General features: G+C 62.1%; 47 protein-coding genes and 2 tRNA genes. 25 read left to right on the top strand and 24 right to left on the bottom strand.

Going from position 1 to position 46,269, the window contains the following annotated elements:
• From EOA49_RS08385 to EOA49_RS08415, 9 genes are all read left to right on the top strand, one after another.
• Positions 1-377, top strand: a 377-nt coding sequence (locus tag EOA49_RS08385; protein ID WP_245460581.1) for a low molecular weight phosphatase family protein, incomplete at its 5' end; no start/stop codon positions are given.
• 196 nt (positions 378-573) lie between these two features.
• Positions 574-792: a translation initiation factor IF-1 gene (infA, locus tag EOA49_RS08390; RefSeq protein WP_006200926.1), complete on the top strand. Its 219-nt coding sequence runs from the start codon at positions 574-576 to the stop codon at positions 790-792.
• A gap of 19 nt (positions 793-811) precedes the next feature.
• A complete protein-coding gene (locus tag EOA49_RS08395; protein WP_127243116.1) occupies positions 812-1,438 on the top strand; it encodes a Maf-like protein in 627 nt (208 codons plus the stop codon).
• On the top strand, positions 1,435-1,656 hold the full coding sequence (yacG, locus tag EOA49_RS08400; protein WP_095776494.1) for a DNA gyrase inhibitor YacG: 222 nt from the start codon (positions 1,435-1,437) through the stop codon (positions 1,654-1,656). Before EOA49_RS08395 ends, yacG begins: the two co-directional genes overlap by 4 nt.
• A 157-nt stretch (positions 1,657-1,813) precedes the next feature.
• A tRNA-Phe gene (locus EOA49_RS08405) sits at positions 1,814-1,889 on the top strand.
• 214 nt (positions 1,890-2,103) lie between these two features.
• Positions 2,104-3,294: an integrase arm-type DNA-binding domain-containing protein gene (locus EOA49_RS08410; protein ID WP_095519384.1), complete on the top strand. Its 1,191-nt coding sequence runs from the start codon at positions 2,104-2,106 to the stop codon at positions 3,292-3,294.
• A gap of 149 nt (positions 3,295-3,443) precedes the next feature.
• Entirely contained in the window at positions 3,444-3,572 is a 129-nt protein-coding gene (locus EOA49_RS33935; protein ID WP_281015776.1) for a hypothetical protein, read from the top strand.
• Positions 3,569-3,718: a hypothetical protein gene (locus EOA49_RS32565; RefSeq protein WP_164746755.1), complete on the top strand. Its 150-nt coding sequence runs from the start codon at positions 3,569-3,571 to the stop codon at positions 3,716-3,718. The genes EOA49_RS33935 and EOA49_RS32565 overlap by 4 nt, the downstream gene beginning before the upstream one ends.
• Positions 3,719-4,861: 1,143 nt before the next feature.
• Entirely contained in the window at positions 4,862-5,071 is a 210-nt protein-coding gene (locus tag EOA49_RS08415) for a DUF1508 domain-containing protein (RefSeq protein WP_095519106.1), read from the top strand.
• A 226-nt stretch (positions 5,072-5,297) separates the two neighbouring features.
• Here EOA49_RS08415 and EOA49_RS08420 read toward each other — a convergent pair whose 3' ends face one another.
• Positions 5,298-5,570 (bottom strand): DUF5334 family protein, encoded by a 273-nt coding sequence (locus tag EOA49_RS08420; protein ID WP_095519107.1) that lies wholly within the window; start codon positions 5,568-5,570, stop codon positions 5,298-5,300.
• 11 nt (positions 5,571-5,581) lie between these two features.
• The gene (locus tag EOA49_RS34085) at positions 5,582-5,797 is read right to left on the bottom strand and encodes a YHYH domain-containing protein (protein WP_348626863.1); all 216 of its coding nucleotides are present in this window, start codon (positions 5,795-5,797) and stop codon (positions 5,582-5,584) included.
• Positions 5,798-7,532: 1,735 nt separating this feature from the next.
• Here EOA49_RS34085 and EOA49_RS08430 point away from each other — a divergent pair.
• Both EOA49_RS08430 and EOA49_RS08435 read left to right on the top strand, forming a co-directional pair.
• Positions 7,533-10,331, top strand: coding sequence for a DEAD/DEAH box helicase (locus EOA49_RS08430; protein ID WP_206073360.1), 2,799 nt, complete (start codon positions 7,533-7,535; stop codon positions 10,329-10,331).
• Positions 10,332-10,531: 200 nt separating this feature from the next.
• On the top strand, positions 10,532-10,999 hold the full coding sequence (locus tag EOA49_RS08435; protein WP_236375301.1) for a recombinase family protein: 468 nt from the start codon (positions 10,532-10,534) through the stop codon (positions 10,997-10,999).
• 291 nt (positions 11,000-11,290) lie between these two features.
• Here the strand turns inward: EOA49_RS08435 and EOA49_RS08440 are convergent, their stop codons facing one another.
• Positions 11,291-11,665 (bottom strand): phage integrase N-terminal SAM-like domain-containing protein, encoded by a 375-nt coding sequence (locus tag EOA49_RS08440; protein WP_236375304.1) that lies wholly within the window; start codon positions 11,663-11,665, stop codon positions 11,291-11,293.
• 391 nt (positions 11,666-12,056) lie between these two features.
• Here EOA49_RS08440 and EOA49_RS08445 point away from each other — a divergent pair, with 391 nt between their 5' ends.
• The 3 genes from EOA49_RS08445 to EOA49_RS08455 are packed head-to-tail and all read left to right on the top strand — an operon-like array spanning position 12,057 to position 13,807.
• The gene (locus tag EOA49_RS08445; protein WP_095519386.1) at positions 12,057-12,311 is read left to right on the top strand and encodes a hypothetical protein; all 255 of its coding nucleotides are present in this window, start codon (positions 12,057-12,059) and stop codon (positions 12,309-12,311) included.
• A gap of 58 nt (positions 12,312-12,369) precedes the next feature.
• A complete protein-coding gene (locus EOA49_RS08450) occupies positions 12,370-12,627 on the top strand; it encodes a helix-turn-helix domain-containing protein (RefSeq protein WP_236375307.1) in 258 nt (85 codons plus the stop codon).
• Positions 12,620-13,807: a site-specific integrase gene (locus EOA49_RS08455; protein ID WP_095519110.1), complete on the top strand. Its 1,188-nt coding sequence runs from the start codon at positions 12,620-12,622 to the stop codon at positions 13,805-13,807. Before EOA49_RS08450 ends, EOA49_RS08455 begins: the two co-directional genes overlap by 8 nt.
• Positions 13,808-13,913: 106 nt before the next feature.
• Here the strand turns inward: EOA49_RS08455 and EOA49_RS08460 are convergent.
• Positions 13,914-13,989, bottom strand: a tRNA-Ile gene (locus EOA49_RS08460).
• Positions 13,990-14,203: 214 nt separating this feature from the next.
• On the opposite strand from EOA49_RS08460, the gene EOA49_RS08465 reads away from it, so the two are divergent.
• Positions 14,204-14,914: an SIMPL domain-containing protein gene (locus EOA49_RS08465; protein WP_095781353.1), complete on the top strand. Its 711-nt coding sequence runs from the start codon at positions 14,204-14,206 to the stop codon at positions 14,912-14,914.
• 212 nt (positions 14,915-15,126) lie between these two features.
• On the opposite strand, the gene EOA49_RS08470 is transcribed toward EOA49_RS08465, so the two are convergent.
• Positions 15,127-15,477 (bottom strand): hypothetical protein, encoded by a 351-nt coding sequence (locus EOA49_RS08470; protein WP_067326832.1) that lies wholly within the window; start codon positions 15,475-15,477, stop codon positions 15,127-15,129.
• A 250-nt stretch (positions 15,478-15,727) separates the two neighbouring features.
• The gene (locus tag EOA49_RS08475; RefSeq protein WP_127240547.1) at positions 15,728-16,174 is read right to left on the bottom strand and encodes a YcgN family cysteine cluster protein; all 447 of its coding nucleotides are present in this window, start codon (positions 16,172-16,174) and stop codon (positions 15,728-15,730) included.
• A 194-nt stretch (positions 16,175-16,368) separates the two neighbouring features.
• Here EOA49_RS08475 and EOA49_RS08480 point away from each other — a divergent pair, with 194 nt between their 5' ends.
• Entirely contained in the window at positions 16,369-18,588 is a 2,220-nt protein-coding gene (locus EOA49_RS08480) for an OmpA family protein (RefSeq protein WP_127243117.1), read from the top strand.
• 422 nt (positions 18,589-19,010) lie between these two features.
• Here the strand turns inward: EOA49_RS08480 and EOA49_RS08485 are convergent, their stop codons facing one another.
• From EOA49_RS08485 to EOA49_RS08495, 3 genes are all read right to left on the bottom strand, one after another.
• The gene (locus tag EOA49_RS08485) at positions 19,011-19,877 is read right to left on the bottom strand and encodes an NAD(P)-dependent oxidoreductase (protein ID WP_127240549.1); all 867 of its coding nucleotides are present in this window, start codon (positions 19,875-19,877) and stop codon (positions 19,011-19,013) included.
• Positions 19,878-19,981: 104 nt separating this feature from the next.
• A complete protein-coding gene (locus tag EOA49_RS08490; RefSeq protein WP_095823211.1) occupies positions 19,982-20,629 on the bottom strand; it encodes a helix-turn-helix transcriptional regulator in 648 nt (215 codons plus the stop codon).
• Between the two features lie 7 nt (positions 20,630-20,636).
• Positions 20,637-21,509: a S1C family serine protease gene (locus tag EOA49_RS08495; protein ID WP_127243118.1), complete on the bottom strand. Its 873-nt coding sequence runs from the start codon at positions 21,507-21,509 to the stop codon at positions 20,637-20,639.
• A 171-nt stretch (positions 21,510-21,680) separates the two neighbouring features.
• Between EOA49_RS08495 and EOA49_RS08500 the strand changes: the two genes are divergently transcribed.
• Entirely contained in the window at positions 21,681-22,628 is a 948-nt protein-coding gene (locus EOA49_RS08500; protein ID WP_067326813.1) for a trypsin-like peptidase domain-containing protein, read from the top strand.
• Between the two features lie 15 nt (positions 22,629-22,643).
• Here EOA49_RS08500 and EOA49_RS08505 read toward each other — a convergent pair whose 3' ends face one another.
• Entirely contained in the window at positions 22,644-23,069 is a 426-nt protein-coding gene (locus tag EOA49_RS08505; RefSeq protein WP_127241546.1) for a VOC family protein, read from the bottom strand.
• A 66-nt stretch (positions 23,070-23,135) separates the two neighbouring features.
• Here EOA49_RS08505 and EOA49_RS08510 point away from each other — a divergent pair, with 66 nt between their 5' ends.
• On the top strand, positions 23,136-23,762 hold the full coding sequence (locus EOA49_RS08510) for a TetR/AcrR family transcriptional regulator (protein ID WP_127241547.1): 627 nt from the start codon (positions 23,136-23,138) through the stop codon (positions 23,760-23,762).
• On the opposite strand, the gene EOA49_RS08515 is transcribed toward EOA49_RS08510, so the two are convergent.
• On the bottom strand, positions 23,704-24,651 hold the full coding sequence (locus EOA49_RS08515) for a LysR family transcriptional regulator (RefSeq protein ID WP_127241548.1): 948 nt from the start codon (positions 24,649-24,651) through the stop codon (positions 23,704-23,706). The two genes, EOA49_RS08510 and EOA49_RS08515, sit on opposite strands and share 59 nt — an antisense overlap.
• Positions 24,652-24,761: 110 nt before the next feature.
• Between EOA49_RS08515 and EOA49_RS08520 the strand changes: the two genes are divergently transcribed.
• Positions 24,762-25,406: an FMN-dependent NADH-azoreductase gene (locus EOA49_RS08520; RefSeq protein WP_127241549.1), complete on the top strand. Its 645-nt coding sequence runs from the start codon at positions 24,762-24,764 to the stop codon at positions 25,404-25,406.
• A gap of 367 nt (positions 25,407-25,773) precedes the next feature.
• Entirely contained in the window at positions 25,774-26,706 is a 933-nt protein-coding gene (locus tag EOA49_RS08530; protein WP_127241551.1) for a 3-keto-5-aminohexanoate cleavage protein, read from the top strand.
• A gap of 31 nt (positions 26,707-26,737) precedes the next feature.
• Here EOA49_RS08530 and EOA49_RS08535 read toward each other — a convergent pair whose 3' ends face one another.
• From EOA49_RS08535 to EOA49_RS08565, 7 genes are all read right to left on the bottom strand, one after another.
• Positions 26,738-27,031 (bottom strand): HlyU family transcriptional regulator, encoded by a 294-nt coding sequence (locus tag EOA49_RS08535; RefSeq protein ID WP_067326794.1) that lies wholly within the window; start codon positions 27,029-27,031, stop codon positions 26,738-26,740.
• A 201-nt stretch (positions 27,032-27,232) separates the two neighbouring features.
• Entirely contained in the window at positions 27,233-27,904 is a 672-nt protein-coding gene (locus EOA49_RS08540) for a PadR family transcriptional regulator (protein WP_095823214.1), read from the bottom strand.
• A gap of 140 nt (positions 27,905-28,044) precedes the next feature.
• Positions 28,045-28,425 carry a DCC1-like thiol-disulfide oxidoreductase family protein gene (locus EOA49_RS08545; protein WP_189413658.1) on the bottom strand — a complete coding sequence of 127 codons (381 nt, stop codon included), beginning with the start codon at positions 28,423-28,425 and terminating at the stop codon, positions 28,045-28,047.
• 67 nt (positions 28,426-28,492) lie between these two features.
• A complete protein-coding gene (locus EOA49_RS08550; RefSeq protein ID WP_066994615.1) occupies positions 28,493-28,786 on the bottom strand; it encodes a GYD domain-containing protein in 294 nt (97 codons plus the stop codon).
• Between the two features lie 203 nt (positions 28,787-28,989).
• On the bottom strand, positions 28,990-31,020 hold the full coding sequence (gene rpoD / locus EOA49_RS08555; protein ID WP_066994612.1) for an RNA polymerase sigma factor RpoD: 2,031 nt from the start codon (positions 31,018-31,020) through the stop codon (positions 28,990-28,992).
• A 422-nt stretch (positions 31,021-31,442) separates the two neighbouring features.
• Positions 31,443-33,395 (bottom strand): DNA primase, encoded by a 1,953-nt coding sequence (dnaG, locus tag EOA49_RS08560; RefSeq protein WP_095801608.1) that lies wholly within the window; start codon positions 33,393-33,395, stop codon positions 31,443-31,445.
• A 138-nt stretch (positions 33,396-33,533) separates the two neighbouring features.
• Positions 33,534-33,893, bottom strand: coding sequence for an RcnB family protein (locus EOA49_RS08565; RefSeq protein WP_127240537.1), 360 nt, complete (start codon positions 33,891-33,893; stop codon positions 33,534-33,536).
• A 362-nt stretch (positions 33,894-34,255) separates the two neighbouring features.
• On the opposite strand from EOA49_RS08565, the gene EOA49_RS08570 reads away from it, so the two are divergent.
• The gene (locus EOA49_RS08570; protein WP_095801609.1) at positions 34,256-35,920 is read left to right on the top strand and encodes a Na/Pi cotransporter family protein; all 1,665 of its coding nucleotides are present in this window, start codon (positions 34,256-34,258) and stop codon (positions 35,918-35,920) included.
• 256 nt (positions 35,921-36,176) lie between these two features.
• Positions 36,177-37,358 carry an MFS transporter gene (locus EOA49_RS08575; RefSeq protein ID WP_067326781.1) on the top strand — a complete coding sequence of 394 codons (1,182 nt, stop codon included), beginning with the start codon at positions 36,177-36,179 and terminating at the stop codon, positions 37,356-37,358.
• A 25-nt stretch (positions 37,359-37,383) separates the two neighbouring features.
• On the opposite strand, the gene EOA49_RS08580 is transcribed toward EOA49_RS08575, so the two are convergent.
• A complete protein-coding gene (locus EOA49_RS08580; RefSeq protein WP_164746752.1) occupies positions 37,384-38,760 on the bottom strand; it encodes a PLP-dependent aminotransferase family protein in 1,377 nt (458 codons plus the stop codon).
• Positions 38,761-38,871: 111 nt separating this feature from the next.
• On the opposite strand from EOA49_RS08580, the gene EOA49_RS08585 reads away from it, so the two are divergent.
• The gene (locus EOA49_RS08585) at positions 38,872-39,255 is read left to right on the top strand and encodes a DUF983 domain-containing protein (protein WP_164746753.1); all 384 of its coding nucleotides are present in this window, start codon (positions 38,872-38,874) and stop codon (positions 39,253-39,255) included.
• Between the two features lie 27 nt (positions 39,256-39,282).
• Here EOA49_RS08585 and EOA49_RS08590 read toward each other — a convergent pair whose 3' ends face one another.
• Both EOA49_RS08590 and EOA49_RS08595 read right to left on the bottom strand, forming a co-directional pair.
• Positions 39,283-39,840: a GNAT family N-acetyltransferase gene (locus EOA49_RS08590; protein WP_067326778.1), complete on the bottom strand. Its 558-nt coding sequence runs from the start codon at positions 39,838-39,840 to the stop codon at positions 39,283-39,285.
• Positions 39,841-39,891: 51 nt separating this feature from the next.
• Positions 39,892-40,602: a DNA helicase gene (locus tag EOA49_RS08595; protein ID WP_127240539.1), complete on the bottom strand. Its 711-nt coding sequence runs from the start codon at positions 40,600-40,602 to the stop codon at positions 39,892-39,894.
• A 292-nt stretch (positions 40,603-40,894) separates the two neighbouring features.
• Here EOA49_RS08595 and EOA49_RS08600 point away from each other — a divergent pair, with 292 nt between their 5' ends.
• Positions 40,895-41,884, top strand: coding sequence for a hypothetical protein (locus tag EOA49_RS08600; protein ID WP_127215855.1), 990 nt, complete (start codon positions 40,895-40,897; stop codon positions 41,882-41,884).
• Positions 41,885-41,893: 9 nt separating this feature from the next.
• On the opposite strand, the gene EOA49_RS08605 is transcribed toward EOA49_RS08600, so the two are convergent.
• Positions 41,894-42,343, bottom strand: coding sequence for a GatB/YqeY domain-containing protein (locus EOA49_RS08605; RefSeq protein ID WP_095779703.1), 450 nt, complete (start codon positions 42,341-42,343; stop codon positions 41,894-41,896).
• Positions 42,344-42,613: 270 nt separating this feature from the next.
• Here EOA49_RS08605 and carA point away from each other — a divergent pair, with 270 nt between their 5' ends.
• Positions 42,614-43,816, top strand: coding sequence for a glutamine-hydrolyzing carbamoyl-phosphate synthase small subunit (carA, locus tag EOA49_RS08610; RefSeq protein WP_127240540.1), 1,203 nt, complete (start codon positions 42,614-42,616; stop codon positions 43,814-43,816).
• A 187-nt stretch (positions 43,817-44,003) separates the two neighbouring features.
• On the opposite strand, the gene EOA49_RS08615 is transcribed toward carA, so the two are convergent.
• Together EOA49_RS08615 and EOA49_RS08620 are read right to left on the bottom strand one after the other, a co-directional pair.
• Complete coding sequence (locus tag EOA49_RS08615) at positions 44,004-45,272, bottom strand: TCR/Tet family MFS transporter (RefSeq protein ID WP_127215857.1); 1,269 nt, start codon at positions 45,270-45,272, stop codon at positions 44,004-44,006.
• 144 nt (positions 45,273-45,416) lie between these two features.
• The coding region (locus EOA49_RS08620) for a neutral zinc metallopeptidase (protein WP_164749202.1) at positions 45,417-46,269 on the bottom strand (853 nt) is incomplete at its 5' end.

Raw genomic sequence — 46,269 nt, forward strand, 5'->3', positions numbered from 1 at the left:
TGGCGCGGCGGATGCTGCCCGCCACCACTTTCGTCGCCTCGGCCGGCGTGCGCAGTGGCGAGCGCGACCCCTTCGTCGATGCCGTGCTTGCCGAAGAGGGTCTCACGCTCGGCGAGCGGCAGCCGAGGACGCTGGACGAGCTGGAAGACGATTATTTCGACCTGATCGTTACGCTGGCGCCGGAAGCGCATCACGCCGCGCTCGAGCTTACCCGCTCGCTCGCCGTCGAGGTCGAGTACTGGCCGATGCCGGACCCGACCGACACCGGCGGCACGCGCGAGCATATCATGGCCGCCTATCGCGATGTGCGAGAGCGGCTGAAGACGCGCATAAGCCGGCGTTTCTTGCTTCCGGAAGCAAAAAACGCGACGGATTAAGCATGTTCACAAGCGGGCGATTATCATATAGGTTCCGCCGCAAATTCCGGCTGGAGTCGGACGAGTTCAGGTCTGTTCGACCTGAAATCGTCCGGCTCCAGATCAAGAGTAGAGCATGATGTCGTTCGAAAACCGCTTCACACTTTTCGGCATCATGCTCTAGGCCCCGGAACCGCCATCCAAGCAAAGGTATCGAATGCCGAAGGAAGAAGTCCTCGAATTTCCGGGCGTGGTCACGGAACTGCTGCCCAATGCGATGTTCCGGGTGAAGCTCGAAAACGAGCACGAAATCATCGCCCACACGGCTGGCCGCATGCGCAAGAACCGCATCCGCGTGCTGACCGGCGACAAGGTCCTGGTCGAAATGACGCCTTACGACCTGACCAAGGGCCGCATCACCTACCGCTTCAAGTAACAATTCGGCGCGAACCGCGATGAGCATTCTGCAGAAGCTCGTGCTTGCCTCGGGTTCGCCGCGTCGCATCGAGCTGTTGCAGCAGGCCGGCATCGAACCGGACCGCGTGCTGCCCGCCGATGTCGACGAGACGCCGCTGCGCGCCGAGCATCCGCGCTCGCTGGCGAAGCGCCTTTCCAAGGACAAGGCCGAGAAGGCGTTCGCCTCGCTGAAAAGCGAGGAAGACTATGCGCCGGCCTTCATCCTGGCCGCCGACACGGTGGTGGCGGTGGGACGGCGCATCCTGCCCAAGGCCGAGACGATCGACGACGCGGTGAACTGCCTCGGCCTGCTTTCCGGCCGCTCGCACCGGGTCTATTCCGGCATCTGCCTGATCACACCGGGCGGCAAGCTCAGGCAGCGGCTGGTGGAGACCAGGGTGCGCTTCAAGCGACTGCCGCGCGATGAGATCGACGCCTATGTCGCGTCGGGCGAATGGCGCGGCAAGGCCGGCGGCTATGCCGTGCAGGGCCTCGCCGGCTCCTTCGTCGTCAAGCTGGTCGGCTCCTACACCAATGTGGTCGGCCTGCCGCTCTACGAGAGTATCGCACTGCTGTCCGGCGAGGGCTTCAAGCCGCACAAGAACTGGCACGTCGCGCGGCCATGAGCCCGGACGAAAAGGTCACGCCGCTGAGGCCGAAGCGCCCCTGCCCCGAATGCGGCAAGCCTTCGGTGCGGGAGCACTATCCGTTTTGCTCGACACGCTGCAAGGACATCGACCTCAATCGCTGGCTGAAAGGCGCCTACGTCATTCCCGGCCGCGACGACGCAGAGGAAGAAGACGGAGGCCCCAAGCAAGGCCCTTCGTCCACAGACGAGCAGTGAAGGCCCGTAGCAATACGCCGTTTCCCGACGATTTTTCTTTATCAACACCTAAGCGCTGGACAGGGCGAATTCCCGTGCTATAACCCACGCGCTTTCGAGGGGGGCGCCACCCGGCGCTTCCGTGAAACCCGGCGGACGATCCCGTTAGCCGGCGCAGGCCCAGATAGCTCAGTTGGTAGAGCAGCGGACTGAAAATCCGCGTGTCGGTGGTTCGAATCCGCCTCTGGGCACCATCCCCTCTTCTCCCGACACTTCCTTTCGCCGAAGCTTCTACGCTTCTGTTTCCACAAACGACTGAAATCGTTCATCTTTTTGGGAAGGATGGCGCGATTGAGCGCGTTTCATGGAATTCCGGCGTATTTGATCTAACGGGGCGGAGGGCTGGTATTTCCGTTGGTACTGGACATCCTGATGGTATCGAAACAGCCAAAGGGAGGTGTCCCACAAATGGCCCTTTCCGACGTGAAATGCCGAAATGCCCGTCCTGCTTCCAAGCTACTGAAATTGTCTGACGGTGGCGGGCTCCAGCTCTGGGTGCAGCCCACCGGATCCCGCCTTTGGCGCCTCGCCTATCGATTTGACGGCAAGCAGAAGCTTCTGGCGTTGGGCAGCTATCCCCTTATTTCGCTCGCCGAAGCACGCAAAGCGCGCGATGACGCCAAACGTCTCCTCCTAAGTGGCATCGATCCCGCACAGGAACGCAAATTGCGAAAGGTCGGTTCGACAAAGGACAGCTTTCGATCAATCGCCGAGGAATATGTTGACAAGCTGAAGAAAGAGGGACGTGCCGACCGCACTATCACCAAGGTCAAATGGCTACTCGACTTCGCCTATCCCACCTGTGGGCACAAGTGCATTCGGGACATTGACGCCGCCACTATCCTTGCTGCCCTTCGTAGCGTGGAGGTGCGCGGTCGATACGAATCGGCCAGGCGGCTGCGCTCGACCATTGGCAGCGTCTTTCGATACGCCATCGCCACTGCACGCGCCGACACTGACCCAACGTCGGCGCTGAGGGGCGCGCTCATCAGGCCAATAGTCACGCCGCGTGCCGCCATTACCGATCCGAAGGCATTGGGCGGCTTGCTGCGTGCGATCGAGACATTCGACGGACAGCCCCCAACCCGAGCGGCTCTGAGGTTGATGGCGCTGCTATTTCCCCGCCCCGGTGAGCTTCGCGCTGCCGAATGGGGGGAGTTCGACTTCGAAAGTTCGGTATGGACTATCCCGGAAGCGCGAATGAAAATGCGACGACCGCACCGCGTTCCTCTTTCAACGCAGGCTTTGAATATCCTGGCCGAGCTTAAAAAAATGTCCGGCGCCGGGACGCTGCTGTTTCCAAGCGTGCGATCGCCTTCTCGTCCGATTTCCGACAATACACTCAACGCCGCCCTGCGTCGCATGGGTTACAGCAAAAATGAAGCAACCGCCCATGGCTTCCGAGCAACGGCATCAACTCTGTTGAACGAATGCGGCAAGTGGCATCCAGACGCCGTAGAGCGACAGCTGGCTCATATTGAAAAAAACGACGTTCGGCGAGCCTATGCCCGGGCGGAGCACTGGGAAGAGCGCGTCAAGATGATGCAGTGGTGGGCAGATTATCTGGAAAAAATTGAGAACGCGGGAACGCGCGGGTAAACTCAATCAGGTATGCGGGCAGCCAGCTGTCCGGCACGCATCGCGAACGTCCGGTTTGCCCCGCATGTCTGCCCTTGAGGCGATCTTTGCGATTCCGGATAGCAGACGCTGCCGGCGACCCGGCCGAGACGGTACCGGCTTCGCTTGCGATGGAAGCATTGCAGGAAATCGTCGGCGTGCGCGGTGCCGCCAGTGCCGAACGCACCGCGCTCATCAACCGCTTGGCGACACTCCAAAGCCCCTTTCTGCGCGCCGAACTCAGCGCAGACTGCGGATGATCGAACGCCACTTCGTCCGTCTCGAAACCGAAACCGCTCGCCCGATCTCGGCCGACCCCGCCCTTGCCCGCCGCCACGCCGTCCGCCTTCCAGCGATCAGCCTGATTTGCGCCAGGGGAAACAATCTCACGCCTATGGTGATTTGAACCGGCGCACGATTCAAATCCGGCTAGACGCCCAGTGTCAGCGGCCAGAGGAACGGCGTTTCGAATTCGACGCGATTGACCTAGCCCTGCGTAGGCGGCCCGAGCTCGTTGCAGCGGCGCTGACGGTCGAGCGCGCCTATTTGTCGGCGGGCGCACCTAACAGAGCCTCTCCCATGGCTCGGGCCAGCCGATTGCCGGGGCGATGTCGCCGGTCAGAGAGCAGCGGACCCGGAGAAAGACGAACTTGCGGAGATCATCGACGCACTGCCGAACGGCCCCTTCACGACGCGGAACATCGCCCATCCGGGTTGCGGATAGCCCACTTCTCAGGGAAGCACTCGGCGGCTTCATCGAACGGAGCGGTACGTTTCATCGAAGCGCTTCGGGAGGTATCTGGCACGATCAACGCGTATCGGTGGGCGGTGGATCGAACAACTGCCTCGTGACAGCACCAGCAACAGCACTGTGTGGCGCGTGGCAGGCGAGGATCACGATCAATCGTCGTCATCGTCCGGCGATCCAGAGGCAGAGAATTCCCGGCTCGTAACTCCCCCGCCCGCCACGGCCCCCCTAACACGCAGGCAAAAGAAAACGGCGTCTACCGTATTGATCGAAAGCAGACCGGGAGGGAAACGCCGTTGAAAGTTTAGCCGCAGGGGAATGGGTAGGACTTGGGAGAGCCTGCCGTACGCAATCCAGTCATATAAACGGATGTGGATATCTATATTATGGATAGATGAGTGTTACTATCCTATTGCGTCGCGAAAGAATCAACCGCACTGCAATATTTGCGTTCTCTGCGAATCGGAGTAGTATTGCCGGCAAGGGAAACGTCCGATGCCGTTTTCCCCGCTCCGGGAGGAGTACCGTAACCAATTGATTTGTTTCGGAAATGTTGAAACCGTTGCCTTAGGCTCAACGGTTTTTTAACCACGCCTTGACTCCTGCCCAATACTTAAGCATTGAATCAGCCATCAGAACGAAGAAACCGCCGCTAGCTGGGGAGCCGCGACGGTTTCAAGTTCACACCCGCAAAGATTGGACGTCGAGCGCGGGGTATGGCTATTACGTACGCTGATGTTGAATCAGAAATATTAGCCATGGTCAAGCTCGACGTTCGTACGCCGAACCTAGGAGATCCCTATGGCGTCTCGCACATACCCCTCGTACTGGATGTACAGGGACAATCGTAATGAATGGCGTTGGACGTATGAAGCTGTGAACGGCAAGACAATTGCCGTTAGCAGCGAAGGGTATGTCAAACGCGTCGACTGCGAGCGTAGCATCGACATCATGAAGGCATCATACAACAGCGCAGTGTGGTTCCCTGAGAGTCTCAGGTACGCTGCGTAAGCGCCTAACAATGGGAGAGGCCCGCCACTACTTTGTGGCGGGCTTCTTTTCGTCCTTCGGCGACGGTACATTGGCGATCTTCTTCACCCCGTCGAACACCTTTTCGGACTCGTCCGTTTCAGTTCCTGGGCGGTTTCCTGCTTCTCGCGTTAACTCTTTTCAATTTGACCCGATTCATTTTTTCGAAGAGCGCAGCCGCTGCGCGAGTGCAGTTGAGTAGCGAGGGTCAGTCGTCGTCCATTTCAAGGGTCCGGTACTCGCCGCTTTCGTTGTCGTAGACTTCGACTTCAACTGTTGATCCGTACCGACGAATGCTTTCGACAGTTACGTCTCGATATTCGCCAGCACCACCGTCAAATATTTGGATGTCCCTGCCCGTTCTAACAAGATTACCCTTGCCAATCTCTACCGACTCGCCAGTAGTATCCGTCCCATCCCAAGCATATGCACCGGACCCGCCCAAAACGAGTCCGATTGCGAACGCGAAACATTTGATCATAGTAAGCCGCCCTAATGACAGTGATATCCGCCAGTTTTGTGGTTCGTGTGACAACCATTTGAGTCTGTTCCGCCACCATGGCTGAACGCCGGGACAACTCTATAAGCGCCCAAAAGAACACCAATAACCAAAATAAAATATTTCATTTTGCCTCCCAAGAACATGACTATTCGGCGCATCGCGCTGCGATAACTTTGCCAAAACACAGGCGGCAAGTCAAATGGCATCTTCGACTTGCCGCGTCTTTGTCACTTCTTGACCGGAGGTGCCGGTTTAGGGGACGGAGGTCGATTGACAGGAGGCCGGGGCGATGGTGTTGGAGTCTAACTTGACCGCCGTCGCCGCCACCTTTTCTTCCGCTGCCTGGTTTGTCTGGATGAGCCGAAAGGTCACCTTGCATGAATAGCCCCCCTGTTCGAACGCACTAAGAGCGCAAATATCGAAATGCTGCAAGAGGTGCTTAGGGAGGCAGAAAGCTATCTTGAGGCCCAACTCACCTCAGCTATCGCCGCAGATCACCGGGCGTATACGTTTGCCGGTGCTGTCTCGGCTGCTTCAGTGATCCTCGTCGGGACCGCATACAGCTTGGTGACAAGTCAGCCGCCTAACTCTCTCTTAGCGTTCACGGCTTGGGCCGTTGCTGTTTCACTATTTGTAGCGGCATGGATGGCGATAATATCTGCTCGGTCGGTTAGCTTTCGTAGGGAACCAGCCCAGTAAATGGGTAGCCGACATTGAAAACGGGAAGTCATTCGCCCATGCTATCGCGGAACAATGTGCTCACCATGACGGCATGATCGCACAGAATACTTTCGTGATGGATAGAAATAGCAAGATATCAATGGTGCTGTAAATCTGGCGCTCGTGGGGATTAGAGCGGGTGGCATCGCGTTCTTATTGTGGATTGGTTCGTTTATCAGAGCTTGAAAGCTCTCCGGATTTCCCGGATCGATTCCAGCCATGTCTAATAATTTTGCAGTATGGCCACGTACATATGCGTCTATATTGCTACATTGCCGCGTTTAGATGTAGAAAATCCTGGAAATCTGGAAATAATAGGTTGTATAAGATTCACCGTTCTCGCTACAACGTTTCACCTCTACTGAGACTTTAGACGAAACAGGCGTGCATAGCTCTCGCAGCCGCCAATGTTGCCATCGTACTTAGTGTGTGCTCAATCATGCTGGATGACCCAACGATTACGTCGACTTTGCAATGATAGTCATAGGTCTCGGTTGCTGTGCCTTGGGGTCTGGATATAGACTGGCTTCCCGTTCACATAGGCCGTGCTCGAATTAAAAGTCGGGACAGTGTATGAGCCGGGCGTTTAGGCTTCCCACGTGAACACGCGCTTATCGGCTATCGTGCTCTCCGCATCGGGAAAGCCGAGAACGTCAAATGCGGCTTGGTACGGTTGGCCTCGCAACGATGTCAGGCCCGCATCCATATGTTCGAATGTCTGGCACCCAGCCAAAATCGAAAGCGCGATTAACGCGCCGGCTTTGCCGCGTCTCCTGTCGGGTGCGCCAACTTTCACAACAAAACCATATGATTGTCGGATTGGTATCCGCGACCCCTGCTGGTGTTCAGCCGGTAAGCAGGAGGTAAGCGCACGGTCGAAATCACGCGTGGCGATCTATTCGCTCCTCTGCTCGAAAGGCATCATTTTTCGAAACTGCGCTGGGAATCTTTCGACACGGGCCGTGGGGTCGGGCTCAACAATGGATGAATAGCCGGCCCTATACGACAGCTGTAGGGGGGCACCATCGGCATTCGGCTCGCCGCTGACGCATCGCAGCCGGTGACATTGAGAGAAATAACGGACTCCTCTGGTTAACCGCGACGGCACTAGCTATAGTTCGCCGATATTTGGGGGATAGAATGCAGCCAACCATACCGATAGATCATGGGCTCTCTGACAAAGTTTTGGGCAAACCTGAACTTTTGCCAGAGGCAAGCGGCATGCCGCTTCTCACGGACATTCAGTTCGAAGCTTTAGAGGCAGGCGTAGCTCGCGGAGAAAGTCTTCTTGTCAGCGCGCCGACATCGACCGGGAAGACCCTAATCGGTTGGTGGACAGTGGCATCAGCCATTGAGGCAGGCTACACGGCTGTTTATCTCGTCTCTCATCGGGCGTTGGCCAAACAGAAGTTCGAGGAGGCTAAGAGATTATTTCTTGGTGACTTCCTAGCTTACGACCGTTCGGCGATTGTATGTGCGACAGGGGACAGCGTCGAAGACGCGGCAGGTCGGAAAACAAATGCTCCCCTTTCTTCTGTTATCTTGGTTGCAACGTACGAGAAGTTTCTGGGCTGCTTGTCAGTTGGTGGGCCGCCGCGTGACCTGACAAACATCTGCTTCGTCTGTGATGAAGTCCAGTTGGTGGGGGATAAACATCGCGGCCAAAACGCCGAACTTCTCCTGACGTTGATGCGGCGAGCGGGGTGGCGGCAGTTCGTCGGGCTGTCTGCGGTTCTGAGCCCCGGCGATGCACAGGCACTGGCTAGTTGGTTGGGGATTGGCTTGATCAGAAACCCCAATCGCGAAAAGGCATTGACCATTGAGTGTCGAACACCCTTGGCAACGCTCTCCGTCTCAGCTGGTCCGGGCTTTGAAGGGCTGCAGCAACAAGGGCCGCCTAGTCGAAGTCGCGATGTTATGGGTGTGATCGGAGAGTTACTTCAACAGCAGCGAAACCCCGTTATAGTTTTTTGCATGAAGGTCGACGACACTTTTGACCTAGCGAGAACGTGGGCTCAATCCCGACCGGCCATTCAGATTGATGCGCCTGCCGGGGTGGACGTTGAGCAGCCGCTCTTAGATGCTTTGCGCAGGCGCACAGCCTATCACAACGCCGAACTGACCGAAGATGAAAGACTGTTCGTCGAAGATCGCCTCGCTTCGGGCCAGGTCGATGTAGTCTTTGCCACATCAACTCTCGCAGCGGGGGTCAATTTCCCTTTGGGTAGTGCCGCATTCGCCTCTTGGAAAAGGTGGGATTTTGACCGTCAAATGCATGTGCCTATAGGCCGAGACGAGTTCCAAAACATGGCCGGCCGTGTCGGCAGGATGGGGCAGGCTATCGCTAAAGGCCACGTTGTGCTCACGGCTGACGGAGTACAGGAAAGTAGGCAGGCTCAAGCACTAATGGACCTGACCACCCAAGCTCCGCTGGGTTTGGGCATTACACCAGAGCATTTTGGGACCCTCACACTTCAGATTTTCGCAGGGAGGCTGTGCACAAGCAGAGAGGATGCATTCGACCTAATCGGATCAACGCTTACGGCATCTAGAGAGCGGGAGCGAAATCTAGCTGGTATAGATCACTGGCGAGACAAGTTGTTTAGTCAAATTGATCGGCTTGTCGACATCGGTTGCCTGATAGAACTGCATGGACAAATCACGGTCACAACCTTCGGCGTTGCCGTCGCCCACTCGGGCCTTAAGCCGGAGACAGCAATTTTTTTCATCGAGGGGCTGAAAAGGTCCTCTGCGCAACTCACTCAACTGATCGATCGGGCCGGGAACGGTACCAGCGAAGACGATTTTGTCTTTGTGCTGAGCCATGCAGCTATTCGGTCCCCGGAGTTCGGGATTGTTGGTGGCAAAGCTACCCGTATCCTCAACTGGAGAATAGGCCGGAATGGCCCAGTGCCGAACCCTTACGCGACTAGACTGAACCCAATCTTGTTCGACCAGCCGTGGGTAGCAGATGCGGGAGCCGCTAACGGGGCGTTGCAATTGACAGAGTGGGCGGCTGGAACTGCTAGGGGGCAAATTGAAAAGATTGTGGCGGGGGTCAGGTTGGGAACGGTTCAGGGAGTAGCTCGCGATGTGTCGTGGGTTCTTACGGGGGTATCTGAGATTATTTCGAGCGTGACGTCTCCGACCTTGGCCGATGAAAGCAAGCCAATCGCGCTACGTGGAAATGGTGAAGATGTTCAAGACGTGAGGCGGCTTGCCCGCGCGATCCGCCGTCAGTCGATCAGGCTAGGGGTTGGGGTGCCCAGCGATGTGCTTTGGATGTCCGAACTAAGACTGCCCGGCCTCCAGTCGCGCCTCCGCCGTGATGATATTATGAGTTTGCGAAGGGGCGGGCTTTCGAGGCCCATGGATTTGATGGATGGTAGCGATCAGGCCGATGAACGTCGCCGTATAGCGCTTGGCTTGCAAGAGCGTGGTGGCATAGCCAACCTAATTCGGAATGCAGCTCGGACTTGGCGGCAGGACGACCGAAATCACTCTAAGACGATGCATCTTCGGCGAGCAGACCGCTTGATGCTGCGCGACCAAATAGCCGCTCTGTACGAGAAGCGAGGGACTGATCTTGAGCAGGCTTTCAGTATATCGCTAGGAGGGCTTGGGATACCTTGTCAGCCACTCGATGTGACCGGTCGCCAAGGGTTTCCCGATTTCCTAGTATCGATTGAGGATTTTATTCCGATTGTTGTCGAGGTGAAATCTAAAGTTAGCGATCAGGAAACGGTGCCCTTAAACGCTGCTACCGAGGTCCTCGCGGCATCAGAACTGGCGGGGCTGCGAAACAACCCTTGCCTCACCTTGTGCAGCCCCGGTGTAGACCCGAGCGTTCCAACGTTTATCGAGGCCGCGAAGCGTTTGTGCGTCATCGATGTCTCCGATTTTTGCGAAGCCATCCTGCGATTGCACGAGGGAACTCTTACCAGGGGTGGGTTTTACAACTGGTTGACAACGCCCGGCATCGCGCTGGCCGAAGCGCTTCCTTCGCCGGCCACTCGTTAACGGTCCTTCTTAAATAGAAATTGTGCCAGTTCTCCCGGCGATGAGCTTTCGCAAGGAGGCCTTCACAAATCTGTTTGGGAATAGCCTCGGAGCTGACCCATGTCCAACACCGTCACCGCCCCTCTCTTCGTTTCCTATCTGCGCGTCTCAACGGCCCGACAAGGGCATCAGGGCTTGGCCTTGAAGCCCGGCGCGAAGCCGTGTCGGCTCACATACGCAACCGGGCAGGCAGCAATGCCGAGCCTATGAAAGAATACGTTGAGGTTGAGAGCGGCAAGGCCAACGACCGCCCTCAGCTTCAAGCCGCCCTCAGGCACGCCAAGCATGCGCAGGCCACGCTCATCATCGCTAAGCTCGACAGGCTGAGCCGAAACGCTGCCTTCCTGCTCACCCTGAGAGACAGCGGGGCGAGTTTCGTGGCTGCCGATATGCCGGATGCCTGCGATCTCACTTTCGGGGTCTTGGCGTTGGTGGCGGAGCACCAGCGCAAGATGATCCAGAGCCGCACCAAGGCTGCGGTGGCGGTGAAGCGGGATGCGCTGGCACGAGAGGCGGCGGCACTGGTAGTGCTTGGCCAAGAGCCTGTGAGGCGGCTTGAGGACGGCACCACGCGGCCCTTGCGCCTCGGCAACCTAACGGAGTCAGACTGCCTGCGGTGCCGACTGTGAAGCGGGGCGCTCAGGACCGGGCTGAGGAGTTCCGTGACGTGCTTCGCGACGTTGATCCGGCAGGCGCATTGTCGGCGCGGGGGGTTGCCGGCGCCCTCAACCAAAGGGGCTTTAGGTCACCTGGCGGCGGGCGCTGGACAGCACAAAGCGTCATCAGGCTGAGGGAGAGATTGGCCGCATGACGTAGCAGGCCAGGGGAGGCGCGCTACAGGGGTTGCGTAGGCGAGCACCGCTTCCGGCCCGGCGAAGGGCGCCTCGGCGTAGACGACCCAGCGCTAACATCGGCGACCTTCAGCGTCGACACCTCCGCGACGCGCAAGCCCGCGCAATAGGCGACGAGAGCGCGGCCTGGTGCTTGAGGCAGGTGGTGGCGTTGAGGAGACGGGCAACCTCGTCGCGGCTCAGGACCACGGGCAGCTTGCGCGGATGCGACAGGCGGACCAGCCTGCGCGCCAGGTCCGGGCGGTCGAGCGTGTGGGTGAAGAAGCGCAGCGCCGACACAATGCTGTTCATGGTCGGCACGGGAACGCCGTCACCCTGCTGCCCGACCTGGAACCGGCGCAAGTCATCCGCTGTCGCCGTGTCCGGCGATCGGCCAAGGAAGCTTGCGAACCGCCCGACATCGCGGACGTAGTTGCGCTGCGTCTCCTGGCTGAACCGGCGCATGTCATGTCAATCAACCGTTGGCGTAGCGGGCCGATCTGTGCATCGAGAACGACGGCCCTCGGGATAACGGCTCCGAGTTCGACGCTGAGGGAGGCTGCGCAAGGGGGCCAGCGGGCAGTCGCAGGTGGTTAGCCCCGGTCGTGCACAATGCGACGTAGCCGTCCACCGACTTGCCCCACGAGTCCGCTTAGAAACGCTCTCCTGCCGTGATCCATCCGGTTCACACGTTGCTGCCAGTTTGCGCCGAACGGACCTAGTCAGGCCGCTTCCGCTCAACGGGGCTCCTCTTATTTAAGTGAGCACGATCTCGTCGCTTCGAATTGGCAACCAGGATGCGGCTTTGTGCGTCGACACCAACACGCCCCGGAGTATCAGGGACGGGCCAGCGTCCATGAAGAGTGACGCATTCTCGTATCCGCCGCGAGGCCTCTCTCGTGAGGAAGCAGCTCGTTATATCGGTGTCGGATCGACGCTTTTCGACGAAATGGTTGCCGATGGGCGCATGCCGAAGCCTAAGCGCATCAACAGCCGCGCTGTCTGGGATCGTGTAGCCCTCGACATAGCTTTCACCTCGTTGCCGGATAAAGATAGCGGTCTTCAAGAACTGCTGGAAAGAAGCAAACGGGACAGAGAAAGAAGAAAATAAATACGCTCATTGCGTATACGCCGCAGGCGTAGTATGATCATTGTGCGAAAGGCTTGACATGAACGAGAATGAGAAACTTGCGCAAGACGTGAAAGCTTGGCGGGCCAAGGGGGGGTTCACTGCCGAAGCCGCGGCCAAGGCGCTGGGAATACCGAAGCGCACCTTTGAAGGCATAGAGCAAGGCAGAGGGTTCCCCTACCCGGTGCTCCTGCGCGTTGCCATCGAAAGCAAAACCCTTTCGCTACAAGCGATGCTGGAGAACTCCCCGCGAGTTGATCACCGGCGGCAGAAGTCTGGAAGGAACGTTGATGGCTAGGCCCTTCAAGGATGCGCGCTATCCTGGGGTCTCTTCGCGTCTCAAGAATGGCAAGCTAACTTATCGCTACCGTGCAAAAGGCATGCCTGAAATCAGCCTTCCCGGCAAACCTGGCGATGCCGAGTTCGAGGCGGCTTACGAGAAGGCCACGCAGGGCCAACACAATGTGGGTATCATCGATTTGCCCGGTCGGGCACTGCCAAAAACTTTTGGCCATGCCGCGCGCCGGCTTGAAACGACAATGGAGTGGCTCGATTTTGATGAAGCGACGCAGCAGAAGAATGCACGACTGATCGAGCGTTTTCTCAATCTGAGGGTCGATCCAAAGTACCCACTGATGTGGCGCGATACTCCGGTGGAACATCTCGACGCGGATCGGCTTCGCGCCATCATTGAAAGCATCTTCAGGACAAACCGCACAGTCGCCAAACACATGCTGGTCGCTATCAAGAAGCTTGTATGGGTCGCGACTGACGTCGAAAAATGGATCAAGCCGCAGGAGGATCCCTCGCTATCGATCCGTGTCCGTGTGCCCAAGTCGACCCGGAATCCCGCTTGGCCAATTGCAATCCGCGAGAAGTTCGAGGAGCGACACCCTATCGGTACAGCCGCACGCACCTGCTATGCACTCGGCTTCTGGCTTGGAAATCGGCGCGGCGATATCGCTGCTCTTGCGTGGGATGATCTTTTAACCGAAGAGATCGAACTGTTCGATGGCTCGCTGGTGCTGATCGAGGCCTTTGATTTCCGCCAGAAGAAGAACCGCAACCGCCATGGCGGGCGGGAGATGTTCATTCCAGTCGTCGACAAGCTAGCAGCGGCCTTGGACCCGCTCGAGCGCTCGATGGGCGGCACTGTCTTGAAGAACGCCTACGGCAGGTCATTTTCGGAAAAGAGCCTGACGGGTATGATGCAGCACTGGACGCGGCAGGCGGGAATTCCTGCCGGTTACACGCTCCATGGCCTGCGCCGCACCTTCGGCACCTACCTCGCTGAATGCAACATCCAAGCGAGGGCCATCATGGAGGCGATGGGCCATTCCTCAATGACGGTAACAGATGAATATGTGCGTGAGGCCAACAAGAAGCGCATCGCAGTTGATATTGCTCGTGCCATCAACGAGCGCGAGGCCAAGCGCGACGCCATGAAGCGGCGGGCAAACCTCCGCATTGTCAAATAATCAAACGAGTCGGAACAAACCGGGACCACGGTCTTTGCCTTGGGCCCATAATTGGCCCAAAACGTTTTGGGCCGAGGCCACTTTTTGCCAATGAAATCAATGGTTATGGTGGGCCCGGAGGGACTCGAACCCCCAACCAAGCGGTTATGAGCCGCCGGCTCTAACCATTGAGCTACAGGCCCCACGCGGGCTGGCTTAGTGTTTTTCGCCGCCCGGCACAAGGCTTTCGAAAGCGCTGGCGGCAAATGCCAAAATCAGCTCATATTCGCTCCGTACAGCGGTGTGCGCGCCCATCAGGCGCGTGAACTGGTCCGGACTGCCCGCAACGCCGGGAATCGATGCCTTTTTCGAGTCTGGGCAGAGGTGATACCGGATCGCAGATTTCGAGGAGTTTTCATGACCAAATATCTTTTGCCTGTCGCGCTCGCTGCCGCGATCGCGTTTCCGGCGCTGGCAAGCGCCGCCGACACCCAGCCGCCTCCGCGAATTGTCGTCTCGGGCGAAGGCGAAGCGACTGTCGCGCCGGACATGGCGATCCTGACGCTCAGCGTCATGCGTGAGGCAAAGACCGCGCGCGCCGCGCTTGATGCCAACAATGATGCCATGGCGGCCGTGATCGCGGCGATGAAATCGGCCGGAATTGCCGATCGCGACCTGCAGACAGCCGGCATCCAGATCAATCCGCGCTACAATTACACCAACAAGGCGGACGGCAGCCAGGAAGCCGAACTCGTTGCCTACCAGGTGACGAACACACTGTCGGTGCGCGTGCGCAACGTCGACAAGACCGGCGACATCCTAGACAAGGCGGTGTCGCTCGGGGTCAACCAGGGCGGCGGCATCGCCTTCACCAATGATGATCCGAAGGCCACCATCACCGAGGCGCGCAAGAAGGCGGTTGCCGACGCGCTCGCCAAGGCCAAGACGCTCGCCGCGGCCGCCGGCGTCAACCTTGGCAAGGTGATCGAGATCACCGACCAGAACGTCGCGCCGGCGCCGATGCCGTTGAACGCCAAGGCTTTCGATGCCGCCCGCGCCGCCGTGCCGGTGCAGGCCGGCGAGAATTCCTACACCGTCCAGGTGACCGTCACGTTCGAGCTGAAATAGCTTGCCCGCCGCTTTGGTAATCCGACAAAAACAAAACCCCGGAGGACCGATCCTCCGGGGTTTTATCTGAGCCACGCTTCAGCACTGGCCGAAGGGGCTCCACTACTCACAGGTGACGTCGGCGAGAGTCATCCTGCTCCCGACCTCGCAGAAGGTCAGCTGGTCCTGCAGAGGATCATGCCCAACCTGTCCTCGCAGGCTCCAGAAAAGCCTCAGCGATAGATGATCGGGCAGCCACGCTCGTTGGCGAAGACCACCACCACGCGGTCGCCATACTGACGGCCGGCCACCTTCACCGTTCGCCGGCTGATGTCGACGATGCGGACGCGGTGCAGGCCCATACGCTCGGCCTTGTCGAGCGCGCGGTCCGGCGAACAGCCGCGGCGGCGCCAGTCGCGATCGCGGCGGTAATAGCCATCATCGCCGGTGTAGACGCCGAAGCGCGGATCGTGATTGTTGCCGAAGCCGAGATAGAGGCTGTCCGCATGCGCCGCCGGGATGGCGCCGAGCGTGCAAAGCCCGACAAGGGCCGAAAGGGCTGCCGTCTTGATCTGGTTGAACATTGTCTCTCTCCTTGTTGTGGGCCTCTCGCCCTTGAACGGATGATTGGCGAACCAATGATTACAAAATGCCTTTTTGTGTCTGAACTTTGTGCGAACCGGCCGTTCATGTCCGGTTCATGTGGAAGAAAGGCAAAACCCCTCACCCGAATGCACTTCCAAATCTGACGCGGGGAACGCGTCACCGCGGCCCCAGTTCCCTCGAGTTTCAAGATGCGAACCCGCCAGGCTTCGTCATCAAGATGCGAACCCGTCAAGGTTCGTCATCAAGCACATAATCAAAATAGTCGTCCGGTTCGACGAGATCCGTTTCCTTGGCCTTCACCCGGCCGCGGATCGAGATCCCGGCCTCATGCACAGTCTCCGCGCTTCCCGAAACCAGTTTGTGCCACCAATAGAGGTCGTGTCCCTCGGCGATGAGCCGGTAGGCGCATGTCTTGGGCAGCCAGGTGATGGTGCGCACATTCTGCGGTGTCAGCCCGACGCAATCGGGCACGCGCGCCAGCCGGTTGGCATAATCCGAGCAAAGGCATTTTTCGGCGTCGAACAGCCGGCAGCCGACGCTCGTCCAATAGATTTCACCAGTATCCTCGTCCTCGAGCTTGGACAGGCAGCATTTGCCGCAGCCGTCACAAAGTGATTCCCATTCGGCCGGGGTCATGGCCTCGAGAGTCTTGGTTTTCCAAAATGGCGCATTCATGCCGCTGGATTTGGCCCTCCGGGACCTGTCGGTCAAGCACTGCTGTCACAGGACCCATTATCAACATTAGAAAAACACGAAATTGCCTTCAAAAGGCCGGCCGGGCATCCTTGGCTGACAACAATGCCCGGCGGAACCAATTGATGCTGTTGAAAGTTTGGGCAGGGATGGGACCCCAGTAGGAGAAAATCGATATGAAACGCCAACCACGGATTCTGGCAGGTACGGCAATCGGCCTGCTAATGGCATCCGCGCCGTTGGGCGCGTATCCGCTGCAGGCCGATCTCGGCCCTTCGCGGGGGACGCCGTTTATCCTAGCGCAGTCGAACTGCGCCGAAGGCCAATCGGCTGAGGAATGTGCGCAAGGCCAGCAGGGGCAAGCCGAGCAGCCGAGGAAAAAGAAGCGCGAGCAGCAGACGGAATCGGCGCCGACCGAACAGTCCGCCGAGCCCGAGCAGAAGCCGCGCCGGAAGCGGCAGGACCAGCAGCAGTCCGGCCAGGCGGAAGAGGCGGCCCCGGCGGAGCAGCAGCTCAAACCGCGCAAGAAACGCGATCAACAGCAGCAGATCGAGGCAGCCCCTGCCGATCAGGGCGGACAGGCTGCGACTGACGAGCAGCAGCCGCGCAAGAAGAAGCGCCAGCAGCAGACCGAAACCGCACCGGCCGAGCAGCCGGCCGAACAGGCCGCGCCGGCGAGCGACGAACAGCAGCCGCGCAGGAAGAAGCGCCAGCAGCAGCAAACCGAAACGGCGCCGGCAGAGCAGCCCGCCGAACAGGCGGCGCCGGCGAGCGACGAACAGCAGCCGCGCAGGAAGAAGCGCCAGCAGCAGCAAACCGAAACCGCACCGGCCGAGCAGCCTGCCGAACAGGCGGCGCCCGCCAACGACAACACGCCGCAGGACAAGCTGCGCAGGAAGAAGCGGGATCAGCAGCAAACCGAGACCGCACCGGCCGAGCAGGCGCCGAAGACCGAAGCTCCTGCCGGCGAGGCACAGCAGGCCGAGCCCCAGCAAAACAATCAGCAAGCAGCACCGGCCGAAGGCGAACAGCCTCTGGACAAGACCAAGCGCAGAAAGACGGTCGGCGAGCAGCCCGGCACCGGTCAGGCGGTGACGGGAGAGCAACCTTCGACCAAGCAGCCCTCCAGCGAAGGCCAAGCAACCACCCGGCCCGCTACGGGTGAGCAGCCGGCTGAAGGCGGCACGAACGCCGGCGCTGCCGCACAGGGCGAGGCCCCTGCCAACGCGAACGAGGCTCCCATCCTCGACAGCCAGAAGGATGTCGTTCGCAAGCGCAAGGGCCGCCAGCCGGCCGGCCAGAACGAGAATGGCCAGGCCGGTGTCGAGCAAGGCGGCAACCAGGCTGGACAGCAGGGCGGCGCTCAGGCCGAGCAGCGGCCTGCCGCGGTCGATCAGGGGCCGCCGCCCACCGACGACAAGGCGGCCCAGCAGGCGATCAAGCCTGAGAAGCTTGTTCCGGTCACCGAGGAAAAGGGCAAGCGGATCGAACTTACGCCCGAGCAGGTGGTCCGTGAGCGCCGCCGGCCCCAGGGCGCGGATGTGGTGAAGCAGTTCGGCGACCGCGTGATCCTCCAGTTCAACAACCAGACTTTCGTGGAAAGCAACGAGGCTCCTCGCATCACCCGTGGCGCCAGGGACGTCTATTACGAGGATCTGCCGCGCGGCCGCACCCGCGAGACCGTGGAGCGCGAGAATGGCGTCAAGATCGTCACCATCCGCAACCGCAATGGCGACATCGTCCAGCGTTCGCGCATCACGCCTGACGGGCGCGAATATGTGCTGAGCTATGTCGACGAGCGCTATTACCAGGATGTCGACGACTGGCGCGATCCAGGCGACGACCTGCCGCCGATGCGTCTCGACATATCGCGTCGGGACTACATCCTGGATTCGGAAGAAGTCGAGGATCCGGACGAGTATTACACCTTCCTCGAGCAGCCGCCGGTAGAGAGGGTCCAGCGTCTCTACTCGATCGACGAGGTCAAGCGCTCGGCCCGCGTGCGCGACATCGCCCGTCGTATCGACCTCGACACGCTCAACTTCGATTTCGGCTCGGCGACTCTTTCCGACACCGAAGTGCAGAAGCTCGAAGGCGTGGCCACCGCCATGGACAAACTTCTCAAGAAGAACCCGGCCGAGACCTTCCTGATCGAGGGCCACACCGACGCCGTCGGTACGCCTGACGCGAACCTCGCACTGTCGGATCGGCGTGCCGAGGCGGTCGCCGAAGCGTTGACCAACGCTTTCGGCGTCCCGGCCGAGAACCTCACGACACAGGGCTATGGCGAGGAATATCTCAAGGTGAATACGTCTAGCCCGAACCGCGAGAACCGTCGTGTCGCCATCCGCCGCATCACCTCGCTGGTGGCGCCTGTGGCGAGCAACGAGCAATGACTTCAAGGTCCTGAGCCGATTTTCGGAATCAGCGCGACAAGATTGGGCCCGTCCGGATCCGGACGGGCCCTTTCTCTTGAAATTCAAGAAGAATTGTCCCGCTCATCCCGCCGTGCTCATTGAATCGCCGCATTGCGGCACCCAGATTCCAGTCAGGGCGTTCCCTGCCCTGTCCCGACTCCAGCGGGACACATGAGCCCCGCCGGCGCCCCTCTCCGGCGGGGCTTTATCTTGAAAATAAGTCCACCTGCCCGAAATACGGCGGAACCCCACAGAGCAATTCCAGGAGAATGCGCAGCGGTTTTCGGACTTGCGTAGATCAGGACGAAACCGCCCCTGAACATCTCAGGAAGCGTCTCGAATTCGCGTCGAATCCGTCGAAAGGCAGGAAGGGCGCCGCGGAATGAGGCGGCCGCGGGCTGTCAGTAGATCCTTCTGACCTTCGTCGGCGAGTTGGCGAACACTTCGTCCGGCACGAAGAAATCGCCGGCAAGCTGATCCGCCGCGCCTGGCGCATAGACCGAAAAGTCCGTGACGCCCTCGGCCCGCAGCACCTCTTCGTCGATGTAGAAATTGCCGGTCGCCTCGCGCGCCGGCCGCAGGAAGATCGCGCACGCGGCATCGGCCATGATGTCGGGCGAGCGGCTCATCGCAGCCACCGTGGCGCCACCCAGGAGATTGCGCACGGCGGCCGTGTCGATGGTCGAGATCGGCCATAGCGAATTGACGGCGATGCCATCTTTGGCGAACTCGGCGCTCATGCCGAGCGTGCACATCGACATGCCGAACTTGGCCATCGTGTAGGCGACGTGGTTCTTGAACCACTTGGCCTTCATGTCGAGCGGCGGCGCCAGATTCAGGATGTGAGGATTCTTTGCCAACTTCAGGCGTGGAATGCACATTTTGGACACCAGGAACGTGCCGCGCGTGTTGATCTGGTGCATCAGATCGTAGCGCCTCATGTCGGTCTCCAGCGTGCCGGTAAGCTGGATGGCGCTGGCATTGTTGACGCAGATGTCGATGCCGCCGAACCGCTCGACGGTCTTTGCCACCGCCTCGCCGACGTGAGCCTCGTCGCGGATGTCGCAAAGCACCGGCAGCGCCTTGCCGCCGGCCTGCTCGATCTCTTCGGCCGCGCTGTAGATCGTGCCCGGCAGCTTCGGATGCGGCTCGGCGGTTTTGGCTGCAATCGTTATATTGGCGCCGTCGCGCGCCGCGCGCAGCGCGATCGCCAACCCAATCCCGCGCGATCCGCCCGAGATGAACAGCGTCTTTCCCTTGAGCGACATGTCTCGGCTCCCTCTGCAACAGGGAGGCAACTTGCGCGGCGGGCAGCCGTGGCGCAAGGCCCAACGCACCGGTCGGAGGTTACGCAGCGTCGTGCTGAAAGGGTCTAGACCAGCACCAGCCCTTGCCGCATCGCGATGGCGATCGCATCGGTGCGGTTGGCGGCGCCGAGCTTGATCAGGATCGCGGCGACGTGGAATTTCGCCGTGTGGACGGAGATGTTGAGCCGCCGGGCGATTACCTTGTTGGGCGCGCCTTCCGCCAGCAGTGCGAGCACTTCAGCCTCGCGCGGCGACAACGCCGCGCGGGGCTGGTTGTCGTCGGGCGTCTCGTCCTCGGACACCCCCGCGTGGAACTCGCCATGTGCACCAAGATCTGACGGTCCTGCGCGGCTGATGCGATAGCCGGACGCCGCCAAGCGCAAGGCGGCGGCAATCAGCAGGCCGTCGGCGGACCCCGGCAGCATCGCAAACACATTGCCGCCCGGCCTTTCATGGCCGGCGCGGCGCGAGAGCAGCACACATGGCGTTGCGGGGCTCACGGCCCGGCTTTCCGAAGCAGCCTCATCGACCAAGGCGACATCCGCCGTTTGACCCATGCCGCTCCCGGCGAGGATCGGCAGCAGGTCCTCGCTCGCCGCAAGCGCATCGACCAGTTGCTCGGCGCGGGCCGCGTCGCCGAGCGCGATCAGCACCGTCAGCCGGGTGCTTGCCGGTTCCGGTCGAGCAATCGTTTGTATCGCGCTGCTTGCCATCCGCCTCTCAGCTCAACGGCTTTTCGCCGATGGTGATCGAAACATCGCGCTCAGCGCCGCCGCTCAAGATACCGAGCGTCACGCTCGCGCCGGCGCTGTCCGGCCCGAGCTTGCGGATCAGCTCGCGCGGCCCATGCACGGCCTCGCCATTCCAGGTGACGATGATGTCGCCGACATGCAGGCCGGCGGCTTTCGCCGGGCCGCTGTCGTCGAGGCTCATCACCATGGCGCCGTGGGTGTCGCTGTTGCGGATCGGGTGCAGCCCGGCACCGAGATAGCCGCGCGCGACATGTCCCTTCTCGCGCAGCGTCGCAACCGCCCGCTCGATCGTCTCGTAAGGCATGACCAGCGCCCGCCGGCGCGGCCCGAACAAGAGCATGCCGATCAGGCCGCCCTTGGCATCGAGCACCGGACCGCCCTCGAAGCGGCCGCCGGCGTTGATGGCCAGATTGATGCGCCGTTCGATCGCGCCGCCGCGCATCGAGCGCCAGGCGGGCCCGACCTCGCCGACCGTGCCAAAGACCGCAAGTGCTGCCCCTTCGCTATTGCCGACGGCGATCGCCACGTTGCCGGGGCGCACGGCAGCGGCCTCAGCCAGTTGCGGCAGACCGGCGGCGGAAGCCGGCTTCAGCAGGGCAACGCCCGTCGAAGGATCTCGGCCGGCAAGCTCGGCCTTCACAGTTTCGCCCGAGGCCAGCGTCAGTTCGATCTCCTCTCCGGCTTCGACCGCTTCTTCCGCGGTAACAAAGAAGCCGTCGCGCCAGTGGAAGGCGCTCGCGGTGCGGTGGTGATGCGTAGCGAAGCTTGCCAGCGCCGGCGCGGCGGCCGCCGCGACATCGGCAACGGCATCGGAAAAGGCACTAAGGTTGAAGTTGCTCATATCGATGGTCTCCTGGGTTCTGTGACCCAGATATCGCTCCATGGCCCCGCCGCGAATACTCGCCTGACGGCTAGTCGAGTGCCTGACTGGCCATGTGGTCAGGTCGCGGCAATTGCTGCCGCTCCGCACATATAGGCATCGTTTGCGCCAGATCACACGGGAGCCCCACCCATGGCCTTCGCCGTCGAAAAACTCCAATCCGATGACGCCTTGCTCGACGCCTACTCGGCGACGGTCGCTGACGCCGTCGATCGAATCGGACCGGCCGTGTGCCGCATCGAGCGCATTGGTGCCGGCGGCCATGGCTCGGGCTTCGTGATCGCTCAGGACGGGCTGGTCGTCACCAATTTCCACGTCGTCGACGACGCCCGCGACGTTCGCGTCACGATGCCGGATGGCGCTTCGCGCGAGGGGCGCGTGCTTGGCCGCGATCCCGACACCGACATTGCGCTGGTTCGCGCCGACGGCAGCTTCGCCGACATCGCCCCGCTCGGCGATTCCAAGCGCCTCAGGCGCGGCCAGATCGCGATCGCCATCGGCAATCCGCTCGGCTTCGAATGGACCGTCACCGCCGGCGTCGTCTCGGCGCTCGGCCGCTCGATGCGCGCCTCGACCGGCAGGCTGATCGACGACGTCATTCAGACGGACGCCGCGCTCAACCCCGGCAATTCCGGCGGACCGCTGGTGTCGTCGGCTGGCGAAGTCGTCGGTGTCAACACCGCCATGATCCACGGCGCGCAAGGCATTGCCTTCGCGGTCGCCTCCAACACCGCCAATTTCGTCATTTCCGAGATCATCCGCTTCGGCCGCGTGCGCCGCGCCTTCATCGGCGTCTCTGCCGATACGACCAACCTGCCGCGCCGTGCCGCACTTCTCTCGCAGGTCACGACCAACACGGCCGTGCGCCTGCGCAGTGTCGAGAAGAACGGCCCCGCCGCGAGGGCTGGCCTGAAGGAAGGCGACATCATCGCCGCTCTCGACGGCCGACCGGTCACCGGCGTCGATGATCTCGTGCGCATGCTCGACGCCGACCGCATCGGTCGCGAGACGCTCTGCACCGTCGTGCGCCGCACCGGCGTCAGCCAGGTCGCCGTGACGCCGGTGGCGCGGACGAACTGAGACCCGCTGTCCGGCCTAGCTCCCGGCCGCACCTTTGGCGTATTGCGCCAGGAATTCTTCGCTCGGCGCAATAGGCTTGATCACGTCGATCAGCACGCCGTTGGGGTCCTTGGTGATGAAATGGCGCTGGCCGAAGGGCTCGTCGCGCAAGGTGCGCAGGATCGGCAGGCCTGCGGCCACGATGCGCTCATAGACGGCGTCGGGATCGCGGACCTCGAAATTGATCAGCAGGCCGGACGTGCGTCCCCGGCCCTCCTCAGGGATCGTCTCATGGTCCCCGTCGACGATGCCGAGATTGACGCGGCGATCCTCGGCCGACTGCAGATGGACGTACCAGTCGCTGTCGAACAGCGCCTTGAAGCGGAAATGCTCGACATAAAAGGCCGCCGTGGCGGCGACGTCGCCGGTCATCAGCACCGGATAATAGCTGGTCGTCTTCATCTTTCTTTCTCCTGCCATCAAACATACAGTCTGTATGTAAGTGCAATTAACATACAGGCTGTATGTATGCAACCAGAGTCTGGACGCCGCTCCAACCGCGACCGCACCGAGGCAACGCGCGCCGATCTGATCCGCGCGGCGCGAAAATTGTTCACGGAAAAATCCTATGCGGAGACGGGCACGCCGGAGATCGTGGCCGCCGCCGGCGTGACGCGTGGGGCGCTCTATCATCATTTTGCCGACAAGCAGGCGTTGCTCGCCGCGGTCGTCGAACAGGAGGCAGCGACCGTCGCAGCGGAGATCGACCGCGCCTCGCCCGCCTCGCTCTCGGCCCGCGATGCCTTGATCTCCGGCTCCGACGCCTATCTCGCCGCGATGCGCGCGCCCGGCCGCACGCGGCTTTTGCTGCTCGATGGGCCGGCCGTGCTTGGCCGCGCGGCGATGGACGAGATCGACAACCGCCACGGCAACCGCTCGCTGCGCGAAGGCCTGATCGCAGCCATGCGCGCGCGCTCGATGGTCAAGCTGCCGGCCGAGGCGCTGACCGCGGTGCTGGCCGCCGCCTTCGATCGCGCGGCTTTGGCCATCGAGGCCGGCGCATCGGCCGAGGAGTATCGCGCCGTGCTGATGGCGCTCATGGACGGCTTGTCTCCGGCTCCTCCTCCGTCCAAACGCCCGGCTCCAGCTCGTTGAAGCAGCCGAGCTGCCGCTTGAACTCGTCGATGAGCCACGACGCCGCCGGCTTGGGGCTCCGGTCATTGCGGTGCATCGCGTACATCGGCGCACGCACCTCGCGATAAGGCTCGAGATCGAGCTCGACCAGCCGCCCGCTGGCGATGTCGTCGGCAATCAGCCAGCGCGGCAAGCCTCCCCAGCCGAGACCCTCACGCATCAGGGCATGCTTGGTGCGCACGTCCGTCAGCCGCCAGGTGCGATAGGCAAACACGCCATAGTCGCGGCCCCGCGTCCGCTCCGACTGGTCGGAGACGACAAGCTGGATGTGGTCGCGCAGATCTTCGATCGCAATTGGCTTCGGCAGTTTCGCCAGCGGATGGTCGGGTGCGGCAGCCGGCACCAGCGAGATGAAGCCGATGCGCAGCAGATTGACGTCCGCATCGCCTTGCAGGCCGCCAAAGCCGAGGTCCGACTGGCCGTTGACGACCTGATCGACGATCAGGCCGAGCGAACCGATATAGAGGCGCAGCATCACCGCCGGGAACTGGGCCTCGAAGGCCTTGAGCACCCGCACGAGCGCCGGCGAAGACAGCGCCACGTCGACCGACAGGTTTACTTCCGCCTCCAGCCCTTGCCTGTAGCCGTCGGCGCGCGAGCGGATGCGCTGCAGCACGCCGATCATGCGCCGCGCGTCCTCCAGCATGGCCTTGCCGACATCGGTCAGTTGCGGCTCGCGCAGGCCTTCGCGCTCGAACAGCTTCAGGCCCAGTTGCGCTTCGAGATTGGCGATGCCGTAGCTCACCACCGATTGCGCCCTGTTTAGCTTGCGCCCCGCGGCTGAGAAGCTGCCGGTGTCGGCCACCGCCACCAGGATCTGCAATTGGTCGAGCGTCGGATTTGGCTGCATGAGCAATCCATATTCTCGATGGGTACCATGCAAATTATACCAGTTTTCCGGATAGAGCCGCAACCCCATATGGCTCGGGCAAGTTCAATCCAACCAAAGGGGACACCGCCATGTCCATACTGCTTGTTACCTCCAGCCCGCGCGGCGCCGCCTCGCACTCGACCCGCGTCGCCACCGATCTTGCTCAGAAGCTGGCCGCCGCCGATCCGTCCAACACACTTGTCGTGCGCGACTTGGTCGCCGATCCGCTGCCGCATATCGATGCCGACTACGCCACCGGCATCTATACCCCCGCCGAGGCGCGCAGCCCGCGTCAGGCCGAGGTGGTCGGCGTGTCCGACGCGGTGCTGGACGAGCTGTTCGCGGCCGACACGATTATCCTCGCCACCGGTTTCATCAACTTCAACATTTCCTCGACGTTGAAGTCGTGGATCGACCACGTCGCACGCTCGGGCAGGACTTTTGCTTATGGTGAGAATGGCCCGAAGGGCCTGGTCGCCGGCAAGAAGGTCTATATCGTGCTTGCTTCGGGCGGCATCTATTCCGAGGGTGCCGCGGTGCAGATGGATCACGCCATCCCCTACCTGCGCGGCGTGCTTGCCTTCCTGGGCATGACGGACGTCGAAGTGATCCGCGTCGAAGGCGTCGGCATGGGCGCCGACGCGGTCACCGCCGCGCTTGCCAAGGCCACCGCCAAGGTGGATGCGATCGCGGCCGCGGCTGCTAACGCGGACGGGATCGCCGTGGCCGCGTAATCATTGCCCTGAGAACGGAAAAACCCTGAGAATGAAAAGGCGGGCGCCGATCGGCGCCTGCTTTTTTTGCATGTTCGTCGAGCCGTGCCGATCTGGAACGACTGTTTCTTCCCGCTGGTGCTGATCACCTCCGGCAATTTGAGGAAACTGCCGCCGGGGCTGACGGTGTTCGTCGGCGAAATTCACCGCCGACTAGCTGTTCACCGGGCTGACACTGGCGGCGCTGCCGATTACCCTGTTCTATATCGTGCTGTCGAAGCGGTTCATTTCCGGCATCACCCAAAGCGGTCGACAGGGCGCGGTCGACAGGGCGCGCTCGAACAGGGCGCGCTCGAACAGCGAAGAGATCAGATCAGGACATCAAAAAGTGGCAAGTCAGAACAAGATCATCATCACCTGCGCGGTCACAGGCTCGATCCACACGCCGTCAATGTCGCCGCACTTGCCGGTCACGGCCGAGGAGATCGCGACCGCCGCTATCGAGGCGGCAGAGGCGGGTGCCGCGATCGTCCACCTTCATGCCCGCAATCCGGTCGACGGACGCCCCGACCAGTCGATCGAGGCGTTCGCCCCTTTCCTGCAGGTCATCAAGCAGCGCTCCAACTGCGTCGTCAACATCACCACCGGTGGTGCGGCGACGATGAGCGTGGAGGAACGCGTCAGGCCCGCGAAAGTCTTCGCGCCCGAGATCGCTTCACTCAACATGGGCTCGATGAACTTCGCGCTGTTTCCGATGCTGGAGCGCTTCAAGACGTTCGAGCATGAGTGGGAGCGGCCCTATCTCGAATCGTCGCGCGACCGGATCTTCCGCAACACTTTCGGCGATATCGAGCACATATTGCGCACCTGCGCCGACAACGGCACGCGCTTCGAGATCGAGTGCTACGACATCAGCCATCTCTATACCCTGGCGCATTTCGTCGAGCGCGGGCTGGTGAAGGCACCGTTCTTCGTCCAGAGCGTGTTCGGCATCCTCGGCGGCATCGGCACGCATCCGGAGGACGTCGCCCATATGAAGCGCACGGCCGATCGGCTGTTCGGCAACGAATATCACTGGTCGGTGCTGGGCGCCGGCCGCCACCAACTGCCGATCGCCACGCAGGCGATCGCGCTGGGCGGCAATGTGCGGGTTGGCCTGGAGGACTCGTTATGGATCGGCAAGGGCAAGCTTGCCCGCTCGAGCGCCGAACAAGTAACGAAGGTCCGCCAGATCATCGAGGGCCTCGGCGCCTCGATCGCCACGCCCGACGAGGCGCGGCAGATCCTGCAGCTGAAGGGCGGCGACAAAGTCGCGTTCTGATCCCGGCAAAAAAAGAACCCTGCGGCAACGGCTATCCAAACATCCGCTCGCCCTGCTCGTCGACGAGCTGGATGCCCTTCTTGATCGAGATGTCGACCGCATCGTCCAGCCCGGCGAAACGGTCGGCGCGGATGAAGCGGTGCTCCTTCATCACGCCGTCCACTTCCTTGGAGACGACGCCGCAGGTCTGGTACTGGCCGTCCGCCTTGTAGGGCGTGGCGCTGATCAGGAAGCCCTTGTGCTCGACCTGCTTTGCCGGCTTCGCGGCTCCGGTGTCCGTCGCCTCACCACCGCCGCCGCCGAAAAGACGTTTCAGAAAAGACATAGCGCATCCTCCAACGGCAAATCGTCCTGCATCACATAGCGTGCCGCAGGACGATTTTCACTACAGCATGAACCCGAAAACTGTGCAGCGGTTTTCGGGAAGATCATGCTCACACAAAGATAAACGGGATGACTTTTGGAAGTCATCCCGCTTTGACGGTCATCGGTCGAGCCAGCAATAGCCCGTTCAGTGCCGGGCGACTCAGCGACGTGAGAGGGCCTCGAGCGCTGCGGCGGCGTCTTCCAGAATGCTGATCGCCTCGGCCTGCTTGTCCTCCGGCGCATCGACGATATCGCTGAGCGCGGCGCGTAGGCGGTGGCGCAGTGCGCGGAACCGGTCGCGCTTTTCGTGACGGCCGCGCCGGCCGACGTCCTCGCCCTCGTCGTTCCAGCCAAACCAGTCGCGCGCCTTGGCCATCTTGCGGCCGAACCGCTCGAGATGGTCGAGCACGTGATCGATCATCTCGCGATTTTGCTCGAGATGCGCCCTGCCCGCCTCGGTGATCGAGAACACCTTCTTGTTGCCTTCGCTTGACGAGACGGCATAGCCGGCCTCTTCGAGAAAGGTCAGCGTCGGATAGACCACGCCCGGGCTCGGGCTGTAGATGCCGCTGGTGCGTTCCTCCAGCGCCTTGATGATGTCGTAGCCGTGCCGCGGCGCCTCGGCCAGAAGCGACAGCGTGATCAGCTTGAGATCGCCGTCGGCCAACATGCGGCCGGCGCGGAACATGTCGCCCGGACCGCCGCGGCCGCCGCCGCGCATGCCCTGGCCGAAGGGACCAAAGCCGCCGCCGCGACCACCGAAACGACCGGCCATGTGCATGAATATGCGCTGACCGAAATGGTTGTGCCCGAAGGGATTATGCTTGTGCATGGATCGCTCCTTGAGTTCTATCTTACGATATATCTTAGCTAGGTGGCGGGTGGAGTCAAGATATATCTTACGATGCATCTTGGTTGACGCAAGGCGAACTGCGAGGCGGTCGAATGCGCAGCGATCGCCGCGAAAACAGCCTACCAGCGGCCTTTGCGGCGGTTCCAGGCGTAGAGAAGATCGGCAAACCGATCATAGACAAAGCGCGTCAGCCGCAGCACGACCGAATTGCCGAACAGGGTGGCGAGCCATCCCTCGCCAGGCGTGAGCCGCCAGACGGCGATCGCCACATCGGCACCGACCAGCAGCTTGCCCTCGGCATCGGTCGCATGCAGCCGCCGGCGGACATCCTCGAGCGAGGCGCCGAAGGCTGAAAGCGCTTGCGGTTCGAAATTAATGTCGCGGAATTCGACGCGGCCGGACTTGACCGCTTCAATCAGCCGCCGTTTCTGGCGGTTGATGCCGGCATCGCAGACCGGGCAGCGTGTGTTGTACCAGACAGTCAGCAACGGCTCAGGCATCGCGCGACTATCGGCGACCGAGCGCGGCACCGCAATATCAGCATCGAGCCGGGCTGTTTCCGGCGCTCTACCCCAGCGAACTGATGATCTCGCGGTAGGCGAATTCCGGAAACGCCTTCATCGTCCGCGTCCTGACATTGCCGCCCGACGACAACATCAGCGCGAAACGGGCAAGCACGGCATCGTCCGGCGCTTCGACAATGGCGACCATGTCGCATTCGCCCATCGTCAGATAGAATGCCTTGAACGATCCGCCCATTTCACCGAGCAGCTTCTTGGCGGCATCGAGCCGCTTCGGCGACTCCCGCACGTTCTTGGCGCCCAATTCGGTCCAGTTGATAAGCACGATGTAGGTTGTCATGGCACACCTCCCACCGGGAGCCACGGAGCGCGACGCCTGGCAGTTGCGACCGGCGTCCGGGGCGGGCATCCGGCTTGTCGCCCACAAATGCATCCGACCCTGAAATTATCCTCCTGTTGAGCAAGCCCGGCAAGGCGGCATAACAAATAGGTGGAAATGAAAAAGGACGCCGAGGCGCCCGTTTTCGTATGTTGCGTTTCCGCTCAGCTGTCCAGGAAGCTTCTCAGCTTCCGCGAGCGGCTCGGGTGCTTGAGCTTGCGCAGCGCCTTGGCCTCGATCTGACGGATACGCTCGCGGGTGACCGAAAACTGCTGGCCGACCTCTTCCAGCGTGTGGTCGGTGTTCATGCCGATGCCGAAGCGCATGCGCAGAACACGCTCCTCGCGCGGGGTGAGCGAAGCCAGCACGCGCGTGGTTGTCTCGCGCAGATTGGCCTGGATCGCCGCGTCGATCGGCAGGATCGCCATCTTGTCCTCGATGAAGTCGCCGAGATGCGAATCCTCCTCGTCGCCGACCGGCGTTTCGAGCGAGATCGGCTCCTTGGCGATCTTCAGCACCTTGCGCACTTTTTCGAGCGGCATTGCGAGCTTCTCTGCCAGCTCTTCCGGCGTCGGCTCGCGGCCGATCTCATGCAGCATCTGGCGCGAGGTACGCACGATCTTGTTGATCGTCTCGATCATGTGCACCGGAATGCGGATGGTGCGCGCCTGATCGGCGATCGAGCGGGTGATCGCCTGCCGGATCCACCATGTCGCGTAGGTCGAGAACTTGTAGCCGCGGCGATACTCGAATTTGTCGACCGCCTTCATCAGGCCGATATTGCCTTCCTGGATCAGGTCCAGGAACTGTAGGCCGCGATTGGTGTATTTCTTGGCGATGGAGATGACGAGCCGAAGGTTCGCTTCCACCATTTCCTTCTTGGCGATCGCGGCCTCGCGCTCGCCCTTCTGCACCTGGTTGACGATCCTGCGGAATTCCAGAATCGAGATCGCCGTCTCGGTGGCGAGGTTCTGGATCTCGGCGCGCAGTTCCTTGATCGCGTCCTTCTCGTTCTTTGTGAATTCCTTCCAGCCGCGCGAGGTGAGATTCGCGATCGAGCGGGTCCAGTTCGGATCGAGCTCCGAGCCCTGATACTCCTTGAGGAACTCCTCGCGGCGCACGCCGTAGCTTTCGGCGAGCCGAAGCAGCTTGCCCTCGTTCTGCACCAGGCGCTTGTTGATGTCGTAGAGCTGCTCGACCAGCGCTTCGATGCGCGCGGTGTTGAGCGACAGCGACTTCACCGCCTTGATGAGTTGCTCCTTGAGCTCCTTCAGCCGGCGATCCTGGCTGGGCGAAAGCGTGCCGGCAGCCGCCAGCCGGTTCTCGACCTGCTGGTCCTGCAGCTTGCGAAGCTTCTTGTAAGTGTCGGCGATGACGTCGAGCGTCTCCATCACCTGCGGGCGTAGTTCCGCTTCCATCGCGGCCAGCGACAGGCTTGCCTCGTCCTCGTCGTCTTCCTCTTCTTCCAGCCCGCGCGTGTCGCCGCCAACATTGGTGATGTCGTCTTCTTCCTCGCGCGCCGCCGAGCGGCCGCGCGGCTTCTCTTCGGCCTTGGGCGCTTCCTCGACGCGTTCGACAACCGGCGCCTGCTTGGCCTCGGGGCCGGCATAAGTCGCCTCGAGGTCGATGATCTCGCGCAGCAGGATCTTCGATTCGTTGAGCTCGTCGCGCCAGATGATGATCGCCTGGAAGGTGAGCGGGCTCTCGCACAGGCCCGCAATCATCGTCTCGCGGCCGGCCTCGATGCGCTTGGCGATCGCGATTTCGCCCTCGCGCGACAGAAGCTCGACCGAGCCCATCTCGCGCAGATACATGCGCACCGGGTCGTCGGTGCGGTCGGTCGGCTCTTTCTTGGTGGTCGTGGTGGCAACGGCGGTGCCGGTCTGCTCGGCAAGCTCGTTGGCGTCTTCCTCGGAGTCGGCGCCCGCGTCGCCGCCTTCCGCCTCCTCGCCCTGCTCGTCGTCCTCGACGACGTTGATGCCCATGTCGGACAGCATGGCCATCGTGTCCTCGATCTGCTCGGATGTCACTTCCTCCGAGGGCAGCACCGAGTTCAGTTCGTCCATGGTCACATAGCCGCGCTTCTTGGCGGCCTTGATCATCTTCTTGACAGCATCATCGGAAAGGTCGAGCAGCGGGCCATCGGTGGCGCCTTCACGTTCGGTCTCGACCTCTTCCTTTTCCTTTGTCGCCATTCTTTGTCGTCTCCAAGCGGCCGAATATCGAAGCCGCGTAAGCTGCCGGACCGGTCAAACCGGATGCGCTCGCCCCAGAACGCTTCTTACCGGGCCAGTGACCGCATCATCTCTTTTGTTTGCTGCCTGTCGTTGCCCCAAAACCGGTTCCACTTTTGGGCGACATGCATTAAGTCCAGATTAACCCTGGTATCTGTGGCAGGCCTTTTGCCTGTCCAGTCGCCAGAACCTTACATCGCTCAAAATTTCCCACCGACGCCGGGCACGGTTAACGTTTCGAATCGTCCTGATTCCGCCAATCTGCCAGAAGGTCAAGCGCCTCTGGCATGATTCGCATGAAAAAAGCGAATCAATTGCCCGACTTAGAGGCGTCGAATCGACGCGCCTTGAGCATTTCCACTTCATTTCGGGCCGACCTGGGCCTAAGCACGCCCAGCCCTGCCCGACGAAACGCCGAACCCTTCGATCAGCGCTTCCGTTGCCTGTACATCGTTGAATTGCGCTTGAATCTCGACGAGATGCCGGAAGTTTTCGTCCGACGGGTCTGCATCGAGCGCCGCCTGCGCCTGTTTCAGCTCCCTATGTAAGGTGCGCGCGCTGCGCTGCAAGTGCAGCGCTTGGTTGAAGGCGTCCCGGGCATCGTCAAGTCCCGCGGTTTCGAGCGCCGGCCACTGCCGCGCCCGCTTGATCAGCGCCACCGCGCGTTCCCAGATGTCGCCGCATCCGGCGCGCTCGATGGTGGCGATGACTGCGTCGCGGTCGTCGGCCGCGTCATGCGCCATCGCGTCGAGGATGGCTGCATGCAGCCGCCTGAGATCCGAATTGGCAAGATCGAGGAATTCGACATGCGCGAAATTCTCGTCGATCAGCGGCGGATGGTTGACCAGCGCCACGATGATCGTCGCCTCGCGTACCGACATGGCCTCGCCCGTGCGCTTGACCAGCGCCGAGCGGCCGAGGCTTTCGGTGATGGCGGTGCGCGCGCCCGCAGCGCTCCGGCCAAACGCCCCGCCTGGCGCCGAACCTCTGCCGCGCTCGCCTGGCCGGCCGTCCTGGCGTCCCCCGTGTAGGCCTTGCCGCGCGCCGCGCTGCGAGCCGAAGAAGCTTAGGACGCGCTCGCGCATCTCCTGCTGATAGTGGTAGCGCAGGCTTTCGTCGCGGATGCGGCCGGTAAGCTCGCGCAGCGTCTTCTCGAGCTCCGCCCGCCGCTCCGGCGTATCGAACACGCCGCCGGCCGTCTCGCGCATCCACAGAAGATCGGCGAGCGGCCGCGCTTCCGAAAGCACCGCGCGGAACGCGTCCGGCCCATCCGCTTTGACCAGATCGTCGGGGTCCTTGCCTTCGGGCAGCAGCGCGAAGCGTGCCGAGCGCCCGGGCTGCACCGACGGCAGCGCGAGGTCGGCGGCGCGCCAGGCGGCCTTCAGCCCGGCCTGGTCGCCGTCGAAGCAAAGCACCGGCTCCGGCGCCATGCGCCACAAAAGCTCGAGCTGGTTTTCGGTGAGCGCCGTGCCGAGAGGCGCCACGGCATTCTCGAAGCCGGCCTGTGCCAGCGCGATCACATCCATATAGCCTTCGACGGCGATCACCGTGCCGCCCTTGGCCACCGCTTTGCGGGCGCGGGCGAAATTGTAGAGCACGTTGCCCTTGTGGAAGAGCTCGGTCTCCGGCGAGTTCATGTATTTCGCCAAAGCGTCCGGCGCCAGCGCCCGACCGCCGAAGGCGATGATCCTGCCGCGCGAATCCGGGATCGGGAACATGATGCGGTCGCGGAACCAGTCATAGGAGACCGGGATGTCGTCGCCATGCCGGACCAGTCCGCAGGCTTCGATATCGGCCTTCGGCACCCCCTTGGCGGCGAGGTATTCCTTGAGCGCGTTGCGGCTGTCCGGCGCATAGCCGAGCCGGAAGGACTGCTGCGTCGCCGGCGTCAGACCGCGGTCGCGCAGATAGGCGCGGGCCTTGGCGCCTTCCGGTCCCTGCAGGCGCTCCTGGAAGAAGACCGTCGCCATCTCCATGACGTCGGTCAGGCTGGCGCGTTCCTTCTCGCGCTTTTCTTCTTGGGCGTCGCGCACCGGCATCGGCACGCCGGCCATCTCTGCGATCCTTTCGACCGCTTCGGGAAAGCTCATGCCGTCGAGCTCGGTCAGGAACTTGAAATGATCACCCGAGACCGAACAGCCGAAACAGTGATAGCGCCCCTTCTTGTCCTCGCAGTGGAACGACGGGCTCTTTTCGCCGTGAAACGGGCAGCACGCCCAATAATCGCCGCGCGATGCGTTGGACTTCTTCCTATCCCAGGAAACGCGTTGACCGATCACCGAAGAAATCGGCACGCGGTCGCGTATCTCGTCGAGGAAGGCGGGTGGAAAGCGCATCGGGAAAGGCTCGTTTACCCTCCATATAATCAAGCCGCTTGGGCGCGACGACTCGATAAGCCCGATCGTACCCGCTTTTCACAGACAAAAAGAAGGCGGCCGCGCGGCCGCCTTCCCGTCTTTCGGACCATTCCCCGCTCAGTGCGCGGCGATCGCGCCGAAGATGATACCGGAGACGATGCTGACCAAAAGGTAGTCGTTGCCGACGCGAATCCACTCCTGGCCGGGGCCGGGACGGCGCAGCCCATAACGGTGCCAGTCGCGAACCGCCTGATGGCGCTTCCAGCTGGAATACTTCTGCCCATTGCGCCAATGGCTGCGCTTCACCACGACCTTCTTCACGACGCGCTTCTCGACATGCCGGCCCGGCTTCTGCCAGTCGACCTGTGTGTAGGTCGATTGCGTCTCGCTCGGCTGAACGAGCGGCGCCGCCTGGCCCGAAAAGGCCGAAGCGGTCAGCATCGCGGCGGTCACGGTGGAAAGTATGAGACGCTTCATGGTCAGTGCTCCTTGGTTGTCGATAGGCAAGGAGATATTCCGGCTGGCATGAACCGAAACTGAACACCTTGGTTACAATTCCGTAATGATTTCCGTTGGTTACGCAAGCAGGTTCACCAATTTACAGAAACCGGTTCAAGCCCAGGCTTCGCGTCGACGCGACATTTGCCGCCTGTCCGACCGCGATCTGCAACCAAAGCACCTTCTATCCATTTCCGACACACGCCGTCGTGTGCCGAATGTCGGCCGAATCGGGTAAAATTTATTATCCGGCTAATGTAAACTGCTTTAGTCTCGACCTTCGAAATGCTTGCGATTCGCACCTTTTTCCGCTTCCTGGCCGCCTCGTTGCGAGGCTCGGCATGAGCGGATCCGTTGTCCTTCTGCACCTTGCCGGCGCAGTGGCGCTGATGCTGTTCGCCACCCGCATGGTAAAAACCGGTGTCGAGCGCGCCTATGGCGATGTGCTGCGTCACAGGCTGCGCGCCACCATGCGCAAGCCGCTGATGGCGGTGCTGGCCGGCTGTGGCCTCGCGATCGCGCTGCAGAGTTCAACCGCCGTCACGCTGCTGGTCGGCTCCTTCGCCGGCGCCGGCATCGTGTCGGGCGCCGCCGGGCAGCTTGCCGTGCGCGGCGCCGAGATCGGCTCGGCCTTGGTCGCGAAGCTTCTTACCTTTGATCTGTCGCTCGTGGTGCCGTTGTGCCTGGTCGCAGGAACCATCATGTTCATGGCCACCGAGCGCCGCGATTGGCGTCAGACCGGCCGCATCCTTGTCGGCATCGGCCTTCTGATCCTTTCGCTGGAGATGATCGGCCAAGCTTCCGAGCCGTTGCGCGACAGCCAGCTCATGCCGGTCATCATCGACTACTTCTCCGGCGATGCGATCAGCTCCTACCTGCTGGCGGCACTGATCACCTGGCTGTTCCAGTCGAGCATCGCGGCGGTCCTGCTCATGGCCACGCTAGCCGGCCGGGGTTTGATCACTCCGGAGCTCGGCGTCGTCCTGATCCTGGGCGTCAATCTCGGTTCCTCGATCATCGCGCCGATGCTCACCCGCTCGGCAGCGGCGGAAGTCCGCATCGTGCCGATCGGCAATCTTCTGATGCGCGGGCTTGGCTCGCTCGTGATGCTGATCCTGTTCATGATTTTCAGGCCGCACTTCTCCTTCCTCGGCACGACGGCCTCCGGCCAGATCGTCAACGCCCACATCCTGTTCAACGTGATCATCCTGCTTGCCGGGCTGCCACTCGCCGGCCTCGTCTATCGCGCTTCGGAGAAGATCGTGGCGCTCGGTACTAAGCCCGAACCGGCGGCAGCGCTCGACGTGGTCGAATTGTCCGCGCTGAACGAGAGCGCGCTCGACACGCCAAGCCAGGCCTTGGCCAACGCCACGCGCGAGGTGGTCCGGGTCTGCGAGACGGTCGAGATCATGCTGAAGCGGATCATCGAGCTCTATGAGAGCGCCGACGCCGGCAAGATCAAGGCGCTGGCCGCGCTCGACGACCGGGTCGACCAGAAGCACGCCGCGATCAAGCTCTATCTGGCCAAGGTCACCAAGAACCCCCTGAGCGAGGACGAGGCGCTGCGCTGCCAGGAACTGATCGGCGCCTGCGTTAAGCTGGAGCAGGTCGGCGACATCATCGTGCGCAACATGCTTGTGCATGTCAGGAAGAAGCTGGAGCGCGGGCTGGAATTCACGCCCGAGGGCTGGCGCGAGCTTTGCGCTTTCCATGCCTCGGTTCTGGCCAATGCGCGGCTTGCCTTCAACGTGCTGGTCTCGCGCGACCCGGAAACCGCCCGCCAGTTGGTGCTCGAGAAGGACCTGCTGCGCGAGCGCGAGAAAGAGACCAGCGCCAGCCACTTCGTGCGGCTGCGCGACGGGACCGCGAAAAGCGTCGAGACCAGTTCGATCCATCTCGACACCATCCGCGACCTCAAGCAGATCAATTCGCTGCTCGCCTCCATGGCCTACCCGGTGCTGGAGGAGCGCGGGCTGCTCGGCGGCTCGCGGCTGAAGGCGAGCTAGCATCGCTGAAGGCGAGCTAGCATCGACCGACCGGCCCGCACACAATTAGCCTTCGTTCAATCCTCGCATCCGTCGGCTAGGTGACGGTGAGATTGATGACGGCTCCGACTGAGCGCCCGTACGGCACGAAGAGGGCCAGTCGAGACCACTGCCCAACCCGGTCAAGAAAACCTAAAGCGGCATCGACAATTTCTGCATTGCCCGCAGCGTCCATCCATGGTTTGAGGCCAGCTCATTCAGGATCGCTGTCCGCGCCATGCTGCCCCTCATTGCCCTGTTCATTGCCGCCTTCGCTTTCGGCACGACTGAGTTCGTCATCGCCGGCGTGCTGCCGGAGGTAGCGCAGGGTCTGGGTGTTTCCGTGCCCACCGCCGGCTATCTCGTCTCCGGCTATGCCTGCGGCATCGCCATTGGTGGTCCGCTCCTGGCGCTCGCAACCAGCAGGGTCTCGCGAAAGTCGCTGCTCATCGCCCTGACCATTGCCTTCACTCTTGGCCAGACCACATGCGCGCTGGCGCCCGATTTCACCTCGATGCTTCTCCTGCGCATTGCCACTGCAGTGGCGCATGGCTGCTATTTCGGCGTCGCCATGGTGGTCGCGGTCGGCCTGGTGCGCGAGGACCAGCGTGGCCGGGCGGTCGCGGTCATCCTCTCTGGATTGACCGTCTCCAATGTTATCGGCGTTCCGGCCGGCACCGCGATCGGCGGTCTCTGGGGCTGGCGGGCGACCTTCTGGGTGATGTGCGCGCTGGGCGTCATCGCGATCGTTGCCATGCTTGCGCTGCTGCCCCGCACGGCAGGCGCCGCCAACCGGCCCGCCGGCCTCGCGCGCGAGGTGCGCGTGTTGGGGCGCCAGCAGGTCTGGACCTCGCTCATCCTGATGCTGATGTTGATGATCGGCCAGTTCGGCCTCTTCACCTACATCACGCCGACGCTGCTCGAAGTCACCGGCCTCCACGAAAGCCTGATCCCGTTTGTGCTGCTGCTCAACGGCGTCGGCGCGACGATCGGCGTTCTCTTGGGCGGTAAGCTTGCCGACTGGAAGCTGATGCCGTCGCTGATCGCCATGCTTTTCCTGCAGGCGGTAATGCTTGGCGTCATCTATGCGGTCAGTCCCTACCCGGTGCCGATGATCGTCGCGATAGTCATATGGGGCGGCCTCAACTTCGCCATCGGCGCGCCGATCCAGACCCGGATCCTGGCCTGGACGGCAGACGCCTCGAACCTTGCCTCGTCGCTGATTCCCTCGGGCTTCAATGTCGGCATCGCGCTCGCCGCCTCGCTGGGCGCTGCGATGCTCAATGCCGGTCTTGGCTATCGCAGCCTGCCGGTCGCCGGCGCGTTTGCCATGCTGGTGGCCCTGGCGGTCGCGCTTGCCTCGCAGGCTTGGGAATGGCGCAGCCGGGCGACGCCGCCGTTGCCGGCTGCGGCGGAATAGAGCCTTGGCGTGCCGCTCTGCCGCCTCAGACCTGAGGACGCAAGGAGCCAGAGCCGCCCGACAGGATCGACTTCAAACCGTGAAGCCCCTCCTCCAGCCTTTCGTGGCTGGATGCGGCACCCAACGCCAGCCGCAAGCCATCAGCGGCACTGGGCACGACGGAGAACTCTTCCGCCGGGCTGAGGGCCAATCCGCAACGGCGTGCGATCTCGGCGATATCCGATGAACGCAATCGCGCATCCAGCGGATACCAAAGATGCAGGCTTGATTCCGTCGAGGCGAAACCGGCCGGCAGGATCTTGCGCGCGATCGTCTGCCTGGCCTCTGCTTCGGCACGCACCGCGGCCGTGATCTCGCCGGCCAGGCCGCTTCGCACCCACTCGCAGGCGAGCCCCGTCATCAGCGGCGGCGCCATCATGGTGGTGCCCCGGATTGTCGCCGCGATCCGCTCGACGGATTTCGCGTCAGGCGCCGCCAGGAACGCCGTGCGCAGAAATGGCGAGATGCATTTCGCCAATGTAGCCAGGTGGAATGTCCGGTCCGGCGCCAGGCTGAGGAAGGCTGGCGGTGAAGCGGTCTGCAGGGGACTGTAGGGATCGTCCTCGACGATCACCAGGCCAAGCCTGCCCGCCATCCGAGCCAGATCCCGGCGCCGGCCCTCCGGCATGGTGAGCGTGGTCGGATTGTGAAGTGTCGGGTTGAGATAGAGGACGCGGGCGCCATATCGTCGCGCCGCTTCCTCCAGATGATCGGGGCTCATGCCGTCATCGTCGCGTCCCGCCCCAGCCAGCTTTCGCCCCGTGGCCTGCGCCAGCGCGATCAGGCCGGGATAGGTCAGCGTATCGGTGAGGATCGTATCGCCCTCACGGGTTTGCGACAGAAGGACGGCGGCGAGCAGCGCCTGCGCCCCCGAACCAAGAGCCACGCGCTCGACAGGCAACCTGCCGCCGGCTGCGGCAAGCCAATACGAGCCGGCGGCGCGTTCCGCGGGAGAACCCGGGCCGGGATGGTAGGAAAGCAGTGCTTCGGCGCTGAAACGTTTGAGCAGTCCCTCGATGCCGCTCCGGATCAATGCCGGCAGGCTCAGGCCCGAAGGCGCCGGCGGAATGTTCATGCTCAGATCGAGGATCGGCTCTTCCGGCTCGCCGGGCGTGATGAAGGTGCCGCGACCGGCCGTTGCATCGATCAGGTTCCTGCGGCGGGCTTCGGTGAACGCCCGGGTGACCGTGGTCAGATCCACGCCAAGGAAGCGGGCAAGCTCTCGCTGCGGCGGCAGCCTGTCCCCCGGTTGCAGCCGCCCGATCGAGCGGGCAGCCGCAAGCGCCTCGACGATCTTGAGATAGAGCGGCCGTGAGTCTTCCGCCAAGGGAGAAAGCCAGCTGAGGTCCCCTTCACTGTTCATGCCACCGGCATCCATACATCTTGTCGCATTGTATGCATACAATAATCATATTAGTATGTATGCGTGACCTCAAGGCCGATCGAATGCATGCGAGGTCCTGGAGTGATGACCATGCACGACGCGCACTATCCCCACCTCGAGCCCTGGCGGGTCGGCATCCGCGGGCGATGCCCGCGTTGCGGAGAGGGCCGGCTGTTCGACGGATTTCTGAAGCTGGCGCCGAAATGCGAAGTCTGCGGGCTCGACTATTCTTTTGCCGATCCGGCCGACGGACCCGCCTTCTTCGTCATCTGCTTTGCCTGCGTGCCCTCCGTCCTGTTCGCCGTCTGGGCGCAGGTGACGTTCGAGCCATCCATGTGGTTCCACGCCTTCGTTTCGGTGCCGATCATCCTTGCGACCTGCATTCCGCCGCTCAGGCCGCTGAAAGGCTGGCTTGTCGCGAGCCAGTTCTACTACAAGGCCGCAGAAGGAAGACTGGCCAGGCCCGGCGAATAAGGTTCTCAAGTTCGCTTGCCTTGAGACCTAAAGGTCGATCCGGTACTTGAGGCTCTCCGCGCCACCATAGGCGGCGACTTTGGCGAACCGCCCGACGAGAATGCCGCCATTGGCGAGCACCACCTTCTGGGATGCAAGATTGTCGAGATCGGTGGTGATCTCGACATAGTCGAGACCGACCGCCCTTGCCTCGTGAAGCATCAGCCGCAGCGCTTCGGTGGCATAGCCGCGCCCCTTCTTCCATGGCATCACGGCATAGCCGATGTGGCCGAGCACGTGCGGCGGCAGCGCCGACGTGCCCTTCTGCCAGCGAAGCCCGATCGAGCCGGCGGCCTCGCCGTCCCAGATCCAGCGCCGGAAGCCCGGCAGGCGTGGCACCATTGTGCCGTCCGGCAGCGCGATCGGCGGCCCCTTGGCTTCGGGATCGTCAAGGCCGGCAAGGAATGCCGCCGGATCCTGTTCGATCGCCTCAAGCTGCTCGCGCGTAGCCTCCAGCAGCCGCACATTGTCCGGCGACCAGCCGCGCTCCAGCGCCGCCTTGTAGGATGGCAGATGCTCGAGCGCCGGTTTGACGATTTCGACCATGAAGCCGTGTCCTTTGCGAGATCGGAGGCATAGCCCCGGTCAGGATCGCCCTCAAGCTGACTGAAAGCGGATTTCGCCCTTGTTGAGGAAGCACATCTTGTCGAAGAGCGATAAATCGAGTGGGTTCGGCAGCCGGACATCGTCAAGGTCGGGAAACGGCTTCCTGGACGCATCGTATGACCGGTCGACCTGGGAGATGAAGACCAGCACCAGCCCGCGTTCCCGGGCAAACGATCTCAAGGCGCGTATCTGGACCATGAGCTCGGGATCCTCGCGCTTCTGGTCGAGCAGTTGCAGATAGTCGATCACCGCCAGCGTGCCGCGCGGCGCCGACCCCAACTCCTCGATGATGTAGGTGGCGCTGATGGCGTCGGAATTGTCGAACTCGAACAGATGGTCGAAAACGGCAGGGTCGACGCCGATGTCGCGGAACCGGTCGAGGATGTCGGCATGCATGTATTCCAGGGTGAAGAATACGGCGCGACTGCCCTGCTTCATGGCCGCCACGGCGAGTTCGAGGCTCATCAGCGTCTTGCCCTGACCCGGCCGGGCCGCCACGAGGACCATGTCGCCGGGTATCAGTTGCGCCAGCAGCCTCCCGGCGGGTGCGGCCTCGGCGGCTTTCGCCGCAAGCAGGCTCCAGCTGCCAAATCCTTCCTTGAAGGCCATGCGGTCAAGCGCCTCATGAAGGGGAACATTTTCCTTGCGCGACAGCAACCTCGCCTGGCGCTTCAGATGATAGACGGGTGCGGAAAGCCGCATCGAAAAACCTCCTATTGCGAGCAGTCTTCGCAATCCCTCCTTATGCCGATGCTCGAACGGTCGGTTTAGCGATCGAATGCCCTGCATGAACGATGCTTTCCCAACGGAGGGAGGAGGCGTGGGCGCGCCGGAATCAGATAGTAGCCAACTTCTTGCCTGTCGAAAATCGCAGATGCGCCAGCTTCGGCAGAGCGCACTAGACAAGAAGTGTTTCGCCCATCGGCGCTATGCTCTTATGATTGGCGCAGGTGATTCACCACAAGCGATACCAGTTCGAGGGGGGATTAATCCGGTGCGGTTGATATCTGTTCCGCTTGGTGCCGCCGTCCTCTTCGTCCTCGCCGCTCTGACGGCATCGGTCGGCTCGTTCGCGGCGTTGCGCCCATCGAACATTCCGGACTGGCTGCAGCGCCATGTCGGCGACAACGAAGGTCAGATCTCGCAGGTCGTGCTGGAGCGGGCGCGCGCCCTCTACCAGAAGAAGGTCAGAGAAGGTTCGGTCAGCAATCCCTGCTACTTCGCCATGGATGCGACGCGGCCCGGCGACCTGGGCAACAGTGTGCTTGGCCAACGCTACTATATCATCTGCGAGGCCAAGCAGCTCTTTCGAGCGGTTTCTTCGGGCCATGGCGGCGGCCGCAATCTCAAAGGCGTTGCCGATTTCTCCAATGGCAGGCGTTGCGCGAAAAACTTCGGCAACGCGATGGATTCGGAGCTGACGGCAGGCGGAGCCTACATGACCGCCGAGACCAAGACGTCCTTCAAGGGCTATTATCGCGTCGGTGCGCAGAACGCGGTGTTCATGCGTACCTTCATCCAGTTCGATGGCGAAGGCGAAGCGGCGAACGCCAGGCAGCGCGTGATCGGCGGCCATCCGGCAGCCTTGCTCAGGGGCATGTGCCTGCGGAAAGATCCGAACAGCTCCTACGCCGACCATGACGGCTTCGTCCCGTTCGGCAAGCTGGTGAATTATGCCGGCGGCCGCAGCAATGGCTGCACCAGCTGGTCGCCGGCCGATGCTGAGCAGATCATCCCGTTGGTGAAGAACAACCCGACCACGCTCTATATCTATCCTGAATCGCGCGACATCGCCGCTGTCGCGCGCGCCAAGGCCGCCGGCCAAGCGCTGTCGGCTGCGGGCGTCTATTGGAACGCATCCTGCCTGAAGGAAATCGGCTCTCCGAAGTTCTGGCCGAAGAAGACCCTCGAGCCGATCATCGCGCAGTACAAGAAAGACCATCCGGCGCCGCCGCCGCAGCCGGTGCCGATCTGCAAGAACTGAGCCGGTCTTCTACTGGAGCAGCCCCTTGATGATGGCGCTCGCCTTGGCGAAATCCATCTGGCCGGCATATTTCTGCTTCAGCGCGCCGATCACCTTGCCCATGTCCTTCTGGCTGGCGGCACCCGTCGCCGCGATCGCCTCGCGCGCCGCCGCCGTGATCGCCACATCGTCGAGCTGTGCCGGCAGGAACTCGCGGATGATCTCCATCTCGCCGCGCTCCTGCGCCGCCAGTTCCGGCCGCTTGCCGTCCTCGAAGGCTTTGGCCGATTCCTCGCGCTGCTTCACCATCTTGGAAAGGATCTGCAGGATCTCTTCCTCGCTCGCCGCCGGCTTGCCCGCGCCGCGATTGGCGATGTCGCGGTCGTGGATGGCGGCCTGGATCAGCCTGAGCGTCGGCAGCCGATGCTTGTCCTGCGCCTTCATCGCGCTCTTCATGGATTCGGCGATTTTCTCGCGCATGATGCTTCTCCTTCGATCGCGGCGGACAATAGCTTCGCCGGACGCTCAAGGCAAATCCAGGCAAACCGTTGATTTTGCTCGGCGAAATAAAACGATTCCGCTCGGAGGAAGCGTCATTGACCGCTTTGCCGCCATCCCCTATGTACTGAGCCTCGCATGAACTGAAACTTTGGTTGCGCGCAGGCTCGCTAGTTCGCCGCCGCGCGTCGTTTGCTGTGCGGGTCGTCCCTCCAACGGAATGGTCCGGAAGCAGCCTCTAGGAGTGCCGCCATGGCCACGACCGCCCCCTGGACCACCGAAAAGCCGACCGCCCTTCTGGTGCTCGCCGACGGCACGGTGATCGAAGGCCGCGGCCTCGGCGCCACGGAATCGGCGGTCGCCGAAGTCTGCTTCAACACCGCCCTGACCGGCTACGAAGAGATCCTTACCGACCCCTCCTATGCCGGCCAGATCGTCACCTTCACCTTCCCGCATATCGGCAATGTAGGCACCAACAGCGAGGATATCGAGGATTTGCATCCAGCTGCCCGCGCGGGTGCTGTCGGCGCGATTTTCAAGGCCAATGTCACCGACCCCTCCAACTACCGGGCGGCCGGGCATCTCGACCAATGGTTGAAGAGGCGCGGCATCGTCGCGCTTTCGGGAATCGACACTCGCGCTCTCACCGTGCTGATCCGCGAGAAAGGCATGCCCAACGCCGTCATCGCCCATGCACCGGATGGCGTTTTCGACCTCGACGACCTGAAGCGGCGCGCCGCCGCCTGGTCGGGCCTTATCGGGCTGGACCTCGCCAAGGAGGTCACCTCGGGCCAATCCTCGGTCTGGCGCGAGACGCCTTGGGCCTGGAACAAAGGCTTCGGCGAGCAGGACGAGTCGTCGCTGCATGTCGTGGCCATCGATTATGGCGTCAAGCGAAACATACTGCGCCTGCTTGCGGGCCTCGGCGCCAAGGTCACCGTCGTGCCGGCAAAAACCGGCGCGGAAGAGATCCTGGCCATGCAGCCGGACGGCATCTTCCTGTCCAACGGTCCCGGCGACCCGGAAGCGACGGGCAAATATGCCGTGCCGGTCATCCAGGACCTGCTGAAAAGCGATCTCCCGGTGTTCGGCATCTGCCTCGGCCACCAGATGCTGGCGCTGGCGCTCGGCGGCAAGACCGAGAAGATGCATCAGGGCCATCACGGCGCCAACCATCCGGTGAAGGACCACACAACCGGCAAGGTCGAGATCGTCTCGATGAACCATGGCTTCGCCGTCGACGCCGACTCGCTGCCCGAAGGCGTCGAGGAAACCCACGTCTCGCTGTTCGACGGCTCGAATTGCGGCATCGCGCTGACCGGCCGGCCGGTGTTCTCGGTCCAGCACCATCCCGAGGCCTCGCCTGGGCCGCAGGATTCGCACTATCTCTTCCGCCGCTTCGTCAATCTCATTCGCGAGCGGCGCGGCGCGCCGGCCCTGGCCGAGCGCGCCTAGCTCAAGCGCAACCCACTCCAAGGCGTATTGAGATTCGGGCCAGGCCGGGCCGGAGTCGAAGACGGGCGCGAAGCGACCAAACTGGCCGGGTTCAGAGAACCGGAGCGGATCGTATTTTTGGTCGTGCGCACTGGAAGCGCAGGAAACAGTCATTTACAGGCCAGCACCACCTGAATATCAACACGCCTTAAGCCGCGTCGGTCACCGCTTCCTGCGCCTGCATGCGCTCGACCTCCTTCGGTGTCGGCTTGGCGACCTTCGTCACGAAGACGATCACCGCCAATGTGAGGAAAACCGCGCCGAGCACATAGGGCGCGCCGCCGAACTCAATCGGCGCGCTCGGGCCGGTGAACCAGGAAAAGATCGCCGTATAAAGCAGCGGCGTGATGATCGAGGTGATCGAGAAGATCGAGGTCATCGCGCCCTGCAATTCGCCTTGCGCCGAAGGCGGCACCTTGGCCGCCGCAAGGCTCCTCAATGGCGGGTCGGCGAGTGCTTCCAGGCAGCCGGCGACGATCACCGCGTAGATCATCCAGCCCTGCGTCGCAAACGCGTAGCCAAAGGCGCTGAGCGCGGTGAAGGTCAGGCCGATCGCGGCGGTCCTCCACTCGCCGAGCTTCGGGATGACGCGCGGCAGCACCGTCGCCATGACGATCGCGCCGCAAAGGCCGAAGGCGCCGAGCGAGAAGCCGATCTGCTGCTCATTCCAGCCATAACGGTAGCTTGAAACGAAAGACCAGACCGCCGGATACATCATGTGGCCGAGCGTCATCAGGAAAAAGACCAGTCCGATCCAGCCAATGCCGGGATAGTTGCGCATCTGGATCAGCGTGCCGACCGGATTGGCGCGTTTCCATTCGAAGCGGCGACGATGCTGCTCGTCCAGCGTCTCCGGCAGCAAGAACATCGCGATGAGGAAGTTCACGAAGGCGAGCCCGGCGGCGAAATAGAACGGCACGCGCGGCCCGAACGTGCCGAGCAGTCCGCCGAGCACCGGGCCGATGACGAAGCCGACGCCGAAGGCAATGCCGAGCAGGCCGAAATTCTTGGCCCTGTTCTCGTCGTTCGAGATGTCGGCGATGAAGGCCGACGTCGTCGAATAGCTGGCCCCGGAAATGCCGGCGAGCACGCGTCCGATGAACAGCATCGGATAGGACCAGGCGATGGCGCAGATCAGATTGTCGATGGAGAAGGTGAGCACCGAGGCAAGCAGGATCGGCCGCCGCCCGAAACGGTCGCTCAAGCCGCCGATGACAGGCGCGAAGAAGAACTGCATCGCCGCATAGACGAAAAACAGCCAGCCGCCCTCGATAGCCGCCTCGCTGACGCCGACGCCGGTCAGTTCCTGCAGATAGGCCGGCAGCACCGGCATGATGATGCCGAAGCCGATGACGTCGAGCAGCAGCGTCGTGAAAACGAGCGCAAGGCCCCGCTTGGCGGTCTTGGGGTCGATCATGGTGACAAGCTCCTCGGCCGCCTTGGACGGGAGGCTCTTATAGGCGAGCCAGCCGGCCGGAACAATAAGCGAACGACCGCAACTGCCTCATCCTGACATCAGTTCCCGGCAGCCCGCCGCGGTGCCGCAGCCCTGCGTCGCTGTTCAGACCGGATTGTTGAATGTATCGCAGTCCGAAAGCTTGCCGCTCTTGTAGCCGCGCGCCAGCCAGGTCTGCCGCTGCGCCGACGTGCCGTGGTTGAAGCTTTCCGGAACCACATAGCCCTGCATTTTTTTCTGCAGCGTGTCGTCGCCGATCTGCTTGGCGGCATTCAGCGCGCTTTCCATGTCGCCCTGCTCCAGAATGCCCTTCTGCGCGGTATAGTGCGCCCAGACACCGGCGAAGCAGTCTGCCTGAAGCTCGACCCGGACCGACATCTGATTGGCCTCGGCCTCGCCCATGCCCTGCCGCATCTGGTTGAATTTCGACATGATGCCGGTGAGGTTCTGCACGTGATGGCCGACCTCATGCGCGATCACGTAGGCGCGGGCGAATTCACCCGAGGCGCCGAACTGCTGGTCGAGCTGCTGGAAGAAGGTCATGTCGAGATAGACCTTGTGATCGCCCGGGCAATAGAACGGTCCCGCCGCCGAAGAGGCAAAGCCGCAAGCCGACCGGATCTGGCTGCTGAACAGCACCAGTTTCGGGTCCTCGTAGGTGAGGCCATTGGCCTTGAAGATACCGCTCCATGTGTCCTCGGTCTCGGCGAGCACGGTCGCCACGAACTGTTTCATCTCGTCCGAGGCGGGCGCGCCGCTGTCCGGCGAACTGCTGTCTTCGGTAATCTGGCCGCCGCCGCCCGGCACAAGGCCACCACCTTCACCCAGGATCTGCGATGGATCGAAGCCGAAATACCATCCGGCGAGAACCACCAGAATGACGAAGATGATGCTGCCGCCGCCGCCCGCTCGCCCCCCGATCGGAACGCGGAACTGCCGCGGACCGCCACCGCCGAAC

This window comes from Mesorhizobium sp. M1A.F.Ca.IN.020.04.1.1, from assembly GCF_003997315.1.
GTDB lineage: Bacteria > Pseudomonadota > Alphaproteobacteria > Rhizobiales > Rhizobiaceae > Mesorhizobium.

What these genes read in the sequence shown, in the direction of transcription:
- infA (WP_006200926.1), top strand. Translation starts at nt 574, where the DNA reads ATGCCGAAGGAAGAAGTCCTCGAATTTCCGGGCGTGGTCACGGAACTG.
- EOA49_RS08395 (WP_127243116.1), top strand. Translation starts at nt 812, where the DNA reads ATGAGCATTCTGCAGAAGCTCGTGCTTGCCTCGGGTTCGCCGCGTCGC.
- yacG (WP_095776494.1), top strand. Translation starts at nt 1,435, where the DNA reads ATGAGCCCGGACGAAAAGGTCACGCCGCTGAGGCCGAAGCGCCCCTGC.
- EOA49_RS08410 (WP_095519384.1), top strand. Translation starts at nt 2,104, where the DNA reads ATGGCCCTTTCCGACGTGAAATGCCGAAATGCCCGTCCTGCTTCCAAG.
- EOA49_RS33935 (WP_281015776.1), top strand. Translation starts at nt 3,444, where the DNA reads ATGGAAGCATTGCAGGAAATCGTCGGCGTGCGCGGTGCCGCCAGTGCC.
- EOA49_RS32565 (WP_164746755.1), top strand. Translation starts at nt 3,569, where the DNA reads ATGATCGAACGCCACTTCGTCCGTCTCGAAACCGAAACCGCTCGCCCG.
- EOA49_RS08415 (WP_095519106.1), top strand. Translation starts at nt 4,862, where the DNA reads ATGGCGTCTCGCACATACCCCTCGTACTGGATGTACAGGGACAATCGT.
- EOA49_RS08420 (WP_095519107.1), bottom strand. Translation starts at nt 5,570, where the DNA reads ATGATCAAATGTTTCGCGTTCGCAATCGGACTCGTTTTGGGCGGGTCC.
- EOA49_RS34085 (WP_348626863.1), bottom strand. Translation starts at nt 5,797, where the DNA reads ATGCCATTTGACTTGCCGCCTGTGTTTTGGCAAAGTTATCGCAGCGCG.
- EOA49_RS08430 (WP_206073360.1), top strand. Translation starts at nt 7,533, where the DNA reads ATGCCGCTTCTCACGGACATTCAGTTCGAAGCTTTAGAGGCAGGCGTA.
- EOA49_RS08440 (WP_236375304.1), bottom strand. Translation starts at nt 11,665, where the DNA reads ATGCGCCGGTTCAGCCAGGAGACGCAGCGCAACTACGTCCGCGATGTC.
- EOA49_RS08445 (WP_095519386.1), top strand. Translation starts at nt 12,057, where the DNA reads ATGAAGAGTGACGCATTCTCGTATCCGCCGCGAGGCCTCTCTCGTGAG.
- EOA49_RS08450 (WP_236375307.1), top strand. Translation starts at nt 12,370, where the DNA reads ATGAACGAGAATGAGAAACTTGCGCAAGACGTGAAAGCTTGGCGGGCC.
- EOA49_RS08455 (WP_095519110.1), top strand. Translation starts at nt 12,620, where the DNA reads ATGGCTAGGCCCTTCAAGGATGCGCGCTATCCTGGGGTCTCTTCGCGT.
- EOA49_RS08465 (WP_095781353.1), top strand. Translation starts at nt 14,204, where the DNA reads ATGACCAAATATCTTTTGCCTGTCGCGCTCGCTGCCGCGATCGCGTTT.
- EOA49_RS08470 (WP_067326832.1), bottom strand. Translation starts at nt 15,477, where the DNA reads ATGTTCAACCAGATCAAGACGGCAGCCCTTTCGGCCCTTGTCGGGCTT.
- EOA49_RS08475 (WP_127240547.1), bottom strand. Translation starts at nt 16,174, where the DNA reads ATGAATGCGCCATTTTGGAAAACCAAGACTCTCGAGGCCATGACCCCG.
- EOA49_RS08480 (WP_127243117.1), top strand. Translation starts at nt 16,369, where the DNA reads ATGAAACGCCAACCACGGATTCTGGCAGGTACGGCAATCGGCCTGCTA.
- EOA49_RS08485 (WP_127240549.1), bottom strand. Translation starts at nt 19,877, where the DNA reads ATGTCGCTCAAGGGAAAGACGCTGTTCATCTCGGGCGGATCGCGCGGG.
- EOA49_RS08490 (WP_095823211.1), bottom strand. Translation starts at nt 20,629, where the DNA reads ATGGCAAGCAGCGCGATACAAACGATTGCTCGACCGGAACCGGCAAGC.
- EOA49_RS08495 (WP_127243118.1), bottom strand. Translation starts at nt 21,509, where the DNA reads ATGAGCAACTTCAACCTTAGTGCCTTTTCCGATGCCGTTGCCGATGTC.
- EOA49_RS08500 (WP_067326813.1), top strand. Translation starts at nt 21,681, where the DNA reads ATGGCCTTCGCCGTCGAAAAACTCCAATCCGATGACGCCTTGCTCGAC.
- EOA49_RS08505 (WP_127241546.1), bottom strand. Translation starts at nt 23,069, where the DNA reads ATGAAGACGACCAGCTATTATCCGGTGCTGATGACCGGCGACGTCGCC.
- EOA49_RS08510 (WP_127241547.1), top strand. Translation starts at nt 23,136, where the DNA reads ATGCAACCAGAGTCTGGACGCCGCTCCAACCGCGACCGCACCGAGGCA.
- EOA49_RS08515 (WP_127241548.1), bottom strand. Translation starts at nt 24,651, where the DNA reads ATGCAGCCAAATCCGACGCTCGACCAATTGCAGATCCTGGTGGCGGTG.
- EOA49_RS08520 (WP_127241549.1), top strand. Translation starts at nt 24,762, where the DNA reads ATGTCCATACTGCTTGTTACCTCCAGCCCGCGCGGCGCCGCCTCGCAC.
- EOA49_RS08535 (WP_067326794.1), bottom strand. Translation starts at nt 27,031, where the DNA reads ATGTCTTTTCTGAAACGTCTTTTCGGCGGCGGCGGTGGTGAGGCGACG.
- EOA49_RS08540 (WP_095823214.1), bottom strand. Translation starts at nt 27,904, where the DNA reads ATGCACAAGCATAATCCCTTCGGGCACAACCATTTCGGTCAGCGCATA.
- EOA49_RS08545 (WP_189413658.1), bottom strand. Translation starts at nt 28,425, where the DNA reads ATGCCTGAGCCGTTGCTGACTGTCTGGTACAACACACGCTGCCCGGTC.
- EOA49_RS08550 (WP_066994615.1), bottom strand. Translation starts at nt 28,786, where the DNA reads ATGACAACCTACATCGTGCTTATCAACTGGACCGAATTGGGCGCCAAG.
- rpoD (WP_066994612.1), bottom strand. Translation starts at nt 31,020, where the DNA reads ATGGCGACAAAGGAAAAGGAAGAGGTCGAGACCGAACGTGAAGGCGCC.
- dnaG (WP_095801608.1), bottom strand. Translation starts at nt 33,395, where the DNA reads ATGCGCTTTCCACCCGCCTTCCTCGACGAGATACGCGACCGCGTGCCG.
- EOA49_RS08565 (WP_127240537.1), bottom strand. Translation starts at nt 33,893, where the DNA reads ATGAAGCGTCTCATACTTTCCACCGTGACCGCCGCGATGCTGACCGCT.
- EOA49_RS08570 (WP_095801609.1), top strand. Translation starts at nt 34,256, where the DNA reads ATGAGCGGATCCGTTGTCCTTCTGCACCTTGCCGGCGCAGTGGCGCTG.
- EOA49_RS08575 (WP_067326781.1), top strand. Translation starts at nt 36,177, where the DNA reads ATGCTGCCCCTCATTGCCCTGTTCATTGCCGCCTTCGCTTTCGGCACG.
- EOA49_RS08580 (WP_164746752.1), bottom strand. Translation starts at nt 38,760, where the DNA reads ATGAACAGTGAAGGGGACCTCAGCTGGCTTTCTCCCTTGGCGGAAGAC.
- EOA49_RS08585 (WP_164746753.1), top strand. Translation starts at nt 38,872, where the DNA reads ATGCACGACGCGCACTATCCCCACCTCGAGCCCTGGCGGGTCGGCATC.
- EOA49_RS08590 (WP_067326778.1), bottom strand. Translation starts at nt 39,840, where the DNA reads ATGGTCGAAATCGTCAAACCGGCGCTCGAGCATCTGCCATCCTACAAG.
- EOA49_RS08595 (WP_127240539.1), bottom strand. Translation starts at nt 40,602, where the DNA reads ATGCGGCTTTCCGCACCCGTCTATCATCTGAAGCGCCAGGCGAGGTTG.
- EOA49_RS08605 (WP_095779703.1), bottom strand. Translation starts at nt 42,343, where the DNA reads ATGCGCGAGAAAATCGCCGAATCCATGAAGAGCGCGATGAAGGCGCAG.
- carA (WP_127240540.1), top strand. Translation starts at nt 42,614, where the DNA reads ATGGCCACGACCGCCCCCTGGACCACCGAAAAGCCGACCGCCCTTCTG.
- EOA49_RS08615 (WP_127215857.1), bottom strand. Translation starts at nt 45,272, where the DNA reads ATGATCGACCCCAAGACCGCCAAGCGGGGCCTTGCGCTCGTTTTCACG.